General features: G+C 54.8%; 59 protein-coding genes, 2 tRNA genes and 2 riboswitches (1 of these 63 running past the window's edge). Of the genes, 3 read left to right on the top strand and 58 right to left on the bottom strand.

Annotation, left to right across the window (positions count from 1 at the left end; genetic code table 11):
* The 57 genes from O9H85_RS21040 to O9H85_RS20760 form a co-directional block, all read right to left on the bottom strand.
* A protein-coding gene (locus O9H85_RS21040; protein WP_269883386.1) for an S-layer homology domain-containing protein crosses the window boundary here: on the bottom strand, positions 1-2,161 show its 5' portion. 1,676 nt of this gene lie to the left of the window's left edge; only the first 2,161 of its 3,837 coding nucleotides appear in the window; its start codon is at positions 2,159-2,161; its stop codon lies beyond the left edge, outside the window.
* A gap of 208 nt (positions 2,162-2,369) precedes the next feature.
* Positions 2,370-3,707 carry an S-layer homology domain-containing protein gene (locus O9H85_RS21035; RefSeq protein WP_269883385.1) on the bottom strand — a complete coding sequence of 446 codons (1,338 nt, stop codon included), beginning with the start codon at positions 3,705-3,707 and terminating at the stop codon, positions 2,370-2,372.
* Positions 3,708-3,821: 114 nt separating this feature from the next.
* Positions 3,822-4,940, bottom strand: a complete 1,119-nt coding sequence (locus tag O9H85_RS21030) for an MraY family glycosyltransferase (protein WP_269883384.1) — start codon at positions 4,938-4,940, stop codon at positions 3,822-3,824.
* Between the two features lie 118 nt (positions 4,941-5,058).
* Positions 5,059-5,769 carry a WecB/TagA/CpsF family glycosyltransferase gene (locus O9H85_RS21025; protein ID WP_269883511.1) on the bottom strand — a complete coding sequence of 237 codons (711 nt, stop codon included), beginning with the start codon at positions 5,767-5,769 and terminating at the stop codon, positions 5,059-5,061.
* 41 nt (positions 5,770-5,810) lie between these two features.
* Entirely contained in the window at positions 5,811-6,935 is a 1,125-nt protein-coding gene (csaB, locus tag O9H85_RS21020; protein ID WP_269883383.1) for a polysaccharide pyruvyl transferase CsaB, read from the bottom strand.
* Positions 6,911-8,971: a DUF5693 family protein gene (locus O9H85_RS21015; protein WP_269883382.1), complete on the bottom strand. Its 2,061-nt coding sequence runs from the start codon at positions 8,969-8,971 to the stop codon at positions 6,911-6,913. The genes csaB and O9H85_RS21015 overlap by 25 nt, the downstream gene beginning before the upstream one ends.
* A gap of 19 nt (positions 8,972-8,990) precedes the next feature.
* Positions 8,991-10,700 carry a phospho-sugar mutase gene (locus O9H85_RS21010; protein WP_269883381.1) on the bottom strand — a complete coding sequence of 570 codons (1,710 nt, stop codon included), beginning with the start codon at positions 10,698-10,700 and terminating at the stop codon, positions 8,991-8,993.
* Between the two features lie 61 nt (positions 10,701-10,761).
* Positions 10,762-11,199: a 3-hydroxyacyl-ACP dehydratase FabZ gene (gene fabZ, locus O9H85_RS21005; RefSeq protein WP_269883380.1), complete on the bottom strand. Its 438-nt coding sequence runs from the start codon at positions 11,197-11,199 to the stop codon at positions 10,762-10,764.
* 205 nt (positions 11,200-11,404) lie between these two features.
* Entirely contained in the window at positions 11,405-11,929 is a 525-nt protein-coding gene (locus O9H85_RS21000; RefSeq protein ID WP_269883379.1) for a CDP-alcohol phosphatidyltransferase family protein, read from the bottom strand.
* A gap of 128 nt (positions 11,930-12,057) precedes the next feature.
* On the bottom strand, positions 12,058-12,276 hold the full coding sequence (locus O9H85_RS20995) for a DNA-directed RNA polymerase subunit beta (RefSeq protein ID WP_269883378.1): 219 nt from the start codon (positions 12,274-12,276) through the stop codon (positions 12,058-12,060).
* 28 nt (positions 12,277-12,304) lie between these two features.
* Positions 12,305-13,156, bottom strand: a complete 852-nt coding sequence (locus O9H85_RS20990; RefSeq protein WP_269883377.1) for a flagellar hook-basal body protein — start codon at positions 13,154-13,156, stop codon at positions 12,305-12,307.
* Between the two features lie 62 nt (positions 13,157-13,218).
* Positions 13,219-14,115, bottom strand: a complete 897-nt coding sequence (locus O9H85_RS20985; RefSeq protein WP_269883376.1) for a flagellar hook-basal body protein — start codon at positions 14,113-14,115, stop codon at positions 13,219-13,221.
* A 15-nt stretch (positions 14,116-14,130) separates the two neighbouring features.
* Complete coding sequence (gene mreB / locus O9H85_RS20980; protein WP_269883375.1) at positions 14,131-15,129, bottom strand: rod shape-determining protein; 999 nt, start codon at positions 15,127-15,129, stop codon at positions 14,131-14,133.
* A gap of 258 nt (positions 15,130-15,387) precedes the next feature.
* Positions 15,388-15,675, bottom strand: coding sequence for a sporulation transcriptional regulator SpoIIID (gene spoIIID, locus O9H85_RS20975; RefSeq protein WP_269883374.1), 288 nt, complete (start codon positions 15,673-15,675; stop codon positions 15,388-15,390).
* A 208-nt stretch (positions 15,676-15,883) separates the two neighbouring features.
* Positions 15,884-16,612: a M23 family metallopeptidase gene (locus O9H85_RS20970; protein ID WP_269883373.1), complete on the bottom strand. Its 729-nt coding sequence runs from the start codon at positions 16,610-16,612 to the stop codon at positions 15,884-15,886.
* Between the two features lie 69 nt (positions 16,613-16,681).
* Entirely contained in the window at positions 16,682-17,731 is a 1,050-nt protein-coding gene (gene spoIID / locus O9H85_RS20965; protein WP_269883372.1) for a stage II sporulation protein D, read from the bottom strand.
* Between the two features lie 169 nt (positions 17,732-17,900).
* On the bottom strand, positions 17,901-19,226 hold the full coding sequence (gene murA, locus O9H85_RS20960) for a UDP-N-acetylglucosamine 1-carboxyvinyltransferase (RefSeq protein WP_269883510.1): 1,326 nt from the start codon (positions 19,224-19,226) through the stop codon (positions 17,901-17,903).
* Positions 19,227-19,419: 193 nt separating this feature from the next.
* A complete protein-coding gene (locus tag O9H85_RS20955) occupies positions 19,420-19,671 on the bottom strand; it encodes a DUF1146 family protein (RefSeq protein WP_269883371.1) in 252 nt (83 codons plus the stop codon).
* 178 nt (positions 19,672-19,849) lie between these two features.
* Positions 19,850-22,375 carry a S8 family serine peptidase gene (locus O9H85_RS20950; protein WP_269883370.1) on the bottom strand — a complete coding sequence of 842 codons (2,526 nt, stop codon included), beginning with the start codon at positions 22,373-22,375 and terminating at the stop codon, positions 19,850-19,852.
* A 470-nt stretch (positions 22,376-22,845) separates the two neighbouring features.
* Entirely contained in the window at positions 22,846-24,360 is a 1,515-nt protein-coding gene (locus O9H85_RS20945) for an NADH-quinone oxidoreductase subunit N (protein WP_269883369.1), read from the bottom strand.
* Between the two features lie 4 nt (positions 24,361-24,364).
* Positions 24,365-25,993: a complex I subunit 4 family protein gene (locus O9H85_RS20940; RefSeq protein WP_269883368.1), complete on the bottom strand. Its 1,629-nt coding sequence runs from the start codon at positions 25,991-25,993 to the stop codon at positions 24,365-24,367.
* Positions 25,983-27,872, bottom strand: a complete 1,890-nt coding sequence (gene nuoL / locus O9H85_RS20935) for an NADH-quinone oxidoreductase subunit L (RefSeq protein ID WP_269883367.1) — start codon at positions 27,870-27,872, stop codon at positions 25,983-25,985. The genes O9H85_RS20940 and nuoL overlap by 11 nt, the downstream gene beginning before the upstream one ends.
* 107 nt (positions 27,873-27,979) lie before the next feature.
* Positions 27,980-28,303, bottom strand: coding sequence for an NADH-quinone oxidoreductase subunit NuoK (gene nuoK, locus O9H85_RS20930; RefSeq protein ID WP_269883366.1), 324 nt, complete (start codon positions 28,301-28,303; stop codon positions 27,980-27,982).
* A 4-nt stretch (positions 28,304-28,307) separates the two neighbouring features.
* A complete protein-coding gene (locus O9H85_RS20925; protein ID WP_269883365.1) occupies positions 28,308-28,835 on the bottom strand; it encodes an NADH-quinone oxidoreductase subunit J in 528 nt (175 codons plus the stop codon).
* On the bottom strand, positions 28,836-29,279 hold the full coding sequence (gene nuoI / locus O9H85_RS20920; protein WP_269883364.1) for an NADH-quinone oxidoreductase subunit NuoI: 444 nt from the start codon (positions 29,277-29,279) through the stop codon (positions 28,836-28,838).
* 45 nt (positions 29,280-29,324) lie between these two features.
* Positions 29,325-30,332 (bottom strand): NADH-quinone oxidoreductase subunit NuoH, encoded by a 1,008-nt coding sequence (nuoH, locus tag O9H85_RS20915; protein ID WP_269883363.1) that lies wholly within the window; start codon positions 30,330-30,332, stop codon positions 29,325-29,327.
* Positions 30,332-31,435, bottom strand: a complete 1,104-nt coding sequence (locus O9H85_RS20910; protein ID WP_269883362.1) for an NADH-quinone oxidoreductase subunit D — start codon at positions 31,433-31,435, stop codon at positions 30,332-30,334. Before O9H85_RS20910 ends, nuoH begins: the two co-directional genes overlap by 1 nt.
* 7 nt (positions 31,436-31,442) lie before the next feature.
* Complete coding sequence (locus tag O9H85_RS20905) at positions 31,443-32,606, bottom strand: NADH-quinone oxidoreductase subunit C (protein WP_269883361.1); 1,164 nt, start codon at positions 32,604-32,606, stop codon at positions 31,443-31,445.
* On the bottom strand, positions 32,603-33,121 hold the full coding sequence (locus O9H85_RS20900) for a NuoB/complex I 20 kDa subunit family protein (protein WP_269883360.1): 519 nt from the start codon (positions 33,119-33,121) through the stop codon (positions 32,603-32,605). The genes O9H85_RS20905 and O9H85_RS20900 overlap by 4 nt, the downstream gene beginning before the upstream one ends.
* Positions 33,106-33,471, bottom strand: coding sequence for an NADH-quinone oxidoreductase subunit A (locus O9H85_RS20895; RefSeq protein ID WP_269883359.1), 366 nt, complete (start codon positions 33,469-33,471; stop codon positions 33,106-33,108). The genes O9H85_RS20900 and O9H85_RS20895 overlap by 16 nt, the downstream gene beginning before the upstream one ends.
* Before the next feature lie 257 nt (positions 33,472-33,728).
* A complete protein-coding gene (locus O9H85_RS20890) occupies positions 33,729-34,136 on the bottom strand; it encodes a F0F1 ATP synthase subunit epsilon (protein WP_269883358.1) in 408 nt (135 codons plus the stop codon).
* A gap of 163 nt (positions 34,137-34,299) precedes the next feature.
* A complete protein-coding gene (gene atpD / locus O9H85_RS20885) occupies positions 34,300-35,706 on the bottom strand; it encodes a F0F1 ATP synthase subunit beta (RefSeq protein ID WP_269883357.1) in 1,407 nt (468 codons plus the stop codon).
* Between the two features lie 138 nt (positions 35,707-35,844).
* The gene (gene atpG / locus O9H85_RS20880) at positions 35,845-36,702 is read right to left on the bottom strand and encodes an ATP synthase F1 subunit gamma (RefSeq protein ID WP_269883356.1); all 858 of its coding nucleotides are present in this window, start codon (positions 36,700-36,702) and stop codon (positions 35,845-35,847) included.
* 181 nt (positions 36,703-36,883) lie between these two features.
* On the bottom strand, positions 36,884-38,398 hold the full coding sequence (atpA, locus tag O9H85_RS20875) for a F0F1 ATP synthase subunit alpha (RefSeq protein ID WP_269883355.1): 1,515 nt from the start codon (positions 38,396-38,398) through the stop codon (positions 36,884-36,886).
* Positions 38,399-38,414: 16 nt separating this feature from the next.
* Entirely contained in the window at positions 38,415-38,966 is a 552-nt protein-coding gene (locus tag O9H85_RS20870; protein WP_269883354.1) for a F0F1 ATP synthase subunit delta, read from the bottom strand.
* Positions 38,963-39,448 carry a F0F1 ATP synthase subunit B gene (gene atpF, locus O9H85_RS20865; RefSeq protein ID WP_269883353.1) on the bottom strand — a complete coding sequence of 162 codons (486 nt, stop codon included), beginning with the start codon at positions 39,446-39,448 and terminating at the stop codon, positions 38,963-38,965. The genes O9H85_RS20870 and atpF overlap by 4 nt, the downstream gene beginning before the upstream one ends.
* A gap of 87 nt (positions 39,449-39,535) precedes the next feature.
* Complete coding sequence (gene atpE / locus O9H85_RS20860) at positions 39,536-39,754, bottom strand: F0F1 ATP synthase subunit C (protein ID WP_269883352.1); 219 nt, start codon at positions 39,752-39,754, stop codon at positions 39,536-39,538.
* Between the two features lie 83 nt (positions 39,755-39,837).
* On the bottom strand, positions 39,838-40,605 hold the full coding sequence (gene atpB / locus O9H85_RS20855; RefSeq protein ID WP_269883351.1) for a F0F1 ATP synthase subunit A: 768 nt from the start codon (positions 40,603-40,605) through the stop codon (positions 39,838-39,840).
* 51 nt (positions 40,606-40,656) lie between these two features.
* Positions 40,657-41,040 carry an ATP synthase subunit I gene (locus O9H85_RS20850; protein ID WP_269883350.1) on the bottom strand — a complete coding sequence of 128 codons (384 nt, stop codon included), beginning with the start codon at positions 41,038-41,040 and terminating at the stop codon, positions 40,657-40,659.
* Complete coding sequence (locus O9H85_RS20845) at positions 41,033-41,266, bottom strand: AtpZ/AtpI family protein (protein ID WP_269883349.1); 234 nt, start codon at positions 41,264-41,266, stop codon at positions 41,033-41,035. The genes O9H85_RS20850 and O9H85_RS20845 overlap by 8 nt, the downstream gene beginning before the upstream one ends.
* Before the next feature lie 173 nt (positions 41,267-41,439).
* Entirely contained in the window at positions 41,440-42,582 is a 1,143-nt protein-coding gene (gene wecB, locus O9H85_RS20840) for a non-hydrolyzing UDP-N-acetylglucosamine 2-epimerase (RefSeq protein WP_269883348.1), read from the bottom strand.
* A gap of 41 nt (positions 42,583-42,623) precedes the next feature.
* Positions 42,624-43,253, bottom strand: a complete 630-nt coding sequence (upp, locus tag O9H85_RS20835; RefSeq protein ID WP_269883347.1) for a uracil phosphoribosyltransferase — start codon at positions 43,251-43,253, stop codon at positions 42,624-42,626.
* 381 nt (positions 43,254-43,634) lie between these two features.
* Positions 43,635-43,847, bottom strand: coding sequence for an alpha/beta fold hydrolase (locus O9H85_RS20830; RefSeq protein ID WP_269883346.1), 213 nt, complete (start codon positions 43,845-43,847; stop codon positions 43,635-43,637).
* A gap of 159 nt (positions 43,848-44,006) precedes the next feature.
* Complete coding sequence (locus O9H85_RS20825) at positions 44,007-44,444, bottom strand: alpha/beta hydrolase (RefSeq protein WP_269883345.1); 438 nt, start codon at positions 44,442-44,444, stop codon at positions 44,007-44,009.
* 29 nt (positions 44,445-44,473) lie between these two features.
* Positions 44,474-44,866, bottom strand: coding sequence for a hypothetical protein (locus O9H85_RS20820; RefSeq protein ID WP_269883344.1), 393 nt, complete (start codon positions 44,864-44,866; stop codon positions 44,474-44,476).
* Positions 44,867-44,969: 103 nt separating this feature from the next.
* Complete coding sequence (glyA, locus tag O9H85_RS20815) at positions 44,970-46,217, bottom strand: serine hydroxymethyltransferase (RefSeq protein WP_269883343.1); 1,248 nt, start codon at positions 46,215-46,217, stop codon at positions 44,970-44,972.
* 51 nt (positions 46,218-46,268) lie between these two features.
* Positions 46,269-46,865: a TIGR01440 family protein gene (locus O9H85_RS20810; protein ID WP_269883342.1), complete on the bottom strand. Its 597-nt coding sequence runs from the start codon at positions 46,863-46,865 to the stop codon at positions 46,269-46,271.
* 29 nt (positions 46,866-46,894) lie between these two features.
* Complete coding sequence (gene rpiB / locus O9H85_RS20805; protein WP_269883341.1) at positions 46,895-47,353, bottom strand: ribose 5-phosphate isomerase B; 459 nt, start codon at positions 47,351-47,353, stop codon at positions 46,895-46,897.
* Between the two features lie 101 nt (positions 47,354-47,454).
* A riboswitch (ZMP/ZTP riboswitch) is annotated at positions 47,455-47,535 on the bottom strand.
* An 80-nt stretch (positions 47,536-47,615) separates the two neighbouring features.
* Entirely contained in the window at positions 47,616-48,191 is a 576-nt protein-coding gene (locus tag O9H85_RS20800; RefSeq protein WP_269883340.1) for a low molecular weight protein arginine phosphatase, read from the bottom strand.
* A 153-nt stretch (positions 48,192-48,344) separates the two neighbouring features.
* On the bottom strand, positions 48,345-48,908 hold the full coding sequence (locus tag O9H85_RS20795; protein WP_269883339.1) for a manganese efflux pump MntP: 564 nt from the start codon (positions 48,906-48,908) through the stop codon (positions 48,345-48,347).
* A 92-nt stretch (positions 48,909-49,000) separates the two neighbouring features.
* Positions 49,001-50,098, bottom strand: coding sequence for an L-threonylcarbamoyladenylate synthase (locus O9H85_RS20790; protein WP_269883338.1), 1,098 nt, complete (start codon positions 50,096-50,098; stop codon positions 49,001-49,003).
* A gap of 38 nt (positions 50,099-50,136) precedes the next feature.
* The gene (spoIIR, locus tag O9H85_RS20785) at positions 50,137-50,946 is read right to left on the bottom strand and encodes a stage II sporulation protein R (protein ID WP_269883337.1); all 810 of its coding nucleotides are present in this window, start codon (positions 50,944-50,946) and stop codon (positions 50,137-50,139) included.
* Positions 50,947-51,022: 76 nt separating this feature from the next.
* Entirely contained in the window at positions 51,023-52,030 is a 1,008-nt protein-coding gene (locus O9H85_RS20780) for a N5-glutamine methyltransferase family protein (protein WP_269883336.1), read from the bottom strand.
* Positions 52,020-53,105 carry a peptide chain release factor 1 gene (gene prfA, locus O9H85_RS20775; protein WP_269883335.1) on the bottom strand — a complete coding sequence of 362 codons (1,086 nt, stop codon included), beginning with the start codon at positions 53,103-53,105 and terminating at the stop codon, positions 52,020-52,022. The genes O9H85_RS20780 and prfA overlap by 11 nt, the downstream gene beginning before the upstream one ends.
* A gap of 118 nt (positions 53,106-53,223) precedes the next feature.
* Positions 53,224-54,324: a redox-regulated ATPase YchF gene (gene ychF / locus O9H85_RS20770; protein WP_269883334.1), complete on the bottom strand. Its 1,101-nt coding sequence runs from the start codon at positions 54,322-54,324 to the stop codon at positions 53,224-53,226.
* 195 nt (positions 54,325-54,519) lie between these two features.
* Entirely contained in the window at positions 54,520-55,269 is a 750-nt protein-coding gene (locus O9H85_RS20765) for a peptidoglycan recognition protein family protein (RefSeq protein ID WP_269883333.1), read from the bottom strand.
* Positions 55,270-55,312: 43 nt separating this feature from the next.
* Positions 55,313-56,020 (bottom strand): PilZ domain-containing protein, encoded by a 708-nt coding sequence (locus O9H85_RS20760; RefSeq protein ID WP_269883332.1) that lies wholly within the window; start codon positions 56,018-56,020, stop codon positions 55,313-55,315.
* A gap of 92 nt (positions 56,021-56,112) precedes the next feature.
* Positions 56,113-56,199: riboswitch (cyclic di-GMP riboswitch) on the bottom strand.
* Between the two features lie 332 nt (positions 56,200-56,531).
* Here O9H85_RS20760 and tadA point away from each other — a divergent pair.
* From tadA to O9H85_RS20745, 3 genes are all read left to right on the top strand, one after another.
* A complete protein-coding gene (gene tadA / locus O9H85_RS20755) occupies positions 56,532-56,999 on the top strand; it encodes a tRNA adenosine(34) deaminase TadA (protein WP_269883331.1) in 468 nt (155 codons plus the stop codon).
* A gap of 84 nt (positions 57,000-57,083) precedes the next feature.
* A tRNA-Pro gene (locus O9H85_RS20750) sits at positions 57,084-57,160 on the top strand.
* A 137-nt stretch (positions 57,161-57,297) separates the two neighbouring features.
* Positions 57,298-57,370 (top strand) — tRNA-Arg (locus O9H85_RS20745).
* A gap of 110 nt (positions 57,371-57,480) precedes the next feature.
* Here the strand turns inward: O9H85_RS20745 and O9H85_RS20740 are convergent.
* Positions 57,481-57,671, bottom strand: a 191-nt coding sequence (locus tag O9H85_RS20740; protein ID WP_269883330.1) for a hypothetical protein, incomplete at its 5' end; no start/stop codon positions are given.

The raw sequence follows: 57,671 nt of genomic DNA, 5'->3' as shown, positions 1-57,671 counted from the left end.
TGCTTCGGTTCCCCGTAAAATCGGAGGATGAATACGATGCGTTCGGAGACGGCATTACGAAGTTTCCGGGATTCACCGAGTATAGGGTATTTGCCCCTTCTTTAATTGTAACCAAATCCGCTCCGGAGCCTTGTACATAGATGTCAAACTTAGACAGCGTTGTAGAATAATAGGTTCCGTTCTTTTGCAGTTCAGGTGACGGCGGCAAATAATTTGCCGGATTAGGATCACTTAAAGAACCTCTGGGCGTCGACGGAGGCGTTAACGGACGCACATCGATAATGTTAGGAGCATTGCTGTCTACAATATAAAATTTGACTGTTTTATTATAGTGTCTTAATATGCCTGCCGGTGTATTTCCATCGGTATAATCAACCGCGATTGTGATGGTATTCTCTCCGATAAATAGCGGTCCCGTATTACCGATCGCCAGGTTAATCGGACCAAAGACATAATCTTCCGTATTGGGAACGGCTGTCGGATTTAGGATGCTGGTTTTATCCGCATTGTTTATAAGCAGCTGCGTTCCTTGCATCCGATTGCCAAAACCGATCATTCTCCCTTGCAGCGGAATCGATTGCGGTACGGAAGAGTCGATCGTAAACACTTGACCGTTATACAGGTTTTGCAAATCAATGTAGTTTTTAGACGCGTAGCTTACTTTTGCGTTATAAGGAACCCCATTGTTTATCGCGAACACAAGCGATTGCGAACCTGTCGGCAGGCCGGATACCTTAAATACTTGACCTTTGTTGACCGTACCGGACGAGGTTACCCCAACGGAAGAAATGGTAAGATTGGCATTGCCAAGAGGCTGCAGTGCAATGGAAACCGTATCTCCAGGCAGAGTTAAAGGCTGAGAGGTATCCAATAAAACATAAAAATCGGGACTTGTTACTTGCGAGCCGTCCAAAGGAGTTGCGATTGTATTATCATTTACGGCCGACGAACCGTCATAGTTCGGCAGGAGCTTGATGTTATTAATTATTTTTTGACCAGCTGCGAGATTGAAACTAAATGTTCCGCTAATCAGAATTGGCGTCGGATTGCCTGAGGCCGTATAGGTGATTCCGATATTTACCGGTTGGTTCGGAAGCAAGTTGTTAGAGGCGTCCGTTTGCAGGCTAAATGGTGTCGTGGTCAAGCTCACCAATTTATATGCAGGTGCGCCGTATGTATTCGTAATTACGGTTTCATTCGCAGCTCCTGAACCTGCTATGGTTACATTAGGAGTCGAGGAATTCACCGTGATTTGGGTACTGGCATTATTAATAACCGTATTATAATAAGGGACCAAAAAAGTTAAAGCCAATGTTCCTTTGTTTCCTGTACTCGTGAATGTAGGCGTAACCCCAAGCACGCTATGCGTTTCAGGACTCGAAGAAGGGACGGTATCCTGCGTTACATCAACTTGGGTAAAGGGACTGCTGCTGCTGTAATAATAAACCTGACGTTTTACAGTAATGGAATCCGTATCGTTGGACAACGTAATGTCAAATTTATTGAGCCCCGGCTGAAGGGTAGCTGCCGGCGCATAGAACAAACCGTTGCTCAGAACGGATGCTTTTTGTCCGTTAACCGTAATGCTCGTAGCGTTCGTAGAATTCCCCTGGATGTAAGCTGTACTGGAGTTTAATACGAGGCTTGCACTTTCATTCAGGTCATAGAACTGCCCGCCGGAACTAATTTGAAGTGAATTTATGATCGGTGCCGAGTCATAAAGCACATAGAAAACATCCGTTTTTACAGACGAACCCTGTGTACCTGTAAAAGTAAGACGGTTAAAGCCCTGAAATAATTGAACCCCAGTAATCTGAAAACGATTTCCAGTAGTGCCGACGTTCAAATTTGCGGTTTTTCCTGTTTGGGCTTGCCAGGTTCCACCGCTTTGGACAATTTGGTCTACCGTCAGGGTGATTGTGCTGGGAGTTACCTGCTGATAGGAACCGGAGATATCCATGAGGTTAGAGTTGGATATTCTGGCGATGTTCCTGTCTAAATTAGCCGGATTGGATAAATCCAAATTCGCCGTACTTGCCAATTTGCCGTCATCCGGTATGAAGAAAGTCGCCGTGTTCGCATGAACAGCCGGCAAAGGGACAATAGAGAAAATAAGTGCGAATAACATAATGTAACTGATTATTTTCTTGATAGTTGTCAACCTGATCACTCCCATATCTATAATTCTAATATTCTGCATCCGAGAAGGGACAAGGGATACTTGTTAAAACATAGCTCTAACTCGTTATAACGAACAACTGTCCGGACTGATCCTTTTTACAGAAAGAAATAAATCACCGCCTTCGCAGAATCAAATGACGGGCCAATTAATTAATCCGATCCATGCTCGAAAAATTCTTGTCCTTTTATTAAGGAGCATCATTACTTAATTTCACGGTAAGCGTTGCATTCCCGGTACGTTTCGTCGGGCTTTCGATTCGAACCTGTGAATTCAAACCGACAGTTTTGACCCCATCCACTAAAATGGTCTTTGGGAAGTCCTCCTGCTTGATTAGTATCACGCTGCCATCCAAGCTTATCTTCAGGTCAACTTTATCCTGAGATTTCAAATCAAGAGTTAGGTATTTATAGCCCGAGGGCATAACAGCCGTCTCGATTTCACCGTTCTGGCCTATATTTTTGGTCAATGTCCCTTGGTTTCCCGAACCTAGGAGTTTGAAATAATCCGTTATTCTAACGTTAGAGGGATTTGTTGTTGAGCCGGTTCCTCCTCCATAAGCCGACCCGGTCGGATAAGAAGCTCCCCCCCTTTGTCCGGTCCCTGCTCCCGATGGATCCGCCGCAGCGGAATCATCCAGTTTTTTTGTGGAATAATCAAACAACCAATTATTTTTGAACAAATAATTATAAACTCGGTTCAGAATGGTTACGGCTTCCACCCGAGTCACCTTGTCCAATGGTCGGAAATATCCTTCGCTTGTAGCGGTCATTATGCCGGAGGCTTGCAGACTCGTGAGAGCATTCGCCAAATCGTTCGAATAGTTCTCACTGCCGAAGCTGCAATCGCTCCCGTTGGAACCCATAAACAAGAGAGGCACAACGTCAGTATTAACCGTTGCAACGGTCAGTAGTGTTTGCATACGATCTTGTGCTTGAGCCGCTTTATCGTAGTCTGCCGGTTCTTTATAAAAACGATAAGGAATATCCCTAAACTCCGAAACGACGGAACATGCATCGTTTGGTTTGATTCTCCGGTCTATCATTCGAGTATCAAAGAAGGAGGACAACAAACTGGCTAACTGCAACCGGTTTAATTGCATATCCGGTCCAAAAATCAATTGACCGAAGGAATTGGTGCCATAGGTTCCCCATTTCAAATCCCTCGTAAACACGTCCATTACCGGGCGATAAGCCCAATGCTGAGGTGACATGTCCGCATAAGCATCGATTTTATTTAAGCCGCTCGCATACAGATTCGGCCTATATTTATCGAACAAGCGATATATCATGGCGGTCCACTCGGCCTTACTTATAGGTTGACCGGGATGAAAGGTTCCGTCTGGATAACCGGTCAGCACCTGATTTCTAGCCATCGTATTAATGGAATCCACAGCCCAAGCTTCGCGGACCTTATCCACATCGCTAAAGACAGGACCTGCTTCTACAGGCTTCGCAGGCAGCAGAAAAGTGAAAATCAGTAATAGGACGAGCCCCAAGCTCAACTTACTGTTCGTTTCATTTTTCATAGGCAAACCTCCAGTTCTATGTTCTTATATCGGCTTCCGACTTCGAAAATTTAACGTTGCAAGAAAAAAAATCCCGCGCCTAACGGCATGGGATCATTGTTATGCATTTCATTATTATTTGGTCATCCGAGACCGGGCGCTCAGCTGCATCGTTTTGGCCCTGATTTTGTTGAGAAACTGCAGCACGGGCTTCTTGGTCTTGCTGATAATCCCGATGACCTCGGCTCCGAGCACTAGAATACAGAGCAGGATCACGATCAATAGCACTGCGCCCCATAAGGCTTCTTGCTCGGAGATATAGGATAGCAGCACCGCGGAGGTTCCGAAGACAAAGGCAATTCCATATATAATCAGTACCGTTGTCCGGTGACTGAAGCCCATCTGAAGCAGACAATGGTGAAGGTGATTCTTATCGGCCACCGAGATCGGCTTCTTGTTCACCCAGCGGCGTATGATAGCAAAGAAGGTGTCGGAAAGCGGGACCCCAAGAATCATGATAGGAACGAGCAGAGAAACGACAGTAGCCTGCTTGAAGCCGAGTACCGAAAGGGTCGCCAGACTAAAGCCTAGGAATAGTGCGCCGGAATCGCCCATAAAGATTTTGGCGGGGTGAAAATTATAGAAGAGAAACCCGGCAATACTGCCTAGCAGCACAACGCACAGCAGGATGACCGTCGTATTTCCCATCATTAAGGCCAGTACCAGAATCGTGCAAGTTGCAATACCGGAAACGCCCGCCGATAAGCCATCGAGGCCGTCGATCAGGTTGATCGCGTTGGTCACGCCGACAATCCAAAATATAGTTAAAGGGTAGGCCACCCAAGTCAGCGAAATCGTCGTATCGCCGAACGGTACATTGACCAGATCGATGACTACGCCGGAGTAAACGACGACGCTCGCAGCAAGCACTTGTCCCAGCAGCTTCAGCTTAGGCGAGAGATCGAACCGGTCATCGAGCGCACCGACCAGCACAACGATCGAACCGCCTACGAGGAGGCCGAACACCACATCCGCCTTGAGCGTATCAATAGCAGGGGAGACCATGAAATAAGCACCGATAAATGCGATGTAAATCGCCAATCCGCCCAGACGAGGCATGATTCGGCTATGTACCTTGCGGTGATTGGGCGCATCGACCGCTCCGACCTTAAACGCAAAGCTCTTTACAAGCGGCGTCATCAGCAGCGCGATCAACAATGCAGCGGCAAAGCCGATTCCGTATAATAAGTTCATCTGTTCATTCACAGCCCCTTTTTCTCTATGAAAAACCCCAAACACTTCAAATTATACTCTCTTGTTCAAGGAAAAACCATTGCCAATTTGAGCAATTTGGGCGTTTTTCAGCTGATATTCATACGTCTGATGAAGGTTTCTGTACATTCTCTTTTTCACGGATGACTTTCAACGCGAATTTTGGCAATGCCAGCATTCTCTTATACCGCCACGGCTCCTGAAGAAGCCGGTAAAACCATTCCACCCGAAGCTTCTGAAACAGCAGCGGAGCGCGCTTCAGCTTCCCTGACAGCACATCGAAGCTGCCTCCGACGCCCATCATGACAGGGATGCCGAGCCGCTGCTTATACTTAGCGATCCAAGGCTCTTGGGTAGCCGCCGCGCGGCCCACCAGCAGAATATCCGGATTCGCTTCGCGGATTTGCCGGATGACGTCATCGTCCTCTTTTTCACCGAAAAAACCGTTTCTGAATCCGACCAATTGCAGCTGAGGGTACAACGCCTTCAATTTGTCCGCAGCAGCTTCTATCACTTCAGACGACGCGCCTACGAGGTACACTCTCCAGCCCCGGGATTCACCCACCCGCATCAGCTCATGGATCAAGTCGTAGCCGGGAACGCGTTCCGCTACCGGATTCCCTACGTAATCGGCCGCCCAGACGACGCCCGTACCGTCAGGTACGATCAGCTCCGCCTCCCTCATCATGCGCATGTACTGTGGATCTTCGAGCGCCGCCATAACCATAATCGGATTGGCCGTAATAATTTGGTGCGGCTTGCGGGACTCGATGATTCGGGCCAGATACGTCACCGTTTCCTTCATGCTCATTTGGGAGATCGGAACCCCGAATATGGATACTTTGGAGAAATTCAACGCATTCCCCGCCCTTTAGTATAAAATGAAGCGATTTGCTCCGCGGGCCTTTGGGCCTCGTTCTTCAGCCGCTCAATCGCCGGCTGTTTGTCCAGCTTCCATTGCTCGTATCCGGTCAGCAAACGGCCGGCCTCCCGGACCAATTCCGATGCCGCCGGCTGCTTCGTATTCATGACCGCATTCATGTCCAACCGCTTCAGGAACTGGTCGATCTTCGGATCGTAAGAAATACCCGCAACCGGCACCAGCTGATTGGCCCCATAGATCAATGAATGGAGCCGCATCCCGATCAGCAGCCGGCAGGAGGCTACTTCTTTCAGCATATCCTGGGGATGGGTAATATCGCTTGTGATCGAGAGCCGATGCTTGTAGATTTCCCTCAGCCGTTCCATCACATACAGAGAAGCCTGCTCATCCGAAGGAAGATGGAAAGGAAGGAAACGGATGGTCGCCTCCGTCGTTTCGAGCAGCTGATGCAGCGCTTCGGCTACGGCATTTAAGTCGGAACGATCTTCATTCCAGAATCTGACCGATACGCCGATCACAGCATCAGTAGCTGCGTTGTTCGAGTGCGTCGGCTTCCCTTTGAGCGGCATGCCCATAACCGGATCGGGGACCACCTGAATTGCCGCTTTTGCTACGCCCATACGCTCCAGCAGCGCAGCGGATTCCGGATCCCGGACCGTAATGAGTTGGCAGCGCCGGAAGACTGATCGGATCCAGCCGAAGAAGGAAATACGATGAACGGGGCCAATTCCCTGCGAGTAAATAAACGTCGGTTTTCCCAGCCACTGCGCAAGGCGAATGACAGCCAAGTAATACGGAATGGTCTTCCAACCCGTCTCATCCTGCAGCAGGCTCCCGCCCCCGCTAATCAGCCCGTCCGCCTTCTTCAGCGCCTTCCACACCTCTTGCGGCCTCATTCGGTGAACCGATTCCACCCCATACACCTCGCGGGTCTCTGCCGGATTAACGGACAAAACGACAGGGACGAACTGCACGCCCTGTCGTTCTCCTTGCTCCTGCAGCGCCAGCAGAATGGATTGCAATACGGCCTCATCGCCGCTGTTGCGAAAACCGTAGTAACCGGACAATACTATTCGTTTAACCGGGGTACCCAACGGCGCCAACTCCTTGAAACAATTTCCCATACTACAATCAATGCAATGCCGATCAAAGTGCCGAATCCTAGCCCGTATATGATCCGGATGAGCGAGATCTTAAGCGGCGTATGCAAATGCGCGAACGTATCGACGATCGAAGCTTGTCCGATAACACCGACCAGAATAAACAACAGCGCGCTTCGGTAACGGTAGCTTAAGTACGCCCCCAGCAGGAACAAAGGATGCGCGATCAGGAACTCCTTGGTGCGCGGACGGACTCCCAGCGTATTCTCCAGGAAAGAACGGAACAGCTTCTCGACAGCGCTCGTTTGTCCCTCATTGCCTGTTCTTGAGATGTAGTAATATCCAACGGCGGCAATGACAACGACCGTGACCACCCATAGGATGGTGATATTCGCACGCAGGAATCCATTGATACGCAATAGCTTCTCACGGTAAGTCGTATTGTCGCTAAACAGCAGCCAATACACAGCGGCGAGCGCGATCGGCGCCGCGTGAAGGACGCTGACACCCCGGAACTGATCGAGCACCAGCGAATAAGTGATGTGGTTGAGCAGCCCTACGATGAACAGAACCCCGATCAGCGAGATCAGCGAAGTTCGAAGCAGGAGCAGAATCGCAAATACGAGCCTTGACCCTTGGGTCTCCTTCAGCTTGCTCCTTGCAGCACGAATGGCGTACATGATGGCCAAGGTCGGGGAGCTCGTCCCCGCACCCAATGCCAGAACTTGCGCAAAGGTGTTGGCGTTCTTTAAATATAACAAGCCGGTTCCGAGAAGCAATACGACAAAGACCAGCAGTGTAATTTCCGGGAAGAAGTACGATACAGTCAGCGCGATTAAAGCCGCCGCTCCGAGCCATATCAGTCCTTTGGCAATCGGCTGCCAGCCCGAGTGCACCGGAACGAAGCTGGTCGCCGGCCCGAGCTGGTACCCGGCCTTCTGGATGCGCGGAAGCGCGCCGTCAGGTCCTTTGAGCGTTAAATAGATCGAATCCAGCGGGTTCACGATCTTCCCTTTATCCGTGCTTCGGACCGCCTTGGCATGCAGGAAAATCATCCGGATATTGCGGTCCTTCACGGCCAGAACGAACCGGTCCGCATAAGCTTGGATGCGGTCGTTCAGCTCCTGCTCCGTTACGTTCTCCGTCAGCTTCTGGGTGTCGGATTCGGTTAACGGATGAAGGCGGACGACATTATAATTTATATCTTTGGCTACGCGGGCAAATCCGCGCTGAGGCACTTTCTGATATAGCGCCTCCGTAGACGCCAGACCGATTTGATGCTTCTTGAGCAGCTCGCCCATGATGTCCAAATTATGCATGTTCTTGTCGCTGATAAAGCCGGGTACCGTTTCTCCGTCGACGATCATTCGTTTCACGCCGAGCTTTTGAAGCTCGCCGAGCAGCGTATCCATCTGGGCTTCGTCGAACGGCCGGCGGTTGGACATCCGCACCACGATGTTGTAGCCTTTTTCTTTCAGCAGCTGCAGCGTAATCGGATCCGGATCCATCGTCTTCAGCATGGCATCGTCCATCGACATCTCGATGATCATGCCCGGCTGGTTCTTGTAGCTCCAGGGCCGGGTCTTCACGTTTAAGGCGGCAAACGTATTCTGGATCATCGGCCGAAGCTTCTGCTCCGAATCTTTCTCCGCAAACAGCAGGTATGTGAAATTCTCGTTCGGCGAGATCGGCGTTTGCGTCAGTGACGATGCTTCATGGGAGGTAAACAGCTCGATCCGCCGGCTTTGCTTGAGTTCGTTCAAGGTGGCCTCATAGACGGCCATGGACTGGACCCCGTGCTGCTTCAGCTGGTCCAGCTGGTCCAATACAAACTTTCGGGGATCGGTCTGCGTATCCGAAATGTCCAGCAGGTTCCGGTAATCGAAAACAATTTCCACCTTCCGACCCGTATTCTGCTCGGTTACATGCCGCTCATAGGCGACGGGAATGGCAGCCAGTATCCCCAAGATAACCAGCCACCACAGCCATTTCAACGTCTTTTGGTTCCAGATCACGTACCGTCCTCTCAACTTCTGTCAGCTCCCCAGGTTAGTTGTGTTGATCGACTCTGGTCATGACACTTTGCACGAGTCGATCGATCGCAGACGCGGCTCCTGTTGCGGAGCTGCCTCGGACAGCAAAGTACACTTTAATTTTGGGCTCGGTGCCCGATGGGCGGAGGCAGAACCAGGAATCGTCCTCCAGCGTATATTTCAGCACATTCTCTACAGGCAAGCCGTAAAGCCCCTGAGTAAAATCTTCCACTTTCGCAACCTTCAGCCCGTTCAATTCGGCGGGAGGCGCCCCGCGCCAATCTTCCATGATGGCGCCGATCTTCTCAACTCCGTCCTTGCCCTTGAGCGTACGGGACTCGAGCTTCTCGAGGAAGTAACCGTGACGCTCGTACAGCTCTTGCAGCACATCGTACAACGTTTTGCCCTTGCTCTTGTAATACGCGGCCGCTTCGCAGATCAGCATGGAGGCGACGACCGCATCCTTATCCCGGGCGTAATTGCCCGCAAGATATCCATAGCTTTCCTCGTACCCGAACAAATATGTCGCTTCACCGGTTCGGTCGAACAGGGTCATCTTTTCGCCGATATATTTAAATCCGGTCAGCGTATTCAGCACCTTCGCTCCATAATGCTCTGCGATGACCGCGCCCATCTCGCTGGTTACGATCGTCTTGATCACTACGCCGTTGTCCGGCAGCTCCCCGCGGTCACGCAGGTTGCCGAGCAAATAATCGACCATGATGGCTCCCGATTGGTTGCCTGTCAGAACAAAATATTCTCCGTCCGGATCCTTCACCACCGCACCCATCCGGTCGCAATCCGGGTCCGTCCCGATGATGATGTCCGCATCCCAAGCCTTCGCATCGCGAATGGCCAGCGCGAAAGCATCCTTCTCCTCCGGATTCGGCGATTTCACCGTGGAGAACCGGGCATCCGGCTGCTCCTGCTCCGCAACCACTTTCACCTGTTCAAAGCCGATGGCGCCCAGCGCCGCCCGAACGGACAAGTTTCCGGCACCATGCAGCGGAGTATATACGATTTTGAAGTCATCGCTTGTCCTCCGGACTAGCTCGGCGTTCAAGCTGACGGACGTAACGGCCTTGAGGAATGCGGCATCGACGTCTTTGCCGATCCATTCCAGAAGCCCCTTCGCTTCGGCATCAGCCCGAGACAACCGCTTCACGTCTGCAAAGGATTGCACCCCGCGGATCTCTGCGATAACCTGCTCGGCCTGATCCGGCACCAATTGTCCTCCATCGCTGCCGTATACCTTGTATCCGTTATATTCCGGAGGATTGTGGCTGGCCGTTACGACAACACCTGCATCGGCTTTCAAATACCTAACGGCAAAAGAAAGCTCCGGCGTAGGGCGCAGCGATTCGAATACGTAAGCCTTGATGCCGTTGCCTGCCAGCACTTTGGCCGTTTCGAGCGCAAATTCAGGCGATTGGTTGCGGGAATCATAGGCGATGACGGCGGCCAATTCGGACTGGCCGGAGCTCAGCAGAAACTGGGCAAGCCCTTGAGTCGCGCGGGCAACCGTATAGGCATTGATCCGGTTCGTCCCCGCTCCGATCACGCCGCGGAGACCGCCGGTTCCAAACTCCAGATCGCGGTAGAAGCGGTCTTCCACTTCCTTTGGATCGCCGGCAATGCCGCGAAGCTCCGCTTTTGTCGCTTCGTCAATCGCCGGATCGTTCACCCAAAGCTCATACTGTTCCTGTACTCGAGTTTGAATCGTCATGTTTTTCCCATCTCCTCTACCTGATCTTAGTCATGTATGTAATGGTTTCGAAGTCACAAGGTTAATTACGTGCCGCATCGGACAATGCGAACATCAGCTCTCCCTCGGCAACCACTTTGTCGCCGACCTTGGCGACGGCTTGCCCCTTGCCGATGCTTCCCTTCAGTCTTGTAATGATCACTTCGAGAATCAGCGTATCTCCAGGCACGACCTGGCCCCGGAATCGGAACTTATCGATACCGGCAAAGAAGCCGAGCTTCCCTTTGTTCGCTTCGACAAGAAGCATAGCAACGCAGCCTACTTGAGCCAAGGCCTCGACGATCAGCACGCCGGGCATCACCGGATATCCCGGAAAGTGACCTGTGAAGAAATCTTCATTCGCCGTCACATTCTTCAGTCCAACCGCCCTTACGCCGGCTTCTACCTCCAGAATGCGATCAATCAGCAGAAACGGATGGCGGTGTGGAATAATCTCTTGAATTTGTACAACGTCCAGCATGGTGGAGCTCCTTCCATTGAAGTGTGAATATTTGATTCCTGCCCGGCTGAAAAAAATATTCAGTCCGATGTAATAAATGAAGAAGGTTCAACTTACACTAACATCTGTCCCTTCATGATCTGCAGCAGTGAAGGTTGATATAAGGGAGCTTATGCTGGGTCCGGTGCCTGTGAAAGCAGGTTGCGGGCTTAGTCATAGGCTCTTTTTATTCGGAGTTCGCCCCCCGCCTATTCAACAGAATAAACTGAAGAATATAAATAACGGAGGTCATGAAAGAAACGATGATCACAAACCAGAGGTAGGCATAAGCATACGGCAATTGGAAAATGATAAGCAGGATCGCAACATAATACAAAACGGTCGTGAGCTTCCCGAGGGCATTGGCAGGCACGGTCCGCTTCCCTTGAAAGTGAAAGACCGCCGAGCCGACAATCATCCCCGCGTCCCGTATAAACATGGCGACGGCCGCTTGCCAGGATATCATATGGGAGAATACAAGAGACAGGATGACCGCAATCATCATGGTTTTGTCCGCCAGCGGATCCAGCATGCTGCCAAGCTGCGTCACGAGCTTCCGCTTCCTGGCTATATACCCGTCGAGCACGTCGGTCAACCCCGCCGCGAGCAGAACAAAAAATGCGCTCTTCATATGACCGGCCTCGAACACCGTCAAATAGACGGGGATTAGAATGAAACGGCACAAGGTCAGTACATTCGGCACATTCCACATGACTTACGTTTTCCCCCTCTTTTCAGCCGTGTCATGTTTGCGCTTGGTTCTCTCTTTATAACCGATCCCATCCATACATTATACCTTGCTTGCGGCAAAAAATAAAACTCCCCGGAGGGGAGTCGGTTTTAGGTATCGCTAAAAATCAAATCATATACATGACGCCAGGTTGCCGCTTGGAACACATCCGATAAGCTTTGCTTGCCGATATAGACGTAGCCTAAGGCCAGCCCTGCGAATAACGCCAAGACGCACGCCACAGGAATCCATGTCCATCGGATGATGCCGAGGAGAATGACTTTCCACCGCGGGCGCAGCTTCGGCGTTTTCTTGGGGGTATCGCTCACGCTATCTACCTCACTTTACGCTCGGCCGTTACACACGCAAGGTATTGGCCAGATTCATCATCTGATCCGAAGAAGTGATCGCTCTGGAATTCAGCTGAAAAGCCCGCTGTACCGTCATCATCTCGGTCATTTCATCGGTCAGATTCACATTGGACTGCTCCAAAAACCCTTGCCGTACGGTAATCGGATCGACATTATTGTTTGCCGCCGTTACGGTCTGAAGAATTTCGCCAAGCTGCTGCTGCGTGATATTGCCCGGCAGGGCGTACAAATTATCGCCAAGCTGCTGCAGCAGCTGCGGACGAATGACGCGGACGAGCTTGATTTGCCCTGCAATCACCGGAGGCGCATTCGTATCCGCATCGTCGGAAGCCATAATCGTTCCGTTGGGCTGGATTTTGACCGTATGGTTCTTCGGGATGCGAATCGGCTTGTCATCTGTTCCCATCACGAACTGCCCGTCTTTCGTCGTCAGCACCATCGAGCCCGGATCCTGCGGATCCATCGAAGGGGAGATTTGGAACGCCCCGTTACGGGTCCAGCGAATCTCGCCTTGCGCACTGCTGATCTCGAACAGCCCATTGCCTTCTACCGCCATATCCAGCGGGTTTTCCGTCGCTTGAAGCGAGCCTTGAGCCATATTGATCAGGGCTTGCACCATCTTGGCGCCCCAGCCCTGATTATACCCGAGCGGCGTCAGCCGGCCTTCCTTTTGGAACCCTTGCGGCTGTGCCTTGAGGCTCGTCAGCACATCCTGAAAGGAAGCCTCCTTGCGTTTATAGCCGGTTGTATTGACGTTCGCGATATTATTGGCCACGAGGTCGAGCTTTTGCTGCAGCGCATGCATCGAGACCGACGAATTGATCATGGAATTGTTCATGCAGACGGTTCCTCCCGTATCCTATAGGGCTGCCTTCGGATTGCCATGGTGCGGACAATAAATCAGACGCGGCCGATTTCGTTGACCGCCTTCTCCATACTCTTATCGTAAAATTGAATGACCTTCTGATTGGCCTCATAAGCCCGGAGCGCCGACATCATATCGACCATGGATTGCCCGGAATCGACGTTGGAGCGCTCGATGGAGCCTTGACGCACTTCCACCTTCTCCGTAGTAACCGGACGGACCAGGGCAGCTTGTCCCGCATCCAGCCGGTACAACCCGTTCCCTTCGCGAACGAGCTGATTCGGATCATCCACGCGGGAAATCATCAATTTCATAGGCTGTCCGCTGATCCCTTGCAGCGGCTGGCCGTCGGCATTCGTAAACAAGCCTTCTTTCGTAATACGGAAGTTCGAAATCGGCGTCCGCGTCGCCGGCTCAAGAAGAGTGATCGGCTGACCGTCTCCGCCGACGACCTGATGGCCTTCCGAGTCGATTAACTGGCCACCGGCATCCACTGAAAATTTTCCGTTAAGCGTATAACGCTCTTCACCGTTCGCATTGCGGACCGTAAAGAAGGCCTGCGGCTGAATCGTCCGCTGTCCGTTTGCATCAACATATTTGCCCGAGGCGTCGAACTGCGCCCCCGGCACTTGAATATCGGAAATCAAGGCGAAGTCAAAAGGATTGTTCGTCTCTTGAATGTCTCCTTGCGCATGAAGCGACACGTTTTCTTCCGCCATAACTCCTGTATTGATACGTCCAACGTTAACGGCTCCGGGCTCGTCCTTCCCGCTCCTGATCCGAGAGATCAGAACTTCCGGGAAGGAACGGTTGATGCCGTTGCCGCCCTTGAAGCCGGGGGTGTTGATGTTGGCGATATTGTTGGTCACGATGTCATGCTTCCGTTGCTGTGCAATCATGCCGGAAGCGGCGGTATACAGGCCTCTTAGCATTGGACGAATGCCCTCCTAGAATTTGCGTTTCGAGACTTTATCCAAATTGTCCAGCATGATGCCGGTACCTCTAACTACACAGCTCATCGGATTTTCCGCAATCAATACGGGAACCTTGAGCTCGTCCGCCAGCAATTGATCAATGCCGTGCAGGAGCGCTCCGCCTCCGGTCAGGATCACCCCGCGGTCGATGATATCGGCCGAAAGCTCCGGCGGCGTCCGTTCGAGTACCGATTTCGCCGCAGCGACAATGGAAGATACAGGCTCCGATAGCGCCTCTTGAATCTCCTGCGAGTTGACCGTAATCGTAAGAGGCAATCCGCTGACCATATCACGCCCCCGAATGTCCATCTTCTCTTGTTTGCCGTCCGGATGGACCGTTCCGATCTTGATCTTGATGTCCTCGCTTGTCCGTTCGCCGATCAGCAGCTTGTACTTGCTCTTAATGTATTTCATGATCGCGGAGTCGAACTTGTCCCCCGCAATTTTGATGGAAGAGGACGTAACGATGTCGCCCATCGACAGTACGGCCACATCCGTCGTTCCTCCGCCGATATCGACCACCATATTGCCGCTCGGCTGGAAAATATCCATGCCCGCTCCGATCGCAGCCGCCTTCGGCTCCTCTTCCAGGAACACTTCTCTGGCCCCGCTCTTCTCCGCCGCCTCGCGAATCGCCTTCTGTTCAACCGAAGTAATATTCGTAGGAGCGCAGATCAAAATCCGCGGGTGACTGTACCACTTGCGGCCTCCGACCTTATTTATGAAATACTTCAGCATCATCTCGGTTATCTCGAAATCGGCAATAACTCCGTCCCTCAGCGGCCGAATGGCGATAATATTGCCCGGTGTGCGCCCCACCATACGGAAAGCTTCTTCTCCGACGGCGAGAACCCGCTTCGTATCGCTCTCAATCGCAACGACAGACGGTTCATCCAGTACTACGCCTCGTCCCTTTACATGGATCAGGACGTTCGCAGTCCCCAGATCTATGCCAATATCCTTGCTTAACATCGAAATTGTTCCTCCCTAACCAACCGTCCATCCTCATTAAAGAAGCGGCACCTTCTATTATATACGTTAACTTAGACAATTCGCCATTTGATCCCAAATTCCTCTTTTTATTTTGATTTTTTTCGACATGATTCGCTTTATGGTCAAGCAGGTTCGGGAGCGACACGTACCGCAGGCCAAAGGATGTCGGACCGGTGCGGTTGACCGCCGGCGACCTTCCTCCGCAAACTGCGGTACGTCCGGGTAAGCGCTGCATTTTTATTTTACCGTGACAAGCTTTTCCTGTGACCTCGGGCTGCGGGTCTTCCGGTATTTGATCTTCGTGGCCTCGCCCCCGCGCAGGTGGCGTATGGATTTGTGGTATTCCAGTATGTGCTTCACCTGATTCGCAAGTTCCGGATTGATCTCCGGGAGCCGTTCCGTCAAATCCTTGTGCACCGTGCTCTTGGATACGCCGAACTCCTTCGCAATGGTGCGCACCGTATGCTTGGTTTCCACCAGGCAGCGGCCTATCTTAATGGTTCGCTCTTTGATGTAATCGTGCACTCCCCTCGCCTCCCTACTCGAGTTAGTTTGGTACATTATATGAGGGGTGCGCGCTTATATTCTTTGTTTCATAAGGCTGACAAGCCAAGGGCGAACATTTATTTTGGGGGACAAGCGCCCGGAGAAGCCTTGGGACAAGCGGTACCCGTGCAGGGAGCATACAAAAAAGCAGGGGCTGAGCCCCTGCTTACTCGTCGATTGACCTGCCTTAGTGGTCGCCCAGATACTGCTCCGGATTGACGGCCGGACCGCCTTGGCCTTGACGAAGTTCGAGGTGCAGATGCACGCCTTCATCCTTCTCCAGCTCATTGCGCCCCGCCTTGGCGATCACGTCGCCCTTCTTCACATCAGCGTCCTTGGTCACCTTCACATCGGCCAAGCTTTGGTACACGGAGACCAGACCGTTGCTATGGGTGATTTCCACCAGGTTGCCGACAACCGGATTTTTCTCCACGGCGGTAACTTTCCCGCTCATGACGGCTTGAACATCGAAGGTCTGGTTATCCGGTCTTTGGAAATCCATGCCCATATGAGGCGTGAAGGTATCGCCATACTCGACCATAGCCGCTTGTCTTGCTTCATTCGAGGCTTTGTTGTCGAAGAACGGGAGGATCACTTCCAGCTCGGTGCGGTCCTTGAAGGGCCATTGCATTGTTTCCTGCTTGGTGCTCGTGGCTACGGCATCAGGGCCTGTGACGTTGTTGGTGACCGAGCCGGTCGGACTGACGCTGACATTTTTGTCAAGCTTCGTACCCGCTCCCTGGTACACCCACATTAACGTTAAGATGATTGCCGCTGCTGCCATGTACGTTGCCGGAAATACCCACTTCTTGGCGAGCAATCTCTTCCAGGAATTTGACGTACTGTTGTTACATGCTCCTTCGTTGGATTTAGGAGCTTCTGCTTGGTTCTGCAAATCTCTTTTTTGTTCATTCATATGATTATCACCTCGCTAACCATTCTTGCCAGGTTTGCGAGATTTATACGGGGGAAAACCTATAATTTCTCAGAAACTTTTCGATTTCAATAGAGTTGCCGCGCTGCCGATTTCGATGCCGGTATAGTAGTACTTCACGATCTCCTCGGCGGTATGTCCTTCCAGCGCCATGCCGTCCGCGCCCCACTGGCTCATGCCGACCCCGTGCCCGTAACCGAAGGTTGTGAACTGCCAGGCTCCGTTCTTCCAGCTCCACTCGAACTGGCTCGAATTCAGCCCCAGCTTCTCTCTGACCTCGCGGCCCGAGAAGATGCGCCCCCCCACGGAGAGCTTCTTAATGCGCTGGCCTTGGCTTCGTTCTATCACCTTCATTCCGTTCCCCGCGCCGGTATTGACCGGGACAGACGCAGAGAGTCCCAGCTTCCGCTGAAGCTCCTTGCCGGTTATGGTTACCGTCTCCTTATAACGGGGTGAAAGCTTAGCGTCCCAAGGGCTCGCCACGCTGCGCAGATAAGGGATCCTATTCCCCCAGTAATCTTCCGAATTTTCCGTATACCCATTGCTGGTAGAGAAAAAGAACGCTTCGATCGCCTTCCCCTGATACGTTAGAATTTGATCCTTCGTTGCTTCCACCGCCCGGTCCAGCTTCGCCCGGTTCACGGCATATACCTCCGGCCCCCAGCGCGCTTTCAGCTCCTCATTCGTCACATAAGCCTGATGCGATATCGTGTCTGTCACGACCGCATCCGTTACGGGCACATTCTGTTGATCCCCATCCGCGAGCCGCCGTACGACATAGGTCCGGGCCGCAAGCGCCTGCGCCTTCAGCGCTTCCGGCTCGAACTCGATCGGCATCTCCGCCGCCACCACGCCGCGGACGTAATCTTCGAGATTCACCCGCTGGGTCTTGTTTTCCTTGCTGAGAAATACCGGAACCATCAGATTGTCCCCGGCTGCGGCTCCGGCCTGGGCGGGTACGGGGAGCGGCTCTCTCCTCGGGGTTGACCCCGACTTGCCGAACAGCAAAGGCACGAAAACCACCACTGCCGTAAAGCCAATCAAACCTGCGATCATCAGGCGAGTCCAATTCATTGGTTTGCGGGTCAGCTTGTACCTCATGTTCGTATATCCTCCGTCATTTGCTGTCCGTGCTATCATTTCTGCACTAGGTGCCGTCAGGTAACACCATCATATGTGCGAAAAAAATAGAATAGACCAAAAAGAAAGAGAACCGGATTCTTTTCAATAATGAAAGAATCGGTTCTCTTATTTAGGGAAGTTTAGGTTCTTAGGCTAGGGTCGGCTGCACTGAGAACAGCGGAAGCGTCTCGGTTTTTTCTTCGGATTCCACATATTCGTACGATACCCGCTCGATATCCGCCCCTAGCCGCAGCAGCTTCTCGGCGATTTCCACGTAGCCGCGGTCAATATGATGCAAGCCGGTAATTTCCGTCTCGCCCTCCGCCGCAAGCGCCGCCAGAATCAATGCGGCGCCCGCCCTCAGATCGGTGGCGCAAACCTTCCCGCCCTGCAGCCTTCCGCCGCCCGTGATGACCGCCGTTCGTCCTTCGACTTTGATTTGCGCATCCATGTTCGCCAGCTGCTCCACATGCATGAACCGGTTCTCGAACACGGTCTCCGTTACGAGACTCGTCCCCTCGGCCGTCAGCAGGAGCGCCATCATCTGGGACTGCATATCGGTCGGGAAGCCCGGGTATGGCAGCGTCTTGACATCCACCGCACGCAGCGGACGGTCCGAATAGACACGAAGCCCGTTCTCATCCTCGACAATTTGCACGCCCATTTCCTGCATCTTCGAGATTACCGGACGCAAATGATCGGCTATGGCCCCTTCAATATACAGATCGCCGTTCGTTATTGCGGCCGCCATCATGTATGTACCCGCTTCAATCCGGTCGGGAATAACCGTATGCACGGCGCCTTTCAGCTGCTCCACGCCGTCAATCCGGATCAGACCCGTGCCGGCTCCCCGAATCTTGGCCCCCATCGCATTGAGATAGTTGGCGAGGTCCACGATCTCCGGCTCTTTGGCCGCGTTCTCGATCAGGGTGGTCCCTTCCGCCAAGGAAGCCGCCATCATAATATTTTCCGTCGCTCCTACGCTGGCTACATCGAGATAAATCTTGGCGCCCTTCAGCCTGCCGTTGACGCGCGCCTCAATATAGCCGTGGCCCAGCTCAATATCCGCTCCCATCGCCTCGAATCCCTTGAGATGCTGGTCGATCGGGCGGGTACCGATAGCGCATCCGCCGGGCAGCGAAATTCTCGCCTGTCCCATGCGGGCCAATAAAGGTCCCATGACTAGAAAAGAAGCCCGCATTTTCCGTACCAGCTCGTAAGAAGCTTCGCACGTGTGAACGCGCTGGGCATTGACGCGGATCGTTTCCTGTTTATATTCAACTTCCAAACCTAAGCTTTCCAAAACCTTGTTGATGACTAGGACGTCGTCCAAAGGAGGCGCGTCGTGTATGACGCTTACGCCTTCCGTTCCTAAGATAGAGGCTGCGATAATCGGCAGGACGGCGTTTTTGGCGCCATGAATCCGAACCCTGCCTGAGAGCTTTCTGCCGCCGCGGACGATAATTTTGCTCATCATGGTCCCCCTCCGCGCTTTTTCTTTGCGTGCCTTTAACAGTTTAGCATGGAGACCGGCTGCAGACAATTTATATTTATATAAGCCTTCGGCTGCATATCCGGTCAGAATACCATTCGCAACGCGCTTCGATTTTACAACGGTTGTACTATCCATTGTTGACAACAATCTCCTTGGTTATTCGAGAAATTTTTTAGAACATGCCGTGGAGCCATGTCGACCAATGAAAATAATCCAAGACGAACTTTGCCAGCTGATAGCCGAGCGCAACGGACAGAAAAATCTGCAGAGCCTTGCCCTGCGGGCTTCTCGGCCGCTTAATGATCGCATCCAGTTTAAGTTCCTGCAGTGCCCACCAGGATAGTCCGATGCAAACGATCACGACGACAATATTCAACAACCCACTAAGTCCCATGGACGCATTCAATTGATCCGTATAATCCATTATTCGTGGTTTCCTCGCTTTTCCTTCGGTTCCGGCAGGCGTCAGCCCCGGGCGGCCATGCCGCTGAAGGCTGGCGGGCGGCTTCTTATTGCTTTTTACCCACGAGATTTGCGCTCTAATCGGAGCGGCCTGCCGGGAATCGCATCATCTTTATATCTTAAAAAAAGGATTCTCGCGTTTATCCCGGCTTAAGCAGCTGACTAAGCAGCTTCATGAACTCCGCCCGGGTCGCCTGCTGATCCGGCCGGAAGGAGCCGTCGGCGTAGCCCGCGATCCAGCCCTCCGCCTTCATTTGCTTAAGCAGTCCCGTGCCCCAATACGATTCATCCACATCGGTAAAAGGAACCGTGCCCCGCTTCTTCCCAGTCATATTCAGGCTGCGCGCCATCATGGCGGTCATTTCCATGCGGCTGACCGGCTGATCCGGCGCCACGGTCCCGTCCGGGTACCCGTCAATCATGCCGGCCTGGGCGGCACGTGCGATGTAGCTGTAGCCCCAATGGCTGCTGTCCAGATCCGAATAAGCGATCGATCGCTGCTTCGTCAGCTTGAACGCCCGCGTCAATACGGCCGCCGCTTCCGCCCGGGTGATGGGACGATCTGGCTGGAAGGTATAATTGCCGTAGCCGTCAATCAATTGGCGGCCGCTTAAGCTCAGAATCGCATCCTGCGCCCAGTGCCCTTTAATATCGGTGTAGCCGCCCAGAAGCGGCTGAGCGGTAACCCGGAACTGGTACATCTGGTTATCGAACGGCGTTCCCGTCGTCAGCTTCACATAGTACGTGCCGGGAGCGAACTTGCCGGTCAACTGCTGACCCGTGGACGGCGGGCTGTTCATGGAGCCTGCGATCGATTTCAAGCTGCCGTCGTATAACGCCATGTAAATCGTAACGGAAGATGGAATGTCGGTGAGACTGATGTTCACCAAGCTTTCCTCGCCCACCTGGAATTGAAACCAATCGATGTCTTCGCTTGTGTCGAGCAGCCCGTTGTATGGGGTATCCAGAGAAACCGCCGTAGCCTGATACCAATGGTTGTTCGGCTCATTCGGGTCGATCAGCTTCGCATTGTACTCGATGGATAACGTATACTCGCCCACTACCGGATTCGCATAGTCCTTTACATTGCTTATACGGATATAGTAGCTTCCAGGAAAAACCTTTGGCAAATCATAGATTTCTTCGGCGCCGTCGTCACCCTGGTCGATCGTCACGGCTTTTTCCCCTCTGCGCTGCACAAGCAGCACCGGGTCGATTCGGGCGGTATCGGTCGTTACCCTAATGCCCAAAGAACCGGATTCGGGAATCGGCAGCTCGAACCAATCGACATCGTTGTATTGGTGAAACGTGCCCTTGATCGTCTGGCTGCGGGACGGCAGTACAAACGCTTTGTACTGCTTGTCGTTATCCTCGTAAGGATCTTTATAGATATCGAAAGAAGTGGTCAGCTGATAAGGCGTCTCCGCCCTTCGATTCCGGTCGCTAAGCTGTAACAGCAGATAGTTCCGGCCTTTGGTCACTTGAAACGGGACGGTTTGACCGCCCTGCACCGTTGTGCTGGTTAATTTCCCTGAAGCATCGGTATGCTGCACGTTGACCGCCAGGCTCGGGTCCAAATCGAGGCCCACGTTCAACGTGCCGTCATAATCGGCATCCACCGCATACCATTCCTGATCGGTGCCCCCGCTGAAGGAAGCGGCGATTTTTTTGCTGATGGAAATCGTTTTGGCCTGGGCTTTCCGGTTATTCGGTTCATACATATTGGCCAGCATCGGCTCTTTGAGCAAACGGTCCACCCGCAGCAGTCCGTATCCGGTTTGCGGATTCCATCCGCGCCCGCCCACGTCTTCCGCCGTTTGGCGAATCTTTTGCCGGATTTGATAAGGCTTCAGTTCCGGATGCAGGCCCCACAATAGCGCTGCAGCCGCAGCCACCTGAGGCGCAGCCATCGAAGTGCCGTCCTTGTTCTCGTAGCTTCCGCCGAGCGCTGTCGTGAACACATCCCACGGAGCGACGACATCGATTTCGGGGCCCGTATTCGACCGGCTGTCCACTGTTCCGTCCGTCCCTACTCCGCCTACCGCGAGAACGGTTGGGTAAGCGGCAGGATATTTGACCCGGTTGCCCTCGTTGCCCGTTGCGGCCACAAGCAGGACATCCCGCTCCTCCGCATACCGGACGATATCACTCATATACGAAGAATATTTATTTAGTCCGAGCGACAGCACGACGATCTTGGCGCCATGATCGACAGCATAGCGGATGCCTTCGCCAAGCATCTTCTCCCCACCCGATCCGTCGGCTTCAAGCGCTTTGATCGGCATGATCTTGGCTTTCCATAGAATGCCGGTCACGCCTCTATCATTGTTGCCCACGGCGGCAATGACACCGGCCACGTTCGTGCCGTGGCCGTTATCGTCCTGGGGCGGGAGTTTCGGGTTAATCAGGTTCGCTCCTGCGACCAGGTTGGGCTGGAGATCGGGATGCTTCAGGTCCACTCCGGTATCGACGATGGCAATGACCGTGTCCTTGTTCTCCCGTGCAATATCCCAAGCCTCACTCATATGAATTTGCTGTAAATACGCCTGTTTGTCATAAAACGGATCATCCGCGGCCATGCCGAACACCGTTCCGCACAAGGTGAACAGCAGGGCGAAGCTGAAAAGCAGCATAGCGGCGGACGACGTTTTCCATTTATGTATCATGGCACGAATAAGTCCTTTGTTCGTATTTCTTTCCAATCCTCATTCTATGCTTTTCATACGCTGGCTGCAACTGGAATTGACAACCTTTTCCGAGGCGGAAAAAGAGCGAGGCGGAAGGCCTTTGGTGTACTGGGGGAGGACATGGGTATGGGGTTACGGCCGCTGTTGAAATGGTGTTATCTTAATTTATTTTTGTAGCGGTAATTACACCATTTCAAAGGCGGGCGCTATCGCTCCTTCACCCCATACCCATGTCCTCTGAGCTGCTATGTGCGGCCTTCTACCTCCACCTTTCTTTTTCTTTAAAATTAAAAAAGCCCGGTCTCCTTCACGTGAAGGGAGACCGAGCCAAGAACCAAGATAAGGATTAACCCATCATAAACGGCTACGCCGTCCTTGTTTTACAAGGACCAGCGCGTTTATCAAGGTTGATGCGAAGCTATAAGTTGCCAATACTTATAAATTCCTTATCAACTGAACATGAACAAATCCTGCGTCAGAGAAAAGATCCGCTCGATGTAACCGAGCACGACTTGCGGCGCCAGACCAAGCAGCACGCTGACGCCCGCGCAGAGCCACATCGTGATGCCGAGGGGCAGCGGCACTTTGACTTCCAACGCTTCATAATCGCTGCGCATGAACATTTGGCGGATGAAGCCGAAGTAGAAGTAGAACGACACGACGCTCGTTCCGATCATGACGGCGGCCAGCCAATAATGCTGGGTTTGGATCGCTCCCATCATGATGTACAGCTTCCCGAAGAAACCGCCGGAAACCGGCAGGCCCGCGAGAGACAGGACCAGCAGCACGGTAGCGATCGCCGTTCCGGGAGCCCGGTAATACAACCCCGCCAGCCCCTTCATCTCTTCATCCCCGGTAGAATGCTCGATAATCATCAGCACCGCGAAGATCCCGATATTCATGAACAAGTAGGCGATCAGATAGAACGCGAATTCCGAGAAGTTGGAATAATGCATCATCGAGAACTGGACGGCAATCGGCACCAGCAAATAACCGGCGTTCGCTACGCCCGAGTATGCCATAAGCCGTTTCAGATGCGTCTGCTTCAGCGCGATGAAGTTCCCGAGAATCATCGCGGCTGTGGCTACGACCATGAGGGCGGTCAGCACGTCCCCGTGGAACGGCGTCTGCATCAGCTCGCCTACAGCGAAGATGCCGTACATGAGACGGAACAGGATCGCAAAGGCAGCCGCCTTGGATACGACCGCAAGAAATGCGGTAATCGGCGTCGAGGCCCCCTGGTATACGTCCGGCGACCACATGTGGAAAGGCGCGACAGCCACCTTGAAGCCGAACCCCGCAAGCAGCAGGAAGAAGCTTAAATAGATAAGCGGCATCAGGGTGGATGCTCCTTGTCCGATCGCGGTATTGATATCCCCGATTGCCGTCGAGCCGGCCATTCCGTACAGGAAGGACATGCCATACAAAATAATGGCGGATGAAATGCCTCCGAGCACAATGTACTTGAACGCGCCTTCGTTGGACTGAAGGTTTTTCTTGCGCATGGCCACCAGAATATACGATGTGATGCTGAGCAGCTCCAGCCCGACGAACAACGTAATAAGATCGCCGGAAGAAGCCATAATCATGCCGCCGAGCGTGGCGGGGAGCAGCAGGTAGTAATACTCGCCCACGTGCGGGATCTCGTCCTCCTTGACGGACCCGATGCTCATTAGGGTAATCAACCCGGCGCCGGTAAGCAGGATCAGCTTTATGATATTCGCAAAATCGTCGATCCGGTAACTGAACTGCAGCAGTTGCCTCGGCTCCGCAGGATTCAGATATGTGACTACAAACACGGCGGACACCAGGATGCCGACCAGCGACAGCCATCCAAGCCAGGTCCGGCTGATCTGTTTCGGCAGCAGAAGATCCAAGAGCGATAGTACGACAGCCGCAACGACTAACGTCAGCTCCGGGGCCAGCAGTCCGAAATCGTTAAGTCCAAGACGTATCGGTTCCACCGGTCTAACCCCCTATCTTCGCGACGCTATGAATGAATTGGTCGAAGCTGCTGACGGTTTGGTACAGCGGCTCGCTTAATACGCTCGGGTAAATCCCGAGGACGACGATAAAGGCAACCAGCGTAATCATCGGAATCGCTTCGATCAGCCGGGCATCCCTCATCGCCGGAAGCTCCGTCTTCAGCGGTCCGTATGTGATGCTCAGAATCCCTCGCAGAACGTACACCGCCGTTAGAATGATCCCGAGTGCGCCAACGGCGGTGACGACCGGCTTCGTCTGGAATAGTCCGAGGAACGCCAGGAACTCGCTGATAAAGCCGGACAAGCCGGGCAGTCCCAAGGAAGCCATGCCGGATACCAGTAGAATGCCGGAGATGAACGGAACCGATTTGGCCATTCCGCCGAGGTGGCCCAGCTCCGTTGTCTGCGTCCGTTCATAAATGCTGCCGACCAGCAAGAACATCAGCGCCGAGATCAGGCCGTGAGAGACGAGCTGAAACACGGCCCCCTGGAGGCCCGCCGTGTTGAAGGCGGCGATGCCGAGCAGCACGATCCCCATGTGGCTGATGCTCGAGTACGCGAGGACCAGCTTGAACTCTTTTTGCACAAAAGCGAGTACCGCCCCATAAACGATGTTGATGACCCCGAGAATGCCGAGGACGCTTGCCCAAGCCACCGCCTGCTGCGGAAACAGCAGAATGCCGAAACGAATCAAGCCGTAGGCGCCCATCTTGAGCAGAATACCCGAGTGGATCATGACAATGGAGGGCGGCGCTTCCGTATGTACTTTGAGCATCCAAGTATGAAACGGGAAAATTGGAAGCTTGATCCCGAACGCCACCAGCAGCAGGATGAACACGGACCACCGCATCTTCTCGCTGAGGAAGAACGGATTGCCCTCCAGATCTCCTTGATTCACGTAAGAAGCCGCATTTTGAAACAGATTCTCCGTTATGACACTGAGGCTGCCCGAGTAGTGAATCGAGGCTCCGTTATCCCCGGCCGTTTGGCCGAAGCCCGCCGTGCTGACCAGAATCAGGAAGGCAATCAGCATGATCGCCGAGCCGATCCCGTTGTAGATCAGGAATTTGTTCGCCGCCCGCTCACGGTCCTTATAGCCCCAGATGCCGATCAGGAAGAACGTCGGAATCAAGGTAATCTCGAAAAATACGAAGAACAGGAACAGATCTTGCGCCATGAATACCCCGAACATGCCGGTTTCCAGCAGCAGGAACAGGATGAAATAAGACTTCCACCTCTTCTTGATATAAACCGAAGCCAGTGCCGCCATCGTGCTCACCAAGGCCGTCAGGAATACAAGAGGAAGCGACAAGCCGTCTACCGCCATCGAATAATCGAATTGGAAAAAGAAGGAGGTCAGCTGGCTTAAGCCTTGCGTTTCCTTATTGAGCGGAACCGTAATCCACGGAATTTGCTCCTTGAACTGCATGCCTTCCAGGTTGTGATTAAACTGAGCGTACAGCCAAGCCGACAGCACAAGCGGGATCAATGTAACGAGGATCGACGTCGTTTTGATCCATTGTCCCTTGGACGCAGGCATGAACATCAGGATAAGCACGCCGAGCAGCGGCGAGAATGCAATCAGTGACAAGATATGCAGGTTATCCGGCATGGATGAACCTCCTTCCCGCTATGGCCAGCACCAGTATCAGCAGACCGAGCAATGTGACGAGGCCATAGCTCTGCACTTGCCCGTTCTGCAGGCGTGAGCCGAGTCTTCCGATCCCCGTCACTGCCAGCGCGGACAGCTTCACCACACCGTCCACAACATAGATGTCAAACAAGTTCAAGACTTGACCAAGGCCTTGAAGCGGCCGCACAATCACGCCTTGATAGAACTCATCCACATAATATTTGCGATTCAGCAGCCGGTACAGCCACGGAGCGCCATTGACGAAGCTTTCCGCCGAAATCGAACGCCGGATATAAACCAAATACCCAAGGCCGATCCCGAGAAGCCCGACCAGATTGGACAAAATGATGACGACCCAGTTCGCGTGCTCCGCCTCCTCGTGCCCGGTGAGCCAGCCGCCAAGCCATGGATTGAACGGCGTGAATACGAACCCCGCCAAGACCGCCAGCACCGCGAGAACGATGAGCGGGAACGTCATGGAGCCGGGGGACTCGTGTACGTGATCCTGATGCTCCCCGCGAGGCTTGCCGAAGAAGACCAGGAAGAACAGGCGCGACATATAGAAGGCGGTAAAAAACGCCGCGATGAGGCCCACCCAGAAAAGCACCGCATTGTGGGCATACGCTTCGGCAAGAATCGCATCCTTGGACCAGAAGCCCGACAGCGGCGCAATCCCGCTTAAGGCAAGCGTACCGATAGCGAAAGTCCACGCGGTTACTTTCATTTTGCGGCCGACGCCGCCCATTTCGTGAATATCCTGCGTATGTACGGCGTGAATCACGCTGCCCGCTCCCAGGAAGAGCAGCGCTTTGAAAAACGCATGCGTAAACAAGTGAAAAATTCCCGCCGTGTACGCCACCGTCGTGCCGATGCCCATGGCCATCATCATGTAGCCGAGCTGGCTCACGGTCGAATAAGCGAGAATACGCTTGATATCGTTCTGTGCCGTACCGATCGTCGCTGCGAAGATCGCCGTGAATGCTCCAATCGTCGCCACCACGGTAAGGGCGGCCGGCGAAGCCGTGAAGATCTCGAACGTCCGTGCAACCAGGTACACGCCGGCCGCAACCATCGTCGCCGCGTGAATTAGGGCCGAGATCGGCGTCGGGCCTTCCATCGCGTCAGGAAGCCACGTGTGAAGCGGGAATTGGCCGGATTTGCCGGCCGCGCCGACGAAGATCAGGATGGCGATCAAGGTGACGATGCCGCTTGGGATTTTGCCGCCGGTAAAGGCATTGTGAATGGCGGTAAAATCCAACGAATGATTCGGCATATACCAGAAAAGCAGCAGAATGGCGATGAACAGGCCCACGTCTCCGACGCGGGTGACGATGAACGCTTTCTTGGCCGCTGCCCGGGCTTCCGGCTTGAAATACCAGAATCCGACGAGCAGGAACGAGCACACGCCCACCAGCTCCCAGAAGATGTAGAGCTCAACCAGGTTCGCCGAGATGACAAGCCCCAGCATGGAGAACGTAAACAAAGCGATGTAGGCGAAGAACACGTTGATCCGTTCGTCGTCGTGCATGTAGCCTTTGGAGTAAATATTGACCAGCAGGCTGACCAGCGTCACGATCACCAGCATCAAGGCATTCAGGTTCGTGACCTCAAAGCCCATCGTCAGTGTGAAATCGCCCAGCTTGATCCACTGCAATTTGTTCCACGTGAAATCTTCGACATGTCCGCCGATTCGCTCTACGAAGATCAATACGGACAATACGAAGGACGCGAACACGGCCACAATGCTGATATAGGCGCCCGCATCCCGCAGTTGGCGTCCCACCGCCGTTAGAATCAGAAACGACAGCAGAGGAAACAACGGAATGAGCCAGGCGTATTGCGAGTAAGCCGATATCATGAGCTTAAGTCCTCCTTAACAATCTGCTTAGGCAACGGGCCTTAAGAGCAGCAAGACGATTCGGGCTGCAAAAGCCGAAGTGCGGGCTACCCGCACTCATTGAATAGCTAGTGCTTCATCGAATCCATCTCGTTCACATCCGTTGTTCCTTTATTGCGGTACAGCGCGATTAGAATCGCAATCCCTACTGCCGCTTCCGCCGCAGCTACGGTAATGTTGAACAGCGAGAAGATTTGACCGGTCAGTCCGGGCTTGACGCCAAACTTAGAGAAAGCGACCAGATTCAAGTTGACCGCATTCATCATCAACTCGATCGACAAGAGAACGATCACCGCATTCTTCTTTGATAAAGCGCCGTATAAACCGATGCAGAACAGAATGCCTGCCAAGGTCAAATAAGGCGTCGCTAATCCAGCCGTGCTGGCACTCATGCCGTCAGTCCTCCTCTCTCTTCGCTACGATGATGGCGCCGATGAACGCAACGGTCAAGAGCACCGACATCAGCTCGAATGGAATCACGTGCACGTTAAACAGCAGCTTGCCGATTTCCAACGTATTGTCATCGACTTTGGGAAAGCTCCCCGAGGGAAGCTCGGTCTTCTGGATCGCGTAGAAAATCATGCCGAACAGCGCCGCGGCACCTACGAAGAGCAGTCCGTTGTGCCAAGGACGGTGGGGCTCCTCTTCCTCTCCCTGGCGATGCTTCGTCATCATAATGCCGAAAATCATCAGGATCGAAATGGCGCCCGCGTAGATCAGGATTTGAACTACCGCCACGAATTCGGCCTCGAGGATGACATACAATCCGGCCATGGAAATAAAGGTGATGGCCAGCGCGGCAACCATATGCACGACCTTCGTGAAGCTGATCATGAAGATCGCCCCGCCGATGGCGAGCAGCGCACAGATGAAGAACGCAATATTCTCCCCGCTGGATAAAAAGCTGACGATATTCCCGATCATCTATTTCGCCCCGCCTTTCGGAAGCGCCGAGTTATTCTCTTTCCGCACGTTCGTGTTGTTTTCGTTCAGCCACTGCAGGTTTTTGAACAAATCGTCGCGGCTGTACGTACTCAGCTCAAAATTGTTTGTCATTACGATCGCTTCCGTCGGACACACCTCGGTACACAAATCGCAGAGGATGCAAATCTCGAAGTTGATGTCGTACGTATCGATGACTTTGCCTTTCTTCTCCGGGTCGGGGTTCGCCTTGCCGATCAGATTGATACACTCCGTCGGGCAAATGCGCGCGCATTGGTTGCAGACGATGCATTTCTCGGGATCAAAATGCTGAATTCCCCGAAACCGGTCCGGCATCTCAAGCGGGACATCGGGATACGCATACGTAATTTTTTTCTGGGTCATGCTTTTCAGCGTTACGCCGAGACCTTTGATGATCCCTTTCATCTGTTTCACCCTTTCGTTTGAAGCATCCGGACGGGAGCCGCCGGCTTACATCGCGATAGCCATATAAATCGCCGTAACGAAAATGTTCACGAGAGCCAGCGGGAGCAGCACTTTCCAGCCGAGTCCCATGAGTTGGTCCACCCGTACCCGCGGCAGCGTCGCACGCAGCCAGAACAGGAAGAATACGATACTCGAGAACTTCAGCAGAAACCAGATCAGCCCCGGGATAAAATCCAGGAAGGTGAACGGTGCATGCCAGCCGCCGAGGAACAGTGTCGTCGTCAGACCCGCAATGGCAAACACGTACACATATTCCGCCAGCATGAAGAAGGCGAAGCGGAAGCCGCTGTATTCCACGTGATAGCCGGCAACGAGCTCCGACTCCGCTTCCGGCAGGTCGAACGGCGTCCGGTTAAGCTCAGACACCGCCGCGATCACGAAAACGACGAAGCCGATGATTTGCGGCAGGAAATTCCAATGCCAGAAGCCGCCGGCCTGATTCTCCACGATGCGGTTCAGGTTCATGCTGCCTGTCATCATGACGCAGCCGACGACCGAGATCACGAGCGGAATTTCATAGCTGATCATCTGCGCGGCGGAACGCATTCCCCCGAGCAGGGCATATTTATTGTTGGAAGCCCAGCCGCCGAGAACGATCCCGATCGTGGAAATACCGGACAGGGCCACATAATAGAGCACGCCTACATTCAGGTCCGTACTGATCAGGCGGCTTGTATAAGGAATCGCGGCACAGACGGTGAACGCCGGGATGAACGTAATGACCGGCGCCAAGATGAACAATTCCCGTTCCGCCTTGCGCGGAATCGTATCTTCCTTGAGCAGCAGCTTCGCGACGTCCGCGACGGATTGCAGCAGTCCGAGCGGACCTGTACGGTTCGGGCCGATCCGAAGCTGCATCCAGCCGATGACTTTGCGCTCGAAGTAGATGGCATATGTCACGAAGCCGAGGATGACAAGCAGCAGGACGACGCCCCAAGCGAAGAAGATGGCGAAACTCGTCCACGTCAGCGGTTCATGCAATAAGTCCGGCATCAGCAGTCCACCTCCCCGACGACAATATCAATACCGCCGAGGATCGTGATCAGGTTCGTCATCGTCTCCCCGACCAGCAGCTTCGGCAAAATTTGCAAATTGACAAAGGACGGCCTGCGGAACTTCAGCCGGTAAGGCTTATCTTTGCCTTTGGAAACGATGTAGCAGCCGATCTCGCCGCGCGGCGATTCGATGGCAGCGTACACTTCCCCTTCCGGCGGACGAATGACGCGCGGAGCCTTGCCCATGATCTCCCCGTCGGCCGGGAATTGCTCCACCGCTTGCTCCAGAATCCGGAGTGATTGGCGAATCTCCTCAAGACGGATCAAGTATCGGTCATAGCAATCGCCGTTCTGGGCGACGGGCACATCGAACTCGAACCGGTTGTACAAGCTGTACGGCTGGTCCTTACGGATATCCCAGTTCACCCCGGTGCAGCGAAGATTGGCTCCGCTGAGCCCATACGCAATCGCCGTAGCGGCATCGTACTTGCCTACACCCTTGATCCGGGCGAGGAAGATTTCATTGCCGCTGACCAGATTGTTGTATTCATCCAGCTTATCCCTCATATAAGGAATAAAATCGCGGACCTTCTGGATCCAGCCTTCCGGCGCGTCCCATTTCACGCCGCCGACCCGCATATAATTGTAGGTCAGCCTTGCGCCGCAAAGCTCATTGAACAGGTTGATAATGATTTCCCTGTCGCGGAATGCGTATAAGAACGGGCTCATCGCCCCGATATCGAGCAGATACGTTCCCCACCAAACCATATGGCTTGCGATCCGCTGCAGCTCCATGACGATCAGCCGCAGAAATTCGGCCCGCTCCGGAATCTCAAGCCCCATCAATTTCTCGACTGCATGCACCAGCACGTAGTTATTCGTCATCGCCGACACATAATCCATCCGGTCTGTATAAGGGATGATTTGGGTATAAGTAAGGTTCTCGGCTAATTTCTCCGTACCCCGGTGCAGATAACCCATGACCGGGTCCGCATGCGTGATAATTTCGCCGTCCAGCTTCACTACGATCCGAAATACGCCGTGCGTACTCGGATGTTGAGGCCCTACATTCAGCAGCAATTCTTCTGTACGAATACTCAAGCTTCCATCACACCTCCGGATCGAGCGGCTCGTAATCTTTGCGAAGCGGATGGCCTACCCAATCGTCAGCCATCATGATGCGCCTCAGGTCGGGATGTCCGGGAAAGTCGATTCCGAGCAAATCGTAAACTTCCCTTTCATTCCAATCGGCCGTTGGCCAAATACGGGTAACCGACGGAACGGATGGAGCTTCGCGGTCCGTCTTCACCTTCACGCAGTAGTCCTGCTTGGCGTCCAGCGAGATGAGATGGTACACCACTTCCATATGCGTTTCCATATCCGTGCCGGACAAGTTGCGCAAATAGCTGAGCTTCAGCTCCGGGTGCTCCCTGAGCAGCTCCGCGATGGCGGACCAACGCTCGTTCTTCACGATCACGTACGGCGTATGCCCGCTTCTTTCATTGATAAAAGCTTCCTCCACCGCATCCCCCTGGGATTCCTTGAGGATGGCCACGAGCCGGTCCAGCAGCGGCTGCTTCGGCGACGGCTCCTTCGGCACAGCGGGGTCGGCCTCCGCCTTGCCCGCCCGGGCGGCCGCCCGGGCCGCTCGCGCCTCGGCGGCGGCCTTCGCCTTCGCTTCCTTCTCGGCGTCGCTCGGCGCCGCGACCTCCGCCGCAGGCGCATCGCCCGCCTCCGCACTTGCCGGCGCCTGGGTATCGCCCGCTTCCGCCTGTGCCGCGCGAGCCGCCGCCCGGGCCGCTCGCGCTTCGGCGGCGGCCTTCAGCTTCGCTTCCTTCTCGGCGTCGCCCGGCGCGGCTGCCTCAGCCTTCGCTTCGTCCGTCTCCGCACTCGCTGGCTCCTGAGCTTCGCCGGCTTGCACCGGTTCGCTCGCCGCCGGCTTCGGCGCGTCCGCATAGCCGCCTGGCGGCTCGCCTGCACCGCCGGACTTGGTCAGGCCGGCGTCGGCCTCCGCCGCGGACGGCTTGCCGCTTTCGCCTGCCTCCGCGCCCGCGGCTGAGCTATCGCCCGCTGCAGCGTCCTTGGCCGCTTCCGGAGCCGCTGCTTGCGGCTCATCGCTTGCCACAGCTTCCGGCTCTGTCGCCTTCCTGCTTGCATCGCCTGGCACGGCCTCCGCCGGCTTCGCACCTGCGCCGTCCTTCGCCGGCGCCTTGCTCGCTTCCTCCGGCGCCGCTTCTCCGCCGGCTTTATCTTGCTTTTGCTCGTCGCTCATCGATTGGTCACCTGCTTACCGGTTTTCGCTTCGTAACGGATTTTCTCTTGAAGCTTGTTGATTCCATATATCAATGCCGCCGGGTTCGGAGGACAGCCGGGAATATAGACATCCACCGGAACCACTTGGTCCACGCCTTTCACTACCGCATACGATTTCACGTAAGGCCCTCCGGCCGTAGCACAGGAGCCCATCGCGATTACCCACTTCGGTTCCGGCATCTGCTCGTACAACCGGCGAAGCAGCGGAGCCATCTTTTTCGTTACCGTACCCGCTACGATCATCACGTCCGACTGCCGCGGCGAAGTCCGGAAGATGACCCCGAAACGGTCCAAATCATAATGAGACGCCCCTGTTCCCATCATCTCGATGGCACAGCAGGCCAATCCAAAGGTGAGCGGCCAGAGCGAATTGCTTCTCGCCCAAGCTTTGATTTGCTCCAGCGTCGTCATGAACACATTGCGTTCCAGCTCCTGCCGTTCCGCAGGCGTAATCGATTCTAAATTGAAGTCCATTGTAGCACCTTCTTCTTGTAGGCATAAATTAAACCTATGACCAGCAAGGCCACGAATATGCACATCTCCACAAGCGCAAACAAGCCTAATTGCTTATACGCAACGGCCCATGGGTATAGAAATACAGTTTCTACATCAAAAATGACGAACATCAGCGCGAACAGATAGTATCGGATGTTAAAGCGCACCTGACCTTCGCCCACCGGCTCGTTACCGCTTTCATAAGTAGTATACTTCTCTTCAACCGGTTTGTAGGGCCGAAGCCAGCGACCGATTGTAAGCGCTGCAGCTGGAAGCAATACGCCTAACAAGAGAAATATCGCTACGACCACATAGTTGTTCATGTACATCGCGAACGAACCGCCTCCAATGTATAGTAGTGACTGCCAATAACCCTTGTTTCACTACACGGCATTCCTGCTGTCCACTGATGCTCAAATCTCTTGGTTGTACGCTGCAGAATCCTGCCATTTGTTAATATATGCCTTCCCAATTATAACAAATGCCATATGGGGTGTCTAACATTTTCCTGTACGAAACATTCTTTAGATATGAGAAAAAGCGAAGGAACCACGTTCCCCCGCTTTGTCACAAGACGTGCTGTGTATTATCTTTTCCCATAAACGTCGATCCGATTCATCGCTCTTTGCAAAGCCAGCTCGGCGCGTTTGAAGTCGACATGATCTTGCTTGGCCGCGCTCAGGCGGTTTTCCGCACGCGACTTGGCCGCCTGCGCCCGTTCAATGTCGATTTGCTCCGGCAGCTCGGCGCTTTCCGCCAGAATGACCACCTTATCCTTGCGCACTTCCATAAATCCGCCGTTCACTGCGATGAAATGATCCGGAGACCCTTGTTTCTTCACAGTAATCGGTGCGATTCGAAGCGGAGTGACAAGCGGAATGTGATTCGGCAGAATACCAAGCTCACCCTCGGCACCTTTAGCGATAATCATGTTCGCCTGTTCAGTGTAAACGATCCGCTCCGGGGTTACGATTTCGAGCAGGAATGTGCTCACTTGGATTCCCCTCCTAAAGGCTTTCGTAAGAAAGCCGCTTCGTAAGCATCTACTAAGTTTTCGCTGTAGGCAAAAACTGCTTCGTAAGCTATGAGTTAAGCTTATTCACAAGCAAGGACCGGCCGCCCGGAGGCAGCCGACTCTATAGTGATTCAGCTAAACATTACAGCGTTTTTGCTTTCTCGATGGCATCTTCGATCGTTCCCACGTTGTGGAACGCCGGTTCCGGAAGATCGTCGTGCTTGCCTTCGAGAATTTCTTTAAAGCTGCGTACGGTTTCTTTAACCGGTACGTACAAGCCCGGGATCCCGTTGAACGCTTCCGCTACGTGCAGCGGCTGCGACAGGAACAATTCCACGCGGCGAGCGCGGAGTACGACCAGTTTGTCTTCATCGGACAACTCGTCCATACCTAGGATCGCGATGATATCAAGAAGCTCTTTGTAGCGTTGAAGAAGCTTCTTCACGCCTTGAGCTACGTTGTAGTGCTCTTCGCCAAGAATTTCCGGTGCCAGAATCCGCGAGGACGAAGCCAGCGGGTCAACGGCAGGGAAGATACCTTTGGACGCGATATTACGCTCCAAGTTCGTCGTTGCGTCCAAGTGAGCGAACGCCGTTGCCGGAGCCGGGTCGGTATAGTCGTCCGCCGGTACGTAGATCGCTTGGATGGAGGTAACGGAACCCTTCTTCGTGGAAGTAATCCGTTCTTGCAATTGGCCCATTTCCGTTGCCAGCGTCGGCTGGTAACCTACCGCGGAAGGCATACGTCCGAGAAGGGCGGATACCTCGGAGCCCGCTTGGGTAAAGCGGAAGATGTTGTCGATAAACAGAAGCACGTCGCGGCCTTCTTCGTCGCGGAAGTATTCCGCCATCGTGAGGCCCGACAGAGCAACGCGAAGACGCGCGCCCGGCGGCTCGTTCATTTGTCCGAACACCATCGCCGTTTTGGATATAACGCCGGATTCTTTCATTTCGTGGTACAAGTCGTTACCTTCACGCGTTCTCTCACCCACGCCCGCGAATACGGAGATACCGCCGTGCTCTTGTGCGATGTTATGGATGAGCTCCTGCATCGTAACGGTTTTACCTACGCCCGCACCGCCGAAGAGGCCGATTTTACCGCCCTTGGCGTATGGAGCCATCAGGTCGATAACCTTGATGCCGGTTTCCAGGATTTCGGCTTGCGTCGACAAATTCTCGAAAGCAGGCGCCGATTTGTGGATCGGGCTGGTCAGCGTACGGTCCACTTCAGACGTGCCGTCGATCGGCTCGCCGATTACGTTAAATACGCGGCCCAGGGTTGCCGCACCTACAGGTACGGAAATCGGAGCGCCTGTATCAACCGCTTCGACCCCGCGGACCAAACCGTCCGTGGAAGACATTGCGATACAACGAACCAAATTGTCGCCCAGATGAACAGCCGCTTCAACCGTCAGGTCGATGGAAAGTTCACCGGCGTTTGTAGCTTTTTTCTCAATCTTAATCGCATTAAGGATCTCAGGGAGTTGTCCACGGTCGAACTCGATGTCGACTACCGGCCCTGTGATGTTCACAACGCGCCCTTTGTTCATCTTTTTCCCTCCTCAAGTTTTTGTCGTAGACAAAAACTGCTTCGTAAGCATATACAGAGTTTTCGCATAGCGAAAGCTGACTTCGTAAGCACTAGCGTAGCCTCCGCTCTCGCGAAAGCTGAACTCTTAAGCCGAACCTTAGCTTTGCGCGTTCGCGCCTGCCACGATCTCGGAAATTTCCTGTGTGATCGAAGCCTGACGCGCACGGTTGTAAGCCAAGGTGTACGTGCTGATCATCTTCGTAGCATTCTTCGTTGCGCTGTTCATTGCCGTCATCCGCGCGCCGAACTCACTCGCCTTGCCTTCCAGCACCGCGCTGTAAATCAGCGTTTCCGCATATTTCGGCAGCAGCACTTCTAGCACGCCTTCCGGAGACGGTTCGTACTCGTAGTTGGAAACGGAAGCACCGCTCATATCTTCCATCGGCAGCAGACGTTTCACCGTCGGAACTTGCGTAATCGCATTTTGAAACTTGCTATATACCAGGTAGAGCTCGTCGTAAGCGCCATTCTCGAAATTTTTCACTGCCGACGTCGCAACCGCCTTGATGTCGCTGAATGTCGGGGAGTCCGAAAGACCCGTGACTTCTTCAACGATCTCCATGTTCCGCTTGCGGAAGAAGTCTCTGCCTTTACGGCCGACGACGAAAATCGCGTATTCCTTCGGCGAGTTGTGTCTTTCTCTAATCTCCGCCATTACTTTACGAAGCACGTTCGCGTTGTAACCGCCGGCCAAACCGCGGTCGGATGTAATGACCAGATACCCGGTCTTCTTCACCTCGCGGCTTTGGAGCATCGGGTGCTTCACACCCTTCGTTCCTGCGGCGATGCTGCCGACCACTTCCTTCAGCTTATCCGCGTAGGGACGGGCAGCCTCAGCTGCGTTCTGGGCTCGCTTCAGCTTCGCTGCGGCCACGAGTTCCATAGCCTTCGTGATCTGCTTCGTATTTTGCGTCGATTTGATCTGCCGTTTAATCTCGCGCATTCCTTTTGCCATGCCTGCTCACCTCTCTCTCGAAGCTTCACCGTGAGGAGAAGCCAACACTCGAAAAGCCAACTTTCCCCACCCTGATTCTTGTTGTTACAGCCTGCGCAGGGTGCGGTAAAACATTGTATTGAATCCAAGCGCAGCACCGAGCTTCTCGGAAGGAGAAGCTCAGCCTGCGGGACTTGGGTTTTTATGCAGAAGGAGCGAAGCTCTTCTTGAATTGTGCGATCGCATCTTTCAGCGCGTTTTCGTTATCGGACGTCAGGTCCTTCGTATCGCGGATGCTCGCCAAAATTTCCGGACGGTTAGAATCCAGGAAGCTCAGGAACTCGCGCTCGAAACGGGTTACGTCTTGAATGGGCAGATCGTCGATATGGCCTCTGACTACGACATAAATCGCGGCAACCTGCTTCTCAACGGACATCGGTTGGTTCAGCCCTTGCTTCAGCAGCTCGAGTGTACGCACACCGCGGTTCAAGCGGGTTTGCGTCGCACGGTCCAAATCGGAGCCGAACGCTGCGAATGCAGCCAGCTCGCGGTATTGGGCAAGGTCGGTCTTGAGCGTACCGGCAACCTTCTTCATCGCTTTGATTTGCGCAGAAGAGCCTACGCGGGATACGGAGATACCGACGTTAACCGCAGGACGCTGACCGGAGTAGAACAGGTCGGACTCCAGGAAGATCTGACCGTCCGTGATCGAAATCACGTTCGTAGGGATATACGCGGATACGTCGCCTGCTTGCGTCTCGATGAACGGCAGCGCAGTCATCGAACCGGCGCCAAGCTCGTCGCTCAGCTTCGCGGAGCGCTCCAGCAAACGGGAGTGCAGGTAGAATACGTCACCAGGATAAGCTTCCCGACCCGGAGGACGACGGAGCAGCAAGCTCAGCTCGCGGTATGCGGCAGCTTGCTTGGACAAGTCATCATATACGATCAAGACATGCTCGCCCTTGTACATGAAGTATTCGCCCATTGCGCAGCCTGCGTATGGAGCTAGCCACAGCATCGGAGAAGGCTCGGATGCACTCGCCGTAACGACGATCGTGTAATCCATTGCGCCTGCGCGGCGAAGGGTTTCCACAACGTTAACGACGGTGGATTGCTTTTGACCGATGGCAACGTAAATACATTTTACGCCGTTGCCCTTTTGGTTGATGATCGTATCGATGGCGATCGCCGTTTTACCGGTCTGACGGTCGCCGATGATCAGCTCGCGCTGACCGCGGCCGATCGGAATCATCGCGTCGATCGCTTTGATACCGGTTTGCATCGGCTCATGAACGGATTTACGGGCCATAACGCCCGGAGCCGGAGATTCGATCGGACGGAAGTGCGTCGTGTTGATCGGGCCGTTGCCGTCGACCGGCTGACCCAACGGGTTCACGACGCGGCCGAGCAGCTCGTCGCCGACCGGTACTTCCATGATGCGGCCTGTACGTTTCACTTGGTCGCCTTCGCGAATGTCCGTGTAAGGTCCCAAGATAACGATACCGACGTTGCTTTCCTCAAGGTTAAACGCGTAACCGAGAACCCCACTCGGGAACTCGAGCAGCTCGCCTGCCATAACGTTCTCTAAGCCGTGTGCACGGGCAATACCGTCACCGACCTGAATTACCGTACCTACGTCAACCACTTGAATGTCAGATTTATAGTTTTCAATCTGTTGTTTAATCAGCGTGCTGATTTCTTCAGGTTTGATACTCAACGAACCTCACCCCTATCTACAGTGCTTGAGATTGATTCAACTGCTTTTCTAGTCGTCCCAGCTTCCCGGACAAGCTGCCGTCATACAAGCGGTCGCCGATGCGGACTTGAATGCCGCCGAGCAAGCTTTTATCGATAACCGATTCCACACGGATTTGTTTGCCTGTCAACTGACTGAACGTCGCTGCGATGCGGGTCAGCTCCTCCGCCGACAAGGCTGCCGGAGTGTATACCGTTGCGCTGGCTTGACCCAGCGCTTCGTTAGCGATGTTCACGTAATAGTTCACGAACGCTTCCAGAACATCCTCGCGTCTTCTGTCGATCAGAAGCCGAAGGGCGTTGAAAACAGGCTGCGATACGGCTGATTCGAAAATCTGCTTCAGCAGCCCGGATTTCACGGATGCCTCGATCGAAGGATGCTTGATCAGTTTGTTCAGATCGGCATTATCCTTCAGCGCCCCGATAACCGCCTTCAGCTCTTCTTCCACTTCAGCGATCCGATTCTGTTCCTTGGCCACCTCGAACAAAGCTTTGGCATACCGTTTTGCTACTACTGTGTCCTGGCTCATTGGTTGCCTCCTACCTCTTTCAGGTAATGCTCAACCAACTGCTCTTGCGATTTCTCGTCGATTTGCTTCTCGATAATCTTGGAAGCAATCAGCACGGACATGGCGCTAACCTCTCTGCGGAGAGCCGCCACGGCTTTATTCTTCTCATTCTCGATGTCGCGAACCGCGTCATCCTTCAAGCGGGTAGCTTCGGCTTTAGCCTGCGCGATAATTTCATCGGCTTGCTTCGTGCTGGTCAGCTTCGCTTGCTCAATAATATCGTGAGCTTCCTTGCGGGTAGCCTGAAGAGCTTCTTTTTGCTCGGCGAGCAGCTTTTCCGTTTCTTTGCGGTTCTGCTCGGCCGTTTGAATTTCATTCATAACGTGGGTTCTGCGCTGTTCCATCATGCCGAACAAAGGTCCGAAAGCATATTTGCGGAGCAAAGCGTACAGAACCAAGAATGCGATAATCGCAATAAAAAAACTAGATGGGACGAAACTCATTCTACCGGTCACTCCTTTCGTATAACGTGTTCAGCACATTCTAGGCAAAAACGAAGGCGGAGGCTTCTCGCTTCCCCGCCGTTCCATTTATTTCAATACGAAAGTGAAGAGCAATGCGAATACGAGGGAGATAACCGGAAGTGCCTCTACGAGACCTACACCGATAAACATTGTCGTTTGGAGCGTACCGCGAAGTTCCGGCTGGCGGGAAATACCTTCGATTGCGCGACCTACGATCAAACCGTTACCAATACCTGCGCCGAGCGCACCCAAACCAATTGCAATTGCAGCTGCAAGAAATCCCATGGAAAAAATCCTCCTCAAAATGGTTAATTTTTTAAATTTATGGATCTCATCAGGTCACAATGGACCGAATTCGATTTCAACAATTAATGCTCTTCTCCGTGCTCAATGTTCTGAGAGATGTAAACCATCGTCAGAATCGTAAAGACGAACGCCTGAATCGCGCCTACGAATACCGAGAAGCCTTGCCATACGATGAGCGGAAGAACGCCGATCGGGCCCGCCATCAGGATAACGCCGATCAGGACCTCACCGGCATAGATGTTACCGAATAGACGAAGACCGAGCGTCAGAAGCTTGGAAATTTCCTTGATGACGTTCAGCGGGAACATCGCCCAGTGCGGCTCCACATAGTGCTTAAAATAATGCTTCGTATTGCGGGTCAGACCAAGGTAATGCACTAGGAAAATAATCATGACAGCCAGACCCATCGTCACGGAAACATCGGCCGTCGGCGATTTCCACCAAGCCAGTTCGATGTGCTTGCCGGCCTCGTGAGCGAGGTGCAGCTTCTCTTCCGTGATGCCGAGCCAAGGCTGCGGCGTGCTGACCTCCGTCACGATACCGAACGGAAGACCCAGCATATTTCCTACGAAAATAAACATGATCAAGGTGATGCCGAGCATCAGGAACGATTTCCCTTTCTTCATGTCCATCGTGCTAGCAATCAGTCCGGAGACGAAGTCGACCACCCATTCCAGAAAGTTTTGCATCTTTCCCGGATTATTGACGGAGAGACGGCTGGTTCCGGCTTTCGCAAGAATAAACACAACAAGGCAGGTCAGAACGATCATGAAGACGGCGGCCAAGTCAAATTGAATTCCACCTAGAGTTACTATCGGAGATTCATGCATGCAGTTCATTTCACCCCTTTCCGCGGAATATGAGTTGCTTGCGTGCTGCTTTCACTGCTTCCTTGCCCTAAGGTTAGAAAATATACCCAGTAGGAGTGTTGCCAACTGTACGAAAAATAACCCTGCCAGCGTGGTCGATAAGGCCACGTGCTCTTGAAAACGGTAAGCGATTACCACCGCCAGCAGCGACGTCGCCGCCCGGGTGATAAATCCCATGTTGATCTTTCGTCCCGACTTCTCAAGCACGGCGGTCGTTAACTGCCCGATCTTCCATGCCAAGTAGCGCGCATTCATCCAGCTGACGGCCGTCCCCAGGATGAGTCCGGCGAACAGCGGCCTGGCGTTTACCGCCAGCGCCCACCCCATGAAGCAGAAGGACAAAAAAAATATGGCGATTCGTTGAACCGTTTTCAGATGGCCCGAAAAATCATCCATTGGAGCCCCCTGTGTACTTGCGTAGTATCAGGAATACGCTGTAGACGCCTACGAAAAACCCGAGCATAATCCCGAGCACCAGCCAAATCGGCTGTCCGCCCTGCCACTTGCTAACCAGGTTGCCGAGCCAGAAGCCGGCCAGCATACAGACTACCAGATCAGCGCCGATGGCACTGACCAACGCTACAGCACGCCAAGGATTATCGTCCGAAAAGTTCTTTTTCATAAGCCTTCCTTATCAATCCTAGTATATTTTATCGGAGCAAAGTCAATTTTGTCAATTACACATCAGGATGAATTTTCTATGATGTAAATCACAAAAAGCCTGATGTATCAAGGTTTTTTTGACATTCAAACCGAACAGTGCAACTGTATGCTGTAGCGTTTGTCATCAGATTGTCACGGTTGAAAACTTTCAGGTCGTGTCGACGTGTGTCCGAAATGGTAAAGAATGGCCTGAACGATTCGTTCGGACGCTTGTCCGTCCCCGTAAGGGTTCGCCGCCCGGCTCATCCGTTCGTACATCGCCTGGTCCGTCAGGAGCGCTTTGGCCCGCTCATACACACGCTGTTCGTCGGTTCCGACCAGCTCCAGCGTGCCGGCCTCGATGCCTTCCGGACGCTCCGTCGTTTCGCGTAGCACCAGCACCGGCACCCCGAACGAAGGCGCTTCTTCCTGCAGTCCGCCCGAATCCGTCAGAATCAGGTGCGTATGCGGATAGAAGTTATGGAGCTCGGCTACGTCGAGCGGATCAATCAGCTTGATGCGGTCGTGTCCTCCGAGCATCTCGTATGCCGGTCCTTTCACGGCCGGGCTCAAATGCACCGGATAGACGATGGCGATATCGTCGAACTCGTCGGCCAGCCTGCGCACAGCGCGGAAGATGCGGCGGTGCGGCTCGCCCTGCGATTCCCTCCGGTGGGCGGTCATGAGTATAAGACGCTTCCCTTTGGCCCATTCCAGCACCGGATGCGTAAAATCCTTGTCGACCGTGTATTGAAACACGTCCGTTACGGTGTTGCCGGTAACGAAGATGCGGTCCTCCGGTTTGTTTTCCTTACGAAGATTGCTCGCCGACCAATCCGTCGGTGAGAAATGCAGATCGGACAATACACCGGTCAGCTGACGGTTCATCTCTTCCGGATAAGGGGATAGCTTGTTCCAGGTCCGCAGCCCCGCTTCCACGTGGCCTACCTGGATTTGCTGCAGGAACGCCGCATAGCTCGCCAAGAACGTCGTGGACGTGTCGCCGTGAACGAGAATCAGATCCGGCTTCTCCTCGCGGAATACCGGGTCCAGACCCTGCAGCACGCGCACCGAAATTTCGTTCAGCGTCTGCCCTTCTTTCATTACGTCGAGGTCGTAATTCGGCTTGATTTTAAAAATATCCAGCACCTGATCCAGCATCTGCCGATGCTGCGCCGTCACGCATACGAGCGACTCGATGTGCTCCGTATACTTCTCCAGCGCTTTCACGAGCGGAGCCATCTTGATGGCCTCCGGTCTCGTTCCGAAGATCGTAATGACTTTCGTCCTCTTCATCGTCCGCTTCTCCTTCCCCATTTCCCAGTTATGTAAAGCTTTTATTTGGTGCCGAACAAGCGGTCGCCCGCATCTCCGAGACCGGGTACGATATATCCGTGGTCGTTCAAATGATCGTCGATCGCCGCCACATACAAATCCACGTCCGGATGCTCCTGCTGTACCGCTTGCACGCCTTCCGGAGCCGCAATAAGACACATCAGCTTGATCTGCGTGCAGCCCCGCTTCTTGAGCGCCGCAATCGCCGCATTCGCGGATCCGCCCGTAGCGAGCATCGGGTCGATGACGATAAGCTCCCGCTCCTGCACATCGACCGGCAGCTTCGCGTAATACTCCACCGGCTGCAGCGTGTCCGGATCGCGGTACAAGCCGATATGGCCTACCTTGGCCGCCGGAACGAGCTTCAGGATGCCGTCCACCATGCCGAGTCCCGCACGCAGAATCGGAATCAGTCCCAGCATCCGCCCGGAAATGACCTTGCACTCGGCGGTCGTCACCGGCGTGCGGACCTCCACCTTTTGCAGCGGAATGTCTCTTGTAATCTCGTAAGCCATCAGCGTGGCCACTTCGTCTACCAGCTCGCGAAAATCTTTGGTTGTCGTATTCTCATCCCGGATATACGTCAGCTTATGTTGAATCAGCGGATGATCGCAAACGAAAACTTTACCCATGCCTTGCTCCCCCTACTCTTACTGCGATTTGTCCGCATGAGAGGCTTGCGACAAGCGTTAAAAAAGCCGGGTCCTAGAGCCCCGGAACACCTGATCTTTACCTGGATGCGCACAAAATCTTGTCTATTATACCACAACTTTCAAAACTTATCCCAACTGTTTATCTATCGGCTCGGTCATCGCGCATCGGGGGGTGGCGGAGGTATGGGCATCCGGGATTCATCGGCTCTACAGTCCTTATCAAGTAAGGCTGCGTCTATAAGAAAAACTCCTTATCGGGGTCCCTCAAAGCAGCCAGACCGTTTTTATAGGTAGTTTTTCTTGGTACAGAAAGTCGCAGTCCGCTTTATTGCTTTAGCGAACTTAAACTTTCTGTATCGTTTAAAAAGGAAGCCGCCACCACCACGCCCGAACCGCTTCCAGCGCCTTGTCGCTGCTGACGATCTCGTCGTGGTCATGGCCGGGAAGCACCTCGACTTCCGCCTTGCAATACTTGGCGTACAATGGCGCATAAGCCTCCGGCAGGAACACTTCGTCCTCTCCCGAAACAAGCACCAGCGTGGGCTGGGTGAGCCGGGACAATCCCCGCCGCATTCAAGATGGACAGCAGCACGACTTTAGGGACGTCTACCTTGGCATCGTTGACGCCCTTCTCCTTCCGGTCGATCGGAGAGCTCGGGCTGAGGGCCGGAGACAGCAGCAAGTAAGCGGCAATATCGGCGGATACGGGCTTGACCGCCTGCCGGATCGCCGTCACGCCGCGGCCGAATGCCCTCCCAGAATGACACGGGCGTCAGGATGGGCCTGCCGGATATGAACGATCAAGTCCTCCAGGTCGTCATCCAGCTGGCCCATGTAATCGATGTGTCCCCGCTTGGCCGGATTCGTCCCGTAGCCCCTCAAATCGGGCAAATAGACGGTCGCGAGACCGGCGCAGGCGACAGCTTCTCCGAATATGCGCAAATAAAGGCTCGGCTCGCTGATGACGTGAAGAAATACGAGCACCTTGTCCGAATTCCCCTCGTAATGCCTATAGGGCAGCTCCGCTCCGCCCCGTCCCTGGCGGTATACGTGCCGTTTCGCTCGGTTGCAGCAGAAGCCATATCCATCCCCCTTGAATGAAATGAGTTTCTCATTCCATTCCACACGGACGAAGCATTTCCCTTCCGGAAACGCAGCAAAATCGATCATTCTGCCGGACCCGCGCCCCTGAGAAAAGCTTACTTCGCTTCCCGATACCTCATGCAGGACCAATCGTCGTCGATGGCGATCAGGCGCACTCCCTCGAAGCCCAGCTCCTTCACCGGCTCCCAGCCGTGGTCGCGGGAAATATCGGGCTTCTTGTACTTTTTGGAAGTCCCCTTCGGGTATGCAAACCAGAACAAGCCCTCAGGCGCGATATGCTCCCCTGCCAGCGGTGTAAGCTGTTTGACCTCTTCGGCATTCCTCGTAAAAGTAAGTACGAAAGGATAACGCTCTCCGTGCTCCGGCTCCCGGATGACCTCAAGAAACTCCGCAAACGCCGCCAAATGCGGCTCGAACTCCTCCGGCGCGTTAAGAACCAGGAGGCGGTCTTGATTCTTGAAATTCATCTTCTTCAGCAGCTCGTTCATGCTCATAACCTCCGCAGCGGATTTTGAATTCCAGCTTATTGTATCACAAGCGCTTCAGGAACGAGAAAAAGCCGGCTCCCCCAAAGGAAGAACCGGCTTTTGATTAATAGCTGAGGCCTGCGTACAGCGGGAATTGCGCCGTCAAATCCTTCACCATGCCGCGGGCCTTCTCATGAACCGCCCCATCGCTCGGATTTTTGAGGGTCAGGGCGATGATTTTCGCGATCGTCTTCATCGCTTCCTGGTCCATGCCGCGGGAAGTCGCCGCCGGCGTACCTACGCGGATGCCGCTCGTTACGAACGGGCTGGTCGGATCGAAAGGAATCGCGTTCTTGTTCACCGTTACGCCTACTTCATCCAGCAGGTGCTCCGCATCTTTACCGGAAATGTTCAGGTTGCGGAGGTCGATCAGCATCAAGTGGTTGTCCGTACCGCCGGAAACGAGGTTGATGCCTTCCGCGGCCAAGCCTTCCGCTAGTGCCTGCGCGTTCTTCACGACGTTCTGGGCGTAGGTCTTGAATTCCGGCTGGAGCGCTTCGCCGAAAGAAACGGCCTTCGCTGCGATAATGTGCATCAGCGGACCGCCCTGCGAGCCAGGGAATACCGCTTTGTCGATCGCGGCAGCCCATGGCTTGCGGCACAGAATCATCCCGCCGCGAGGTCCGCGAAGCGTTTTGTGCGTCGTCGTCGTAACGAAATGCGCATGCGGCACCGGATTCGGGTGCAAGCCTGCGGCTACAAGGCCCGCGATGTGCGCCATGTCGACCATGAACAGCGCGCCCACGTCGTTTGCGATTTGGCCCAGCGCTTCGAAGTCGATGATCCGCGGATAAGCGGAAGCGCCGGCTACGATCAGGCGGGGCTTATGTTTGAAGGCTGCCTTGCGGACTTCGTCGTAATCGATGCGGGCGTCTTTCTCGCTCACGCCGTAAGCCACGAAGTTGTACAAGATACCGGAAGCGTTGACCGGGCTGCCGTGCGTCAGATGGCCGCCATGGGCCAGATTCATGCCGAGAATCGTCTCGCCAGGTTGAACGGCTGCGAGGTATACTGCCATGTTCGCTTGCGCGCCGGAGTGAGGCTGTACGTTCGCATGCTCTGCGCCGAACAACTCCTTAGCGCGGTCGCGAGCGATATCCTCCACGATATCGACGTATTCGCAGCCGCCGTAGTAGCGCTTGTGCGGGTAGCCTTCCGCATATTTGTTCGTCAATACGGTGCCCATCGTCTCCAGAACAGCCTGGCTGACGAAGTTCTCGGATGCGATCAGCTCGATCTTATCGCGCTGGCGGCCGAGCTCCAGGTTTAAAGCTTCAACGATCTTTGGATCTTGTTTGCGCAAATGTTCCATTATTGGACTCCTCCTCGGTAATGGTCGATGAATGAAATATCAATAAAAAATTTAATCACAGGTTGTGTCCGATGGCTTCGTATCTAGCGTATATACCGCTCTCACGCCGCCGATCAGCTTTGGCCGGGTGTAAGCCATTTGCACGGGAGCATGGCCGATCATCCGATGCGTCGGGCGAAGGGGCACCGCCACCTGTTTCAGATGCATGCCGATCAGCGTGCCGCCGATATCGATCCCCGCATGCGCTTGAACCGTTTCGACTACTACGCTGTCAGGCAGATGGCGGTAAGCGTAGGCTGCCATAGAGCCCCCGGCCTTCGGCACGGGAATGACGCTTACCTGCTCCAACCCGTACCGCTCCATCGCCGCACGCTCCAGCACGAGGGCCCGGTTCAAGTGCTCGCAGCATTGGAACACGGGGTAAAATCCCGCTTCCGAACGAACCTTGGCCACCGCCTCGAAAATGCGGCGGGCTACTTCCTCGCTGCCCGATGTCCCGATATGACGGCCCAGGACCTCGCTTGTACTTGTTCCGAACACCACCAGCTGTCCCGTACGGATGCCTCCCGCCGCGACCAGCTCGCGTACATTTTGTTCCACGTGGAAACATAGGTTCTCCAGCAAGTCATTCCGTGATTCCTGTTCCATAGGTCCGTTCTCCTTTCCTGCTCGCAGGATTAAGGATGTATTGCATATTTATCTTCGAGCGCCTTGACTTTATTGATCCGGTTCCGGTGACGCTCTCCGTTCGAGAACTCCGTCTCCAGCCATATCTTCACGATTTCTTGCGCTACGCCCGGCCCGATCACCCGCTCTCCGAGTGACAGCACGTTCGTATCGTTATGCTCGCGCGTCGCTTTGGCCGAGAACAGATCGGATACCAAGGCGCAGCGAATGCCCGGCACTTTGTTGGCCGCGATCGTCATGCCGATGCCCGTGCCGCAGATCAGAATTCCTTTGTCCGCTTCCCCGGACACGACTTGATCGCATACCGCCAGCGCATAATCGGGATAGTCCACCGAATCCGCGCAGTTGCAGCCGAGATCGGCTACGGTATGCCCGAGCGATTCGATATAGCTCTTCAGTTCGTCCTTGAGCCGAAAACCCGCATGGTCCGCGCCCATTGCAATCTTCATAAATACGTTCGCCTCCTACCTTGAGTTCGTCTCCATTATACCCCAAACGCGGCGTAAAAACGAAAAAAGAGCATGACGCATGCGTAATCCGCAGGTGCGATGCTCTTTGCCCAGGCGACCGGCCGTATATCCCGATGCTCCACTGTGGTTGTTCCCACTCGTCGCCAGTTACACCGGGTCTTGTTCTTCTTCCTTCATCATATCCGATTCCATGTGAACTGTAAAGCCCGAATCGGTTAAAATCGCGCTGCCGCGGGCAGGCTCAGTCTTTCCATTTGGCCAGCAGCTTTTTCAGGCACGTCTCGATTTCCTCGGCGCAAGCCTGATACTGCCGCAGCGAGCCGCCGAACGGATCGGAAATGTCGAGCCCCGGAAGCTCCTTCTCTAGCGTCAACAGCCGGGTCCGCTCCTCTTCAGTAATCGGTTGCGACAACGCACGCTTCAGCTGCAGCTCGGTCAACAGTCCCTGAAGCTCTTCCCGCTTGGATGCATCCGTATCGTCATGCACGAATTCCTTCAGCGTGAACACCTTATCTACCGATTCGGGATACAGCTGAATCGTATGCCTTTTGTGGCTGGAGGTCATGGTTAAGATCAAATCGGCCCATGCCACGATGGAAGAGGTGAGCGGCGTCGAGCCTCCGGTCACGGAACAGCCTTTATTCTTCAGAACCGTTACCGCATGGTCCGATACCGGAGAGCCGTCATAAGCCGCCACGCCGGCGGATTTGACTTCCATCAAACCGAAGGCTTGCTCGGCCAGCATGCTGCGAAGCATCCCCTCCGCCATCGGACTGCGGCAGGTATTTCCGGTACATACAAACAAGATCTTCTTCATCGGGAATCCCTGCCTTTCTGCCAGGATTAAGAAAAGCCCGCTGTCAGCGGTGCGTACCCCTGAATGCAAAAGGAGCTGCTGCCTCTTATTGTACCTCATTTTCGGAGAAATATGGAGAGGCGGGCCCCGGTTGCTGCCGGCACAAGTTCGGGGCTACAGAATGAACATCAACCCGAAGGCGAGCAGAATGACGCCGCCCATCGCCTCTCCGTAATCTCCTACCCAGCGGCCCACCCTTCTTCCCAGCAGCAGGCCGGCGATGGACATCACGCCGCCCATCGCGCCGAACATCAGCACCGTGAGCGTACGGTCGCCGGCGAACATCCCGAGAGATACGCCGACCGAGAAGGAATCGACGCTTACGCTGAAGGAAAACAATATGATCCCCCACAAGGAGGAATAATTGATCGGCCTCTCCTCTCCCGCCCGGAACGAAGCATATACCATGTGAGCCCCGAGCAGCGCCAGCAGCACACCGCCGCAAATGGTTGCGATATGGCCAAGGATAGCGCTGAGATAGCCGCCCATCGTCATCCCGGCCAGCGGCATCAAGATGTGAAACAGGGCGGTGATGCTTCCGATTTTCAATATGGTTCGTTTCCGGACGCCCCTCATCCCGATTCCTAGCCCGAGCGACAGCGCATCCAGACCGAGAGCCACCGCCATAATCCAAATGGTCAACAGCTGCCCCCATATGAGCGGCGACAAGAAATCCACGCGTCCTCAACCTCCCTGTCCTGTTCCTAACCAACATATGCGGACAAGGCGGGAAACATGCTACGGGCTTGGCCGGAGGGCCATGATACGGGCTAGGCTTCGAGGATGTTGCCGCCGGCGGCTTTGCGCAGCCGGTTCATGATGGCGGCCCCGAGTCCGTCCTCGGGGCAAGCCTCGGCCGCGATGAAGCCGATGCCGGCTTCATCGAACTCGCGGAGCGCCGCGTAGAGGCCCTGGGCGACCGATTCCAGGTCGCTCAGCCGGCCGCAGGCGACGACGCGGTCCGCGCGGTAGGCGGCGGCGTGCTCGCCGTAGGTGAGGACGCCGGTGCGCTCCCCGCGCGAGCGGGCTTGATCAAGCTCGCGCTGGATGCGAGCGAGCACCCGTTCAGGGGCGTCGCCCTGAACGAGCACCATCGCGCCGCGCGGAGCGTAGTGCGCGTACTTCATGCCGGGTGCGCGCGGCGCCTCGGCGGCTTCGGACTCGGCCTCGGCGGCGCCGAGCACCGGCACGTCCGGCAGCGCCGCGCGAAGCTGCGCCGCCGTGATGCCCCCGGGCCGAAGGATGTGGAGCACACCCTGGATGGCGCCTGAAGCTGAGGCTGAGCCTGACGCAACCGTTTCGACGTACTCCACCACCGTCGATTCCAGGCCGACTCCGGTCGGTCCCCCGTCGACGATGCCGGCGATGCGGCCCTCAAGGTCCTCCTGTACGTGTGAAACCAGTGTGGGGCTCGGGCGCCCCGAGCGGTTGGCGCTCGGAGCCGCGACCGGGCAGCCTGCAGCGGCGATCAGCTGCAGCGCCACAGGGTGGTCCGGCATGCGAAGCCCGACTGTGGATAGCCCCGCGGTAACCAGCGGGGACAAGACGCCGGGCCGTACCGGCAGCACCATGGTGAGCGGTCCCGGCCAGAACGCGTCCAGCAAGCGCGAAACGGCCTCGGCCGGAGGAGCGGCGAGCACCTCCAGCTGAGACCGGTCTGCGATATGGACGATCAGCGGATTGTCGGACGGCCGGCCTTTGGCTTCGAAGATGCTCCGGACCGCCTCCGTATTCCGGGCATCCGCCCCCAGTCCGTATACGGTTTCCGTTGGAAAGGCTACCGTCTTGCCTGCGGCGAGCAGCGCCGCCGCCTCTTGAAGCGATTCCGGCTGAGGCTGCTCCGCATTAACATGCCATAGCTTTGTCATGGGACTCCGTCCTTCTATCATTGTCAATTGATTGCTTGCTATGCGAAGATCGATTTGAGCAAATCCCACAGGAAGAAATGAATTTCCGGCTGCGGTGCGCCCGTCTTCTTCTCTTCGGCTGCCAGAGAAGCCGATTTGTCTTGCGCGGCGGCGGATTTCCCATGAGCTTGAGCAGCGCCCGCCGATTTCCCTTGCTCTGCGGCCGGCTTGTCCGAAGCCGCCGCTTTTCCGCTCTTGGCCGCCTTGTCGTTTTTGGCCTCAGAAGCCGCCTTCGCTGGTGCAGGCTCGGCATAAGCGGTCGCCGTCGTCTTCTTCTTGGCGATCAGCCCGGAATCGACGAAGCAGAGGGGAGGGAACAGCACGCACCACCAGTTCTGCCCTTCCGCCTTGCCGAGCGACACGCGCAGCGCCTCGTATTTGCCCGCCGGGTACAGCCGGTTGCCGTACATTTTGTCGGGAAACGGAACGTCGCCCAGCTCTACCTTATATCCATATTCGAACCTGTTCATCTTCAGCGTTCGGCTGACGACCGCTTCGATCTCGGGGAGATGTGCCGTTATCGCATCCCGCGCCGCTTCGATCCCTTGCGGATCGGCGACCCAGGTCTTCATTTCTTCCATGATCGCATCGCGAACCTCGCGTTTGATCCATTGGTCCATCGGAGCGTCGGAGTTGGCCAGAATGCGCATGCGGATCGCGTCCTGCGGGATGGCCGGACCGTTCACGTTCGCTTCCGCGGCGGCCGCATACAGCAGCTCATTGGTGCGGTTCGATTCCCAGCAGACAAGCAGGATCAGCACGGCAAACCCCACATACGCATAACGTCTCCACGCAAACCGTTTGACCATCTCGAGCAACCCCTCTCGCAATCTTGCACTCTAGTAAAGAGTATGCTCCGGTTTGCGAGAGTCTAAACCTGGTCTTCTATGATTTTTTCCGATAGGCGATCACATGCCGTTCGATTCCTGCAAGATCGGAGACGACGAGCATTTCATCCCACTTCGCGGTCTGCTCCAGCAGGCTTCGGACCGCTGGCGCCTGCCCTTGGCCGACCTCGAAGGCCACCAGCTGCGGCAGCTTCGCCAGCTCGCCCAGCTGTGCCGTCAGCCGCCGGTAAGGCTCCAGCCCGTCCGCGCCGCCGAACAGCGCCGTATGCGGTTCATACAGCCTCACCTCCGGCTGCAGCGACGGCTCCTCCCCCTCCGGGATGTACGGAGGGTTGGATACAACCGCATCGAGCGGCTCACCGCGCTCGATCCAAGGGCGGAGCAGGTCCCCTTCCACGAAGGCGACCCGCTCCGCCACCCCGTGGCGCAGGCTGTTCCCCCGCGCCACCTCCAGGGCCTCCAGCGAGATGTCGGAAGCCGTCACTCGCCAGCCCGGGCACTGCACGGCGAGGCTCACCGCAATCGCCCCGCTTCCCGTACCGACGTCGGCGATGCGCGGTCCGCCGCTTCCGAATCCCGCGACGCCCGCTTGCCCTGCACCGCACGCGCTATCCGGCTCCGCAGCGGCAGCCGTCCTTCCGCGGTTCCCGCTCAGCCCTCCGCCCTCTCCCGCCGGTACGGTGCCGTCCCCCCACAACTGCCGTCCGAGCCGCACCACCTGCTCGACCAGCAGCTCCGTCTCCGGCCGCGGGATGAGCACCGCCGGCGTCACCGTGAAGGGGAGCCCGTAGAACTCCTGCTCCCCGATGATATACTGCACCGGCTCGCCGCTCGCCTTGCGCGAGAGCAGCCGCTGCCAGTCCGCCTCCCGCTCCCGCGGGAACGGCTCCGGCCAGCGTAGGAAGAGCCCGGTGCGGCTCTCGCCGAGCAGATGCTCCAGCAAGAGCCGCGCGTTCGATTCCGGCTCCAGCACCCCGCTCCGCCGTAAAAAAGAAGAAGCCTCAACATAGGCTTCACGAAGGGTCGCCGGACGATTAATCGACATGGGCGGCGTATTCTCCTTTTTCCATCTGATCGGTCTGCGAGGCAATGGTGAGCGCCGAAACAATTTCCCCCATGTCGCCGTTCAGCACGGCATCGAGACGGTGCAGCGTCATGCCGATGCGGTGATCGGTCACCCGGCTTTGCGGGAAATTGTACGTCCGGATCCGCTCGGAGCGGTCGCCCGTGCCGACCTTGCTTTTACGTTCCGCGCCGTACTTCTCCATCTCTTCCTGCTGCATCTTCTCAAAGATGCGCGCCCGCAGCACCTGCAGCGCCTTCTCTTTGTTGCTGTTCTGCGACTTGCCGTCCTGACATGTCGCCACGATGCCCGTCGGTACGTGCGTTACACGCACGGCCGATTTGGTCGTGTTGACGGACTGTCCGCCCGCGCCGCTGGAGCAGAACGTATCCACGCGGATGTCCGAGTCGTGGATCTCCACGTCGAACTCCTCCATCTCCGGCATGACGCCGACGGTCGAAGTCGACGTATGAATCCGGCCGCCGGATTCCGTCGTCGGAATGCGCTGAACGCGGTGTGCGCCGCTCTCGAACTTCATTTTGCTGTAGGCGCCCTTACCGTTGATCATAAAGATGATCTCCTTGAAGCCGCCCAGGTCGTTCGTGCTCGAATCGAGCACCTCTACGCGCCAGCCCTGCGTTTCCGCGAACTTCGTGTACATGCGGTACAAGTCCGCTGCGAACAGGGCCGCTTCATCCCCGCCGGCCGCGCCGCGGATTTCCACGATCACGTTCTTATCGTCGTTCGGATCCTTCGGCATCATCAATACCTTGATGCGCTCCTCCAGCTCCGATTTGCGTTCGGTCAGTTCCTCGAGCTCCATCTTGACGAGCTCCTTCATTTCGTCGTCGAGCTTCTCATTCTGCATGGCGCGCGCGGCATCGTGCTGCTCCGTCACGCTCTTATACTCCATATAAGCGTCATACGTTTCCTGCAGATCGGACTGCTCCTTGGAAAACTCGCGGAGCTTCTTCGTATCGCTAGTCACGTCCGGATCGCACAGCAGCTCGCTGAGCTTCTCGTACCGGTCCGCCAATGCCTGCAAACGGTCTAACATGGTCGTTCCCTTCCTTCTTTCACGTATTCGTAATTCAACCCAATATCGTACTAAGAACCACCTTCCGTCCCAACGGCTAGCATGCTGTTCGGGCAAGGCCTAGCCGATGCCGCAGTCGCTATACGTTGAAACGGAAGTGCATGACGTCGCCGTCCTGAACCACATATTCCTTGCCTTCGAGACGAAGCAAGCCTTTTTCCTTCGCCGCATTCATCGAGCCGGAGCTCACGAGCGCGTCGTAGGCCACCACTTCAGCCCGGATAAAGCCGCGTTCGAAATCCGTATGAATGACGCCGGCCGCCTGCGGCGCCTTCGTTCCGTTCTTGATCGTCCAAGCGCGCACTTCCTGCACGCCGGCCGTGAAATAGGTATACAATCCGAGCAGCTTGTAAGCCGCCTTGATCAACCGGTTGAGGCCGGATTCCTGCAATCCGAGCTCCTCGAGGAACATCTGCTTGTCTTCCCCTTCAAGCTCGGCGATCTCCGACTCCACCTTCGCGCTGATCGGCACCACTTCCGCGCCTTCCAGCGCCGCGTATTCGCGCACCTTCTGTACGTAAGGATTGCCCTCGGAATCGGCCACTTCGGCCTCGCTCACATTAGCCGCGTAGAGCACCGGCTTCATGGTCAGCAAATGCAGGTCGCGAAGCAGCAGCTTCTCGTCCTCGCTGAGCTCCACGCTGCGCGCCGGCTTATCGTTGTAGAGCGCTTCTTTGACCCGCTCGAGCGCCTCCACTTCCTGGGCGTACTTCTTGTCCCCGCCCTTCATATTTTTCCGGGAGCGGTCGATCCGCTTCTCTACGGACTCCAGATCCGCGAGGATCAGCTCCAGATTAATCGTCTCGATGTCGCTGATCGGGTCGACTTTACCCGAGACGTGAGTGATGTTCTCGTCCTGGAAGCAGCGCACGACGTGCACGATGGCATCGACCTCGCGGATATGAGCAAGGAACTTGTTCCCGAGCCCCTCGCCCTTGCTCGCACCCTTCACGATGCCGGCGATATCGACGAATTCAAAAGCCGTCGGCACGATACGGTTCGGGGTTACGATTTCGGCCAGCTTGTCGAGACGCGCATCCGGCACCTCAACGACGCCGACATTCGGATCTATAGTACAAAACGGGTAGTTCGCGGATTCCGCACCCGCTTGTGTAATTGCATTGAATAACGTAGACTTGCCGACATTCGGCAGTCCGACGATCCCTGCTTTTAATGCCATGACCAAGGACAACTCCTTAATGTTCATCTAGGTAAATCCTAACTTTAGATTATACCATATGGTCCGTCCCCATGTCACGTATTTCAGGCGCTTACCAGCATTTAGCCGGAAGCCGCCGACGGCTGCCCACGTACAAAAAAACCGCCCCTCCCGCAGCGGGAAAGCCGGCCAATCTTCTATTCTAGGGTTCGTCCATTATTCCGCAGGCTGTCCCGAAATACGCCTCAATTCATTGGCCAGCCGGTGAAATTCGGCCCGGGCGGCAGGATCCTTCGTCGCATAATATGCGGCGGATAAAAACGCGATCATTTTGTTCGCATCCTCTGCCGTAAGCTCATTCGTATTCTCGGGGAGCGTGCTGTCCCGAAGCTCCTTTGCAACGTCCTGCAGAAAGTCGTCGAAGCTTTTCCCAAGCTGCCGCAGCGGCTCCAGCGGGTCGGTCCGGCGCGCCGGATCCAGCATATAATGTCCGGCAATGTCCGTCAGCGGATGGAGCCCGTACGTATAGCAGGCATAAGCCATGACCCATACGTAGCGGCTGTAAGCTTCGTTCAAATTGATGCCTCCGCCGTAACAGAGCTCCACCGCGCCGGCCGCGTCGTTGGCATCCGCTCCGTATCGTTCGTTGTCCGTAGTCACGTTGTAGACGACATGGTAGGCCTTCTCCGGCGGTCCGGTCAGGAACGGTATGCATTCAAGGATTTCCTTGTCATCCACGAACAGATGGGCGGAAGAGGACATGTCGTTAGCGGTGCTCGTATAATAGCTCACGTTGGCGGACGCGGTTGATCCGGGATTCCCGGTGTCGTGCGCAACCATGAACCGGCAAGGATCCAGGGGAAGATTCGGCCTTCTTAGGCTCGGGGCCGGCAAGTAGCGGGGAACGATCGTATATTTCATGACAAAAGGCACGGCTGCACCTCCTAGCTGCTTTTGGTTCAGCATATGCAGCAGGACAGCCCCCTGACAAGGCAACCGTCGCAAGGCGTTATTTAAATATACGTTTCCCCTGTTCGATCCGTTTCAGGCTGAAGTGCGTCTCCACCTGCTTTTTCAGTACGAAAGCTCGCAGGGAATTCACTCGGTCCGAAGGCAGGTCCACATACCGGGCTCCGTAATAGAAGCCTTGTTCGGTTTCTTCCGAGCGGACGATCTCCGCCTTGACCGGCAGCACGAAACCCAAATCCAGTTCGGCGTCGACGATTACTTCGCTGCCGAAGCTCATTTCGCTTCGAACGGTAAATCCGATGCCGCTGATCGAGATGTTCCTCAGGTCCAGCTCCACCTTCTCCGGAAGCTCCCGCTTCTCCCCTCCGATAGGGGTGAATGCCACGATTGCGCCGTTCTGGTTCACTTCAATCCTCGGGCTTTCCCTTTTCTCTGCGAACCTTTTCTGATTTTGAGGCGGATTGATGATCATGAGCGAACCATGGTCCTTGGCGACAACGGTAGATGTGAAGACATAAATGCCTCCCGGCGAATACACCGTCAGCTTAACCGAATCTCCCAGCTCGAACGCCTTATATTCGGTCATCTCGATTTCGATAATATCTCCCTCCGCATAGGTCAGCACGCCGGTGGAGACAAAATTACTCTTCTCGACAACCGTACGGCTATGGAGCAGAATGCCCCCCTTGCTTTTATATTTCTCATTGGACATCTCATACGTTTTGGCGGAAGCGCCATGTCCTGTCATTCGTCAACCCACCTCTCGCAAAGATATTTGGCTGCAAAAAATAGGCCGGCTACCAGGCAGAAAAGGAGACACAACCGCTTCACCATCAGTGGTCCGGCGTCCAGGTTGCCTTAGCTCCTTACGGAACCTTAGCCTCGGCTTTGCTTTCCTGTCGTACGGCAGGTTTGCCTTGATTCATACCGGGATGAAGTCCATATGGCCCATTTTTTTAGTCATATGTAGGTAGTACGTCCTAGACTCACCCCCATTATATCTTTGGAATGCTCCCTAAGCAACCGGATTTACAGAAATGAACAGGACTTTACTTAATGTACATATTCGCCATTCGTTATTCACATTTTCCCAGTCCTGTGGATAACTCTTTTATACGGCTGAACTATTGCTATTCCTCGCTTTTTTGCCTACAATGATAGCTGGTAAGGGAGCTGTTATCCACAGCCTTATCCACAGCATGTTAACAACGAATATTTGTTCGATGCATTGTCCACAATCCTGGAACGAGGTGTATGTATTGCTTACTCCGGAAGATCATCTTCCTTATATGCGGGCTGCGATTGAAGAGGCCTTGACAGCGGAAGCGCTGCGGGAGGTACCGATCGGTGCCGTCGTCGTGCACGGGGACCGAATCATCGGCCGCGGCCACAACCTTCGCGAAACGACGCGCGACCCGCTCGCGCACGCCGAGCTGATCGCCATCAAGGAGGCCAGCGAGCATTTGGGCGCTTGGCGGCTCCTAGACTGCAGGCTGTACGTCACGCTGGAGCCCTGCCCCATGTGTGCGGGAGCCATCGTCCAGGCCCGCGTTCCTCTCGTCGTTTACGGCACCCCCGACCCGAAAGCGGGCTGCGCCGGGACGCTGATGAATTTGCTTCAGGAGGACCGGTTCAATCATCGGGTGGAGGTCATTAGCGGCGTGATGCAGGAGGAATGCGCAGCGCTCTTGACCAGCTTTTTCCGGAAGCTGCGGGGCAAGGAATAGGAGGCAAGAGCCTGCACGGGACGCTTCATTCTCTTTACAAAGAATCAAAATCTATGATAAAATAACCGTATCGTATTTTAAATTCGAGACGTGGCTCAGCTTGGTAGAGCGCTTGGTTCGGGACCAAGAGGTCGCAGGTTCAAATCCTGTCGTCTCGACCATTCCGACGAATGTAACCGCCCTTCAATCCGATGGATTGAAGGGCTTTTTATGCATAGATGCTGCAAAATTTTTTTCCACAAGGTTGATCTTTCTTCGTACGCAGCGGTATGCTATAATAGCAGTTATTCGGTATCGTGTCCCCGTAGCTCAACAGGATAGAGCAGTCCTCTCCTAAAGGACAGATAGTGGTTCGAGTCCTCTCGGGGACGCTTCCAAAAGCAAACCAGGATAAACGGCTACACCGTCCTTGTCTTACAAGCACCAGCGCGTTTATCAAGGTTGATGCGAAGCTATAAGAGCCTGTTCAAAAAGCACCATTTCAATATTGAAAGCAGCAGTTTAGGGGGCTAAAAGCAACTCCAGAATTGGAAATGAAAGGTTGGTAGCTGTGATGAACAACCTTTAGCAGTACCCATTCAATTTCTCCCCCTAAATTTGGACAGACGTATCCCTTGTGCGGTGAATGGTTTTTTTCGGCTGCATGTTGGAAGAGCTTATCCTGCCAGCGGC

Source organism: Paenibacillus gyeongsangnamensis (assembly GCF_027533625.1).
Classification (GTDB): domain Bacteria; phylum Bacillota; class Bacilli; order Paenibacillales; family NBRC-103111; genus Paenibacillus_G; species Paenibacillus_G gyeongsangnamensis.
The sequence above is the reverse complement of the archived record's forward strand: the minus strand, read 5'-3'. Positions and strand labels throughout refer to the sequence as shown.

Coding starts and splice junctions, on each gene's coding strand:
- atpE (WP_269883352.1), bottom strand. CDS start 39,754: ATGGGATTTCTTGCAGCTGCAATTGCAATTGGTTTGGGTGCGCTCGGC.
- O9H85_RS20900 (WP_269883360.1), bottom strand. CDS start 33,121: ATGGACTTCAATTTAGAATCGATTACGCCTGCGGAACGGCAGGAGCTG.
- prfA (WP_269883335.1), bottom strand. CDS start 53,105: ATGTTAGACCGTTTGCAGGCATTGGCGGACCGGTACGAGAAGCTCAGC.
- O9H85_RS20830 (WP_269883346.1), bottom strand. CDS start 43,847: ATGCGGCGGGGATTGTCCCGGCTCACCCAGCCCACGCTGGTGCTTGTT.
- spoIIR (WP_269883337.1), bottom strand. CDS start 50,946: ATGGTCAAACGGTTTGCGTGGAGACGTTATGCGTATGTGGGGTTTGCC.
- O9H85_RS20990 (WP_269883377.1), bottom strand. CDS start 13,156: ATGAACAATTCCATGATCAATTCGTCGGTCTCGATGCATGCGCTGCAG.
- O9H85_RS21030 (WP_269883384.1), bottom strand. CDS start 4,940: ATGAACTTATTATACGGAATCGGCTTTGCCGCTGCATTGTTGATCGCG.
- O9H85_RS20825 (WP_269883345.1), bottom strand. CDS start 44,444: ATGATCGATTTTGCTGCGTTTCCGGAAGGGAAATGCTTCGTCCGTGTG.
- atpD (WP_269883357.1), bottom strand. CDS start 35,706: ATGAACAAAGGGCGCGTTGTGAACATCACAGGGCCGGTAGTCGACATC.
- atpB (WP_269883351.1), bottom strand. CDS start 40,605: ATGCATGAATCTCCGATAGTAACTCTAGGTGGAATTCAATTTGACTTG.
- O9H85_RS20800 (WP_269883340.1), bottom strand. CDS start 48,191: ATGAAGAAGATCTTGTTTGTATGTACCGGAAATACCTGCCGCAGTCCG.
- O9H85_RS20870 (WP_269883354.1), bottom strand. CDS start 38,966: ATGAGCCAGGACACAGTAGTAGCAAAACGGTATGCCAAAGCTTTGTTC.
- mreB (WP_269883375.1), bottom strand. CDS start 15,129: ATGTTAAGCAAGGATATTGGCATAGATCTGGGGACTGCGAACGTCCTG.
- O9H85_RS20895 (WP_269883359.1), bottom strand. CDS start 33,471: ATGTACATGAACAACTATGTGGTCGTAGCGATATTTCTCTTGTTAGGC.
- fabZ (WP_269883380.1), bottom strand. CDS start 11,199: ATGCTGGACGTTGTACAAATTCAAGAGATTATTCCACACCGCCATCCG.
- O9H85_RS20940 (WP_269883368.1), bottom strand. CDS start 25,993: ATGCCGGATAACCTGCATATCTTGTCACTGATTGCATTCTCGCCGCTG.
- O9H85_RS20905 (WP_269883361.1), bottom strand. CDS start 32,606: ATGAGCGACGAGCAAAAGCAAGATAAAGCCGGCGGAGAAGCGGCGCCG.
- ychF (WP_269883334.1), bottom strand. CDS start 54,324: ATGGCATTAAAAGCAGGGATCGTCGGACTGCCGAATGTCGGCAAGTCT.
- O9H85_RS21000 (WP_269883379.1), bottom strand. CDS start 11,929: ATGTGGAATGTGCCGAATGTACTGACCTTGTGCCGTTTCATTCTAATC.
- nuoK (WP_269883366.1), bottom strand. CDS start 28,303: ATGAGTGCCAGCACGGCTGGATTAGCGACGCCTTATTTGACCTTGGCA.
- O9H85_RS20790 (WP_269883338.1), bottom strand. CDS start 50,098: ATGACAAAGCTATGGCATGTTAATGCGGAGCAGCCTCAGCCGGAATCG.
- O9H85_RS20950 (WP_269883370.1), bottom strand. CDS start 22,375: ATGATACATAAATGGAAAACGTCGTCCGCCGCTATGCTGCTTTTCAGC.
- O9H85_RS20845 (WP_269883349.1), bottom strand. CDS start 41,266: ATGAAAAAGAACTTTTCGGACGATAATCCTTGGCGTGCTGTAGCGTTG.
- O9H85_RS20810 (WP_269883342.1), bottom strand. CDS start 46,865: ATGGAACAGGAATCACGGAATGACTTGCTGGAGAACCTATGTTTCCAC.
- O9H85_RS20765 (WP_269883333.1), bottom strand. CDS start 55,269: ATGCTGAACCAAAAGCAGCTAGGAGGTGCAGCCGTGCCTTTTGTCATG.
- O9H85_RS20970 (WP_269883373.1), bottom strand. CDS start 16,612: ATGAATGAACAAAAAAGAGATTTGCAGAACCAAGCAGAAGCTCCTAAA.
- murA (WP_269883510.1), bottom strand. CDS start 19,226: ATGAGCAAAATTATCGTCCGCGGCGGCAGAAAGCTCTCAGGCAGGGTT.
- nuoL (WP_269883367.1), bottom strand. CDS start 27,872: ATGATATCGGCTTACTCGCAATACGCCTGGCTCATTCCGTTGTTTCCT.
- atpF (WP_269883353.1), bottom strand. CDS start 39,448: ATGAGTTTCGTCCCATCTAGTTTTTTTATTGCGATTATCGCATTCTTG.
- O9H85_RS21025 (WP_269883511.1), bottom strand. CDS start 5,769: ATGAGCATGAAGGAAACGGTGACGTATCTGGCCCGAATCATCGAGTCC.
- O9H85_RS20850 (WP_269883350.1), bottom strand. CDS start 41,040: ATGGATGATTTTTCGGGCCATCTGAAAACGGTTCAACGAATCGCCATA.
- O9H85_RS20925 (WP_269883365.1), bottom strand. CDS start 28,835: ATGATCGGGAATATCGTCAGCTTTTTATCCAGCGGGGAGAATATTGCG.
- O9H85_RS20820 (WP_269883344.1), bottom strand. CDS start 44,866: ATGAACGAGCTGCTGAAGAAGATGAATTTCAAGAATCAAGACCGCCTC.
- wecB (WP_269883348.1), bottom strand. CDS start 42,582: ATGAAGAGGACGAAAGTCATTACGATCTTCGGAACGAGACCGGAGGCC.
- O9H85_RS20985 (WP_269883376.1), bottom strand. CDS start 14,115: ATGCTAAGAGGCCTGTATACCGCCGCTTCCGGCATGATTGCACAGCAA.
- rpiB (WP_269883341.1), bottom strand. CDS start 47,353: ATGAAGATTGCAATGGGCGCGGACCATGCGGGTTTTCGGCTCAAGGAC.
- O9H85_RS21035 (WP_269883385.1), bottom strand. CDS start 3,707: ATGAAAAATGAAACGAACAGTAAGTTGAGCTTGGGGCTCGTCCTATTA.
- O9H85_RS21010 (WP_269883381.1), bottom strand. CDS start 10,700: ATGACGATTCAAACTCGAGTACAGGAACAGTATGAGCTTTGGGTGAAC.
- atpG (WP_269883356.1), bottom strand. CDS start 36,702: ATGGCAAAAGGAATGCGCGAGATTAAACGGCAGATCAAATCGACGCAA.
- upp (WP_269883347.1), bottom strand. CDS start 43,253: ATGGGTAAAGTTTTCGTTTGCGATCATCCGCTGATTCAACATAAGCTG.
- nuoH (WP_269883363.1), bottom strand. CDS start 30,332: ATGCCGGACTTATTGCATGAACCGCTGACGTGGACGAGTTTCGCCATC.
- O9H85_RS20955 (WP_269883371.1), bottom strand. CDS start 19,671: ATGGATTATACGGATCAATTGAATGCGTCCATGGGACTTAGTGGGTTG.
- O9H85_RS20760 (WP_269883332.1), bottom strand. CDS start 56,020: ATGACAGGACATGGCGCTTCCGCCAAAACGTATGAGATGTCCAATGAG.
- spoIID (WP_269883372.1), bottom strand. CDS start 17,731: ATGAGGTACAAGCTGACCCGCAAACCAATGAATTGGACTCGCCTGATG.
- O9H85_RS20780 (WP_269883336.1), bottom strand. CDS start 52,030: ATGTCGATTAATCGTCCGGCGACCCTTCGTGAAGCCTATGTTGAGGCT.
- glyA (WP_269883343.1), bottom strand. CDS start 46,217: ATGGAACATTTGCGCAAACAAGATCCAAAGATCGTTGAAGCTTTAAAC.
- nuoI (WP_269883364.1), bottom strand. CDS start 29,279: ATGAAAGGGATCATCAAAGGTCTCGGCGTAACGCTGAAAAGCATGACC.